The following is a 41,660-nucleotide window of genomic DNA, read 5'->3' as shown; positions in this document are numbered from 1 at the left end:
ATCTTTGATTTCTCGCGGAGTAACTTGTGATGCTGATAATCTTTCTGACTATCAGTCTGACTCCACAAGCACCCACACGAATTGCTTGATTCAGTTGTTAAAGAGCGGTTGGTTAAGTCTTTCGCCTCAACCGAGGCGCGCATTCTACAGCAGCCTCTGCATCTGTCAAGCGGTTATTTTAAGAAGTTTTCAAAGTTTCCTTTGCAACTTCAACCACTTGCGCTTCCGATCTCTCGTCAGCGGGAGGCGAATTCTACAGCGTTACACGCTGCTGTCAACACCTCTTTTTCTCCGCTTTCGACCGAGAAGATCGAATCGTTAATCCGGCGAAAACTGACTGCCGAACCAACTCCTTCGGGCTTCGATGAACTGAAGCGTGACCGCTGTCGAAAACCGTGTAACTCGTTGAATCTCAAGGAGTTTTCCGTTTCGACTGCACCGGAAGTGGGGCGAATTATAGACTTCCAGAATCTGCCGTCAACACTTATTTTCACAAATCTGTCATATCAGTCAAAAAGCCCCTAAAAGCAAAGGCCGCCCCCAAGGGGGGCGGCCTTTAATACCCTTCTACTTATTACAAGCTAGGGAAGGCGAACTGCGAGGCTTCATGACTGGCACGCTGCGGCCAGCGCTGAGTGATCGCCTTGCGACGGGTATAGAAACGCACACCGTCCGGACCGTAGGCATGCAGGTCGCCAAACAGCGAACGCTTCCAGCCGCCGAAGCTGTGGTATGCCACCGGTACCGGCAGCGGTACGTTGACCCCCACCATCCCGACTTCAATCTCGTCACAGAACAGACGCGCCGCTTCACCGTCACGGGTAAAGATGCAGGTGCCGTTGCCATATTCATGATCGTTGATCAGTTGCATGGCCTCTTCCAGGCTGTTCACCCGCACGACGCACAGCACCGGCCCGAAGATCTCTTCTTTATAGATACGCATTTCCGGGGTGACGTTGTCGAACAGGCAGCCACCGAGGAAGAAGCCTTCTTCATGGCCCGGCACGCTCAGGCCACGACCGTCGACCACCAGCTTCGCGCCCGCCTTCACGCCATCCTCGACATAACCGCTGACCTTGTCCCGCGCCTGTCCTGTGACCAGCGGCCCCATGTCCAGGCCACAGGAAGTGCCGGCACCGATTTTCAGCGCCTTGATCTGCGGAACCAGCTTGGCCACCAACGCATCGGCCACCTGGTCGCCGACACACACGGCAACCGAGATCGCCATGCAACGCTCGCCGCAAGAACCATAGGCCGCGCCCATCAAGGCGCTGACCGCGTTGTCCAGGTCGGCATCCGGCATCAGCACGGCGTGGTTCTTTGCGCCGCCCAGTGCCTGCACGCGCTTGCCGCGCTTGGTGCCTTCGGCGTAGATGTATTCGGCAATCGGCGTCGAACCGACAAAGCTCAGTGCCTTGACTTCCGGCGCTTCGATCAGCGCGTCCACCGCGGCCTTGTCGCCGTGCACCACACTCAGCACGCCTTTCGGCAGGCCGGCTTCCAGCAACAGCTGGGCAATCAGCAGGGTCGAACTCGGGTCACGCTCGGATGGCTTGAGGATGAAGCAGTTGCCGCAGACGATCGCCAGCGGATACATCCACAGTGGCACCATCGCCGGGAAGTTGAACGGGGTGATGCCGGCAACCACGCCCAGCGGCTGGAAGTCGGACCAGGCATCGATGTTCGGGCCGACGTTGCGGCTGTACTCGCCCTTGAGGATTTCCGGAGCGGCACAGGCAAACTCGACGTTTTCGATACCACGCTTGAGCTCACCGGCGGCGTCTTCCAGGGTCTTGCCGTGTTCTTCGCTGATCAACTGGGCGATGCGCGATTCGTTCTGTTCCAGCAATTGCTTGAAGCGGAACATCACCTGGGCACGCTTGGCCGGCGGCGTGTTGCGCCAGGCCGGGAAGGCTGCCTTGGCGGCCTCGATGGCACTCTGGATGGTTTCGCGGCTGGCCAGCGGCAACTTGTGGATCGCCTGACCGGTGGACGGGTTGAACACATCGACCGCGCGACCGCTCTCGGTCACCAGTTCACCATTGATCAAATGCGGGATAACGCTCATCGCGGAACTCCTGAAGTTGTCCACAGGCGCCCGCCAAGGAGCGCCTGCTCTATATAGATGACTTTGAATATGAGCCAAACCACGATGGCGCCTATAAGTACGCCATCGCGAGCAAGCTCAGCTCCTACAGTTTTTGGAAATCAGTCGAGCTTGTTCAGCACTTCGCCGACGGCATCGAACAGACGATCCAGATCCTGCGGCTTGCTATTGAAGGTCGGGCCGAACTGCAGGGTGTCGCCGCCGAAGCGTACGTAGAAACCGGCTTTCCACAGGGCCATGCCCGCTTCGAACGGACGCACGATGGCATCGCCATCGCGCGGGGCAATCTGGATGGCGCCGGCCAGGCCGAAGTTACGGATGTCGATGACATTCTTCGCCCCCTTGATGCCGTGCAGCGCCTTCTCGAAATGCGGCGCCACCTCAGCGACGCTCTGCACCAGGTTTTCCTTCTGCAGCAGATCCAGTGCCGCCAGGCCGGCCGCGCAGGCCACCGGGTGTGCCGAGTAGGTGTAGCCGTGGGGGAATTCCACCGCGTACTCGGGGGTCGGCTGGTTCATGAAGGTCTGGTAGATCTCGGAGCTGGCAATCACCGCGCCCATCGGAATCGCGCCGTTGGTGACTTGCTTGGCGATGCACATCAGGTCCGGGGTCACGCCAAAGCTGTCGGCACCGAACATCTTGCCGGTACGACCGAAACCAGTGATCACTTCGTCGAACACCAGCAGGATGTTGTGCTGGTCGCAGATTTCCCGCAGGCGCTTGAGGTAACCCTGTGGCGGCACCAGCACGCCAGCGGAACCGGCTAGGGGCTCGACGAACACCGCGGCGATGTTGGAGGCGTCATGCAGTTCGATCAGCTTGAGCAGTTCGTCGGCCAACGCGATACCGCCCTGCTCCGGAATACCGCGGGAGAACGCGTTGCTTGCCAGCAGGGTATGCGGCAGATGGTCGACATCCATCATCGCCTGGCCGAACAGTTTACGGTTGCCGTTGACCCCGCCGAGGCTGGTGCCGGCAATGTTCACGCCGTGATAGCCACGGGCACGGCCGATCATCTTGGTCTTGGTCGACTGGCCTTTCAGGCGCCAGTAGGCGCGCACCATTTTCACCGCGGTATCGGCGCATTCGGAACCGGAGTCGGTGAAGAACACGTGGTTCAGATTGCCCGGGGTCAGCGCGGTGATTTTCTCGGCCAGCTGGAACGACAGCGGGTGACCGTACTGGAAGCCTGGCGAGTAATCGAGGGTACCCAGTTGCTTGGCCACCGCCTCCTGGATTTCCTTGCGGGTGTGGCCGGCGCCACAGGTCCACAGGCCGGACAGCGAGTCATAAACCTTGCGCCCCTTGTCGTCGACCAGCCAGCTGCCTTCGGCGGCGACGATCAGACGTGGATCGCGCTGGAAGTTGCGGTTGGCGGTGTAGGGCATCCAGTGAGCATCGAGCTTGAGCTGGCTGGCCAGGGAAGCTGGAGCGTTTTCATGCATGTTCATGGGGCAAAACCTCGCAGGGCAATAAGCGGCGCAGGGATCGGAAAGCGTTGTTGCAGCTAAGTTGCCACGGCTATAAAGTCGGTGAAATCCAACTTTTATAACCTTCAGTCAGTGGCCCACTAAACTATGAGCAGCCGTCGCGCCGACCCGCTGGCGCAAGTCAGCGACTTTGATATCCGCCTGCTGCGGATCTTTCGCAGCGTGGTCGAGTGCGGTGGCTTCTCCGCCGCGGAAACCGTGCTCGGCATCGGGCGCTCGGCCATCAGCCAGCAGATGAGCGACCTCGAGCAACGCCTGGGCCTGCGCCTGTGCCAACGCGGACGCGCCGGCTTCTCGCTGACCGAAGAGGGTCGCGAGGTGTATCAATCGGCCCTGCAGCTGTTGAGCGCCCTGGAAAGCTTTCGTACCGAGGTCAACGGCCTGCACCGGCACCTGCGTGGCGAACTGATCATCGGCCTGACCGACAACCTGGTCACCCTGCCCCACATGCGCATCACCCATGCCCTGGCGCAACTGAAGGAGCGCGGGCCGGACGTGCAGATCCAGATCCGCATGATCGCCCCCAACGAAGTCGAACAAGGCGTGCTCGACGGGCGCCTGCATGTCGGCGTAGTGCCCCAGGCCAGTGCCTTGTCCGGGCTGGAATACCAACCGCTGTACAGCGAACGCTCACTGCTTTATTGCGCCGTCGGCCACCCGCTGTTTTATGTCGACGACAAGCAACTGGACGACCGGCGCCTCAACGAGCAGGACGCCATCGCCCCGACCTTCCGCCTGCCCGCCGAGATCCAGGCCCACTACCAGGCACTCAATTGCACCGCCAGCGCTTCGGACCGCGAAGGCATGGCGTTCCTGATTCTCACCGGACGCTACATTGGCTACCTGCCGGACCACTACGCCAGCCTCTGGGTCCAGCAGGGACGACTGCGCGCGCTCAAGCCCGGCTCACGTTTTTATGACCTGAGCCTGGCATCGGTCACACGCAAGGGCCGTCGCCCCCATTTGGTGCTGGAAAGCTTCCTGGACAGCCTGGCGGCCACCCGCTGAAAAAACCTACGACACTATAAAAGCCCCGCCTCCATTGCCCCATAACGGCAAGCACCCGCAATAACCTGAGCACCTGGACAGCTTTTTGCAGGGCACGATGACCTTGAACCATCAGCCCTGAGTTCCCCGTCCATGCAGCCAGACACCTTGCGCCAAAGCGACCTGATCTACGGTCTCGACGATCGCCCGAAACCACTCGCCGCGATCCTCGCCGCCCTGCAGCATGTGCTGGCGAGTTTCGTCGGCATCATCACCCCGCCGCTGGTGATCGGCTCGACCCTGGGCCTGGGCGCCCACCTGCCCTACCTGATCAGCATGGCGCTGATGGTTTCCGGCGTCGGCACCTTCATTCAGGCGCGTCGGCCGTTCGGAATCGGCGCGGGGATGATTTGCCTGCAAGGCACCAGCTTTGCCTTCCTCGGCGCGGTGCTGTCCGCGGGTTTTCTGGTCAAGCAACGGGGCGGCAGCCCGGAAGACATCCTGGCGATGATTTTCGGCGTGTGCTTTTTCGGCGCGGCGGTGCAGATCGTCCTGAGCCGCTTCATCGGCCAATTGCGCCGGGTCATCACGCCGCTGGTCACCGGCATCGTGATTACCCTGATCGGTGTCAGCCTGATCAAGGTCGGCATCACCGATCTGGGCGGCGGCTTCAATGCCGCGGACTTCGGCGCGCCGGGCAACCTGGCGCTGGGCCTGTTGGTGCTATTGACCATCATCCTGCTGAACCGCTCGAACACGCCCTGGGTACGACTGTCGGCGATCATCATCGGCCTGGCCCTGGGCAGCCTCGCCGCCTGGTTCAGCGGCAAGCTGGTGCCCCAGGCGTTGCCCGACCTGCCGCTGATCAGCCTGCCGACGCCCTTCCGCTTCGGTTTCAGCTTCGACTGGACGGCGTTCCTGCCCGTGGCGCTGATCTACCTGATCAGCACCCTCGAAACCGTCGGCGACCTGACCGCCAACTGCATGCTCGCCCGCCAGCCCATCAGCGGCCCTTCTTATATAAGCCGACTCAAGGGCGGCATTCTCGGCGACGGCGTCAGCTGCATGATCGCCGCGACCTTCAGCGCCTTCCCCAACACCACCTTCGCCCAGAACAACGGGGTGATTCAGCTGACCGGCGTCGCCAGCCGCCATGTCGGGCTGTACATAGGCCTGTTGCTGTTTTGCCTGGGCCTGTTTCCACTGATCGGCGCGGTGCTGCAGCAAATCCCCAAGCCAGTGCTCGGCGGCGCCACCCTGGTGATGTTCGGCAGCGTCGCCGCGGCCGGCGTGCGCATCCTCGCCCAGGCACCACTGGACCGGCGCAGCATGCTGATCATCGCCACCTCCTTCGGCGTCGGCCTGGGGATCGCGGCGCAACCGAACCTGCTGCACCTGTTACCCAAGGTGGTGCAGAACCTGTTCGACTCGGCGATCACCAGCGGCGGCCTGACCGCGATCCTTATGTGCCTGTTGCTGCCGGAAGATCGGGCCGCGCTGCGTAGCGCAAATCCGGCTCGCGAAAGCGACACCCTGGAACCGCTTTGAGGGTTTTCTGCCCATTAAGACTTGTCTGAGGCCTGTGGGTGCGCTATCAACGCACTGGTTGCACCCACAGAACAGCTCGGAAATGCCTATGACCCTTGAAGTCCCAGCCCACGCCGGCCCTCAAACCGCCAAGCCCGCCAGCCGTATTCGTCAGAAAAACGAAGAAGCGATCATCAAGGCCGCCGAAGACGAGTTCGCCCGTCACGGTTTCAAAGGCACCAGCATGAACACCATCGCGCAGAATGCCGGCCTGCCCAAGGCCAACCTGCATTACTACTTCACCAACAAGCTTGGTTTGTATGTCGCGGTGCTGAGCAACATCCTCGAGTTGTGGGACAGCACCTTCAACACCCTGACCGCCGAGGACGACCCGGCCGAAGCGCTGACCCGCTATATCCGCGCCAAGATGGAGTTCTCCCGGCGCCAGCCGCAGGCCTCGCGAATCTTCGCCATGGAGATCATCAGCGGCGGCGAATGCCTCAGCGAATACTTCAGCCAGGACTACCGCGCCTGGTTCCAAGGGCGCGCCGCGGTGTTCCAGGCCTGGATCGACGCCGGCAAGATGGACCCCGTGGACCCGGTGCACCTGATCTTCCTGCTGTGGGGCAGCACCCAGCATTACGCCGACTTCGCCACCCAGATCTGCCGCGTCACCGGTCGCAGCAAGCTGACCAAGCAGGACATGGAAGACGCCGGCAACAACCTGATCCGCATCATCCTCAAGGGTTGCGGCCTCAAGCCTGCCTTATAAAGAACCCAACGCATGCCCTTTACCCTCGCCGGCCTTTGCGAATACCGCGAAGAGATTCGCAAAAGCCGCTTTATCGCCCTTGCCGCGCCAATCAGCAGCGCGGCCGAGGCCCAAGCCTTTATCGAACGGCACAGCGATCCCAATGCCTCCCACAACTGCTGGGCCTGGAAACTCGCCGAGCAATACCGCAGCAGCGATGACGGCGAGCCCGGCGGCACCGCCGGCCGCCCGATCCTCGCGGCCATCGAAGCCCAGGACTGCGACCAGGTCGCGGTGCTGGTGATTCGCTGGTACGGCGGCATTCAGCTGGGCACCGGCGGCCTGGCCCGCGCCTATGGCGGCAGCGCCAACAAGTGCCTGCAAGGCGCCGAACGCATCGAGCTGGTCAGCCGCGTAGCCCTGCGTTGCGCCTGCAGCTTCAGCGAGCTGGCACTGGTCAAGCTGCGGGTCGCCGAACTCGGCGGGCTGCTGGCCGAGGAACACTTCACGGCCAACGGCGTAGAACTGCAACTGGCCCTGGGCGAAAGCCAGATCGCCACCTTGCAAAGCCAACTGGCCGACCTGAGTCGCGGACGCATCCTCTTGCAGCGCTGAGCGCACCAATACGCACCAACGCCTCGAAATCATCCTGTGCACAACGGCCCGGTGGATAGCCGACTTGCCCACACCTGCTGTGCACCCGACTGTGGATAACCTGAGCACACTTGCCTGTAACCCTTCTGTCACGTGGCTTTGCAGCGATTGCTCATTTTTCAGCCAATCGCTCGCCAAAAACATATTTTTCAAGCTAAAACAGTAAGTTAGCGTGGTTTATCGCTTTTATGAAGAAAGCCACACAGTGCTTATGCCCGGCCTTCGGGCTTGCACACAAATACTGTGGAACAAGCTGTGGATAACCCGTGCAAGGCTGCGCCAGCCGCATAGAGCGCAAGGCTTGCAGGCACCTGATCATTTTTCGACCAGACCCTTCGGGCAAAACCGCCGCCTTTTCAAGCACCTTGCCCTGAACTGGTGCCGAGCAGCGATGCAGGTAACGAGCAAAAGGGGCACGAGGCCGCAGTTCATCGGGGCTCCGGCAATTTCCTGACTCACTGGCCAGGAAATTGCTTTGTCCACCGGCATAACGTTCAGCAACCCGAGTCCGTCATGCCAAACCCTGTACCCATCCCCGCTGCAATACCCCGCCTGCAACTGTGCGGAATCACCAAACGCTACCCCGGTTGCCTGGCCAACGATGGGATCGACCTGAGTATCCAGCCGGGGGAAATCCACGCCCTGCTCGGTGAAAACGGCGCCGGCAAAAGCACCCTGATGAAAATCATCTACGGGGTGACCCAGGCCGACTCGGGCGAGGTGATCTGGCAGGGGCAGCATCAACTCATGCGCAATCCGGCCCAGGCGCGCAGCCTGGGGATCGGCATGGTGTTCCAGCATTTCTCGCTGTTCGAGACCCTGACCGTGGCGCAGAACATCGCCCTGGCCATGGGCGCCGCGGCCGGTACGCCAAAGCAGCTGGAACCGAAGATCCGCCAGGTCTCGCAGCGCTACGGCATGGCCCTGGAGCCGGAACGCCTGGTGCACAGCCTGTCCATCGGCGAACGCCAGCGGGTGGAGATCATTCGCTGCCTGATGCAGGACATCCGCCTGCTGATCCTCGACGAACCGACCTCGGTGCTGACGCCCCAGGAGGCCGACGAACTGTTCGTCACCCTGCGCCGCCTGGCCAGCGAGGGCTGCAGCATTCTGTTCATCAGCCACAAGCTCGGCGAAGTCCGCGCCCTGTGCCACAGCGCCACGGTGCTGCGCGGTGGACGGGTTGCCGGGCACTGCATACCCGCCGAATGCTCGGACCAGGAACTGGCGCGGCTGATGGTCGGCGAAGCCGCGGGCCTGATCACCGATTACCCGAAGGCCAAGGGCGGCGAGGCCTTCCTGCAGGTACAGAAACTCTCCTGGCCCAATCCGGACCCGTTCGGCTGCTCGCTCCAGGATATCGACCTGGACGTGCGCAGCGGTGAAATCGTCGGCATCGCCGGGGTCGCCGGCAATGGCCAGGACGAACTGTTGGCCCTGCTCAGCGGCGAACAGCGCCTTGGCCGCGCCCAAGGCGCCACCCTGCGCTTCGCCGGGCAAGCCATCGCCCACCTGCGCCCCGACGCCCGTCGCGGGCTGGGCCTGGCGTTCGTCCCGGCCGAGCGCCTGGGCCACGGCGCCGTGCCGGAACTGAGCCTGGCGGACAACGCCCTGCTGACCGCCTTCCAGCAAGGGCTGGTGAGCAACGGCCTGATTCAGCGCGGCAAGGTGCTGGCCCTGGCCGAAGACATCATTCGCCGCTTCGCGGTGAAAACGCCGGACAGCCAGACCGCCGCCCGCAGCCTGTCCGGTGGCAATCTGCAGAAATTCATCCTCGGCCGGGAAATCCTCCAGCGCCCCAGGCTGCTGATCGCCGCGCACCCGACCTGGGGCGTCGACGTCGGCGCCGCCGCGACTATCCACCGGGCCCTGGTGGCCCTGCGCGATGCGGGCGCGGCGATCCTGGTGATCTCCGAAGACCTCGATGAACTGTTCCAGATCAGCGATCGCCTGGCAGCCCTGTGCAGCGGTCGCCTGTCGGCCCTCAAGGCCACCGCGGACACCAGCCTGGTCGAAGTCGGCGGCTGGATGGCCGGCCAGTTCGATACCCCCGTCCACCTATCCACTCAGCCAGCGTAACGGAGCTGTTTATTTATGCTGCTTTCTCTCGAACCCCGCGGCCAGCAATCGCGCCTGATGCTCTGGTGCTCGCCGCTGTTAGCCGCCGCCCTGACCCTGGGCTGTGGCTCGTTGCTGTTCGTCGCCCTGGGCCACGACCCGCTGGAAACCCTGCACACCTTGCTGATCGCCCCGATCAGCGACCTGTATGGCGTCTCTGAACTGCTGGTCAAGGCCCTGCCGATCCTGCTCTGTGCCCTCGGCCTGGCCGTGGCGTATCAGGCGCGGATCTGGAACATCGGCGCCGAAGGCCAACTTCTACTCGGCGCCCTGGCCGGCAGCGCGCTGGCGGTGAACATCATCGACCTGCAAAGCCGCTGGGCGCTGGTGCTGATCCTGCTCACCGGCACCCTGGCCGGCGCCGCCTGGGCCGGCCTCACCGCCTGGTTGCGCACGCACTTCAACGCCAATGAAATCCTCACCAGCATCATGCTCAACTACATCGCCCTGAACCTGCTGCTGTACTGCGTGCACGGGCCGCTGAAAGACCCGGCCGGGTTCAACTTCCCCGAGTCGGCGATGTTCGGCGATGCCAGCCGCCTGCCGCTGCTCCTGGAAGACGGCCGGGTGCATGCCGGGGTGTATTTCGCCCTGCTGGCCCTGGTGGCGGTGTGGGTGCTGCTGCAAAAAAGCTTCGTCGGGTTCCAGATCAAGGTGCTGGGGCTGGACAAGCGCGCCGCCGGCTTCGTCGGTTTTCGCGAGAAGCGCCTGATCTGGCTGGCGCTGCTGATCAGCGGTGGGTTGGCCGGCCTGGCCGGGGTGTGCGAAGTCACCGGCCCCATCGGCCAGCTGGTGCCCCAGGTATCGCCCGGCTATGGCTATGCAGCGATCACCGTGGCCTTTCTCGGCCGCCTGCACCCCATCGGCATTCTGTTCTCCAGCCTGCTAATGGCGCTGCTGTACATCGGCGGCGAGAACGCGCAGATGAGCCTCAACCTGCCGCAAGCCATCACCCAGTTGTTCCAGGGCATGATGCTGTTCTTCCTGCTGGCCAGTGACGTGCTGATTCTCTATCGGCCGCGCCTGAACCTGCGCTGGACACGTCGCGCCGCCAACCCTTCCGTACAGGCAGGAGCGCTGTGATGGATATCGATCTGTTGAGCAATATTTTCTACGCCATGATCCGCTGCGGTACGCCGCTGCTGCTGGTGGCCCTGGGCGAACTGATCTGCGAGAAGAGCGGCGTCCTCAACCTCGGCCAGGAAGGCATGATGCTGTTTGGCGCGGTGATCGGTTTTATCGTCGCCCTGAACAGCGGCAACCTGTGGCTCGGCGTACTGCTGGCGATGCTCGCCGGGATGCTGCTGTCATCGCTGTTCGCCCTGGTGGCACTGGTGTTCAACGCCAATCAGGTGGCCACCGGCCTGGCCCTGACCATCTTTGGGGTCGGACTGTCGAGCTTCGTCGGCGCCAGTTGGGTCGGCAAACCGCTGGCCGGGTTTGAACCCATGGCGATTCCGCTGCTGAGCGAAATCCCCTTGATCGGGCGCATGCTGTTTGCCCAGGACCTGCTGGTCTACCTGTCCTTCGCCCTGTTCGCCCTGGTGGCTTGGGTGATCCTGAAAAGCCGGGTCGGCCTGATCATCCAGGCGGTCGGCGAAAACCCCGACGCGGCCAGCGCCATGGGCCTGCCGGTACTGCGGGTACGCACCCTGGCGGTGCTGTTCGGCGGCGCCATGGCTGGCCTGGCCGGGGCTTACCTGTCCCTGGCCTACACACCGATGTGGGCGGAAAACATGAGCGCCGGGCGCGGCTGGATCGCCCTAGCGCTGGTGGTGTTCGCCAGCTGGCGAGTGTGGCGCCTGCTGCTCGGCGCCTACCTGTTCGGCCTCGCCAGCATCCTGCACCTGGTGGCGCAAGGCCTGGGCCTGGCGATCCCTTCGAACCTGCTGGCGATGCTGCCGTATGCCGCGACCATCCTGGTGCTGGTGCTGCTGTCCCGGGATGCGCTGCGCACCCGCCTGTATGCGCCAGTGTCGCTGGGGCAGCCGTGGCAGGCAGGTCACTGACCGAAGACTTTTCACTATCGGCATGGGCTGCCTGACAGCCCATGCCCCCACCTCGCAACACCTCCCCTCAGCCCCCGGCCTAGCCCAGGCAACTGCCATCAGAAAGGGCTAGCAGTCCCTATCACCCAACGTGCATGACTTCTGCCTGACAAGGACGGATGAATGGCGCCCCATACCCGCGCACCAGGCGCCGCTTGGGTGCGCAACCATAAATGAAAATAGCCAGCCGATTGCCGAATAGCGACCGCTTATCCCTGGATCCGCAGCCAAGGTCATTTACTTTTCGCCCGCAAACCCTCTATCCGGCACATCCCGGGAAATTGGCCCGCTTTCTGCTTAAACGATTAAGCTGACCCAATGGTTAACTTTTTTGGACGTGAGTTCCACTTTCAACAACTGACAAACACTTTGAACAGGCAGGCTTGGCGTTCAACTGAAGTAACCGCGCACGATATTCACAGGCAGGGCTATTTGATTTTCCACCGTTGAAGAAGTGCATGACACCGGCCTATTACTCTCGCGCGAGGGACCGAAGAAAGACCGGCGCGTCTATATCAATTGACCGTATAGAAGATCTGAGCCCTACCCATTTATTCCAGTATCGGCTCCACCGATTTCCGGCTTATCTCCCAAGTGGCCGGACTCCTAGCAATACAGGCTACTGATGAAGTAGCAGGTTTTGCTTTATGTCGGCACGGGTAACTGTTGTCGACTTTTTTATTCGATTTCACTTCTTGCCCAAGAAGTGAAGAGTTCTCCTCCACAGACAAGGATGTCTTTTCCGGCGAAGTCATTCATCGCCGGTTTTTTTATTTATCAAGAACAAAAGCCAGGGGTATGCATGCAATCAACAAGATTGACCTTTGCTCAGGACAGCCGGACAAGCGAAAGGTCCCTGCCACAGCTTATTGAATCTCCGGCCACGGCCCGATCAAGTCTTTCCGGATTTGCCCCTGCACGACCTATCGAAAAAACGCGAATCCCGTTTCAGACAGGTTGGGCCCTTCATACCGGTACGACCTTGCAGCCTGCCGAATACCCCGTCATCCAGGCTGACGAGGATAGCTTCAGTTCGAGATATAGAGCCTGTTTTCAAGCACTTCCAGCGACCGGCCACCCTTTGTATCCGAATCCTGGCGTCGAGTAACGGACACAAAACGGTGCGAGGCGTTTCATGTTGGGGCGGATACAAAGGCTCTGCGGCGGCGTATTGAAAATCGATCTCAAGCCATTTTCCCCGGCCAAAACCACTCGTCAGGAAGAAGCCACTCTTTATCGACCAAGACTGCCTATTTAGAGCTGTTTTCGAAGATTTTTAACATGCTGAAAGGTTTAAGCTGAACTGTTGGTCAGGTTTTTGCAAAGACTCACTCGCTCGCTCCACCTGACCCTCCACAGAGGCGTGCCGAGCACCTGTGCCAAGGCCTCGCAACGCCGGTCCAGTACCTGCTACCGAGTATGTATTTCAACGTTAATGAAGGATTTCACATGTTAGAAGATGTCATTCAGTACTCCAAAGACTCTTGGGGGCTCATTCCACTGATGGTGGTGGTATTCATCATCGGAATCGCCGTGATCATCGAACGCTACTTCTTCTTCAGTACCAGCATCAAACTGGGACAAAGTCTTGATCTGGATTTGAAGCGGGTAAACCAGGACAACCTGGCCGATGTCAAGAAAGTTGCAGATCACTACAGTAAAAGTGCCCAAGGCAAGTTGGTATTGGCCGCAGTGGAGTCTCACGGAAAGTCCGAAGAGGCACTGGAACGGGATATCGATGAAACCATCATGATTCAGATTCCGCGACTGGACCGCAATCTCTGGGTACTGGATACCTGTGTAACTTTAGGCCCGCTGCTTGGACTGCTCGGCACCATCATTCATATGATCCAGGTGTTCAGTGTATTGGCGGCCAATACATCGCAGAAAGTCAGTTCGGTAACCGGGCCTATTGCCCATGCGCTGGTCGCTACCGCTGTCGGTTTATGCATCGCCATCGTCTGCGTGATTTTTCTCAATCACTTCAACAAGCGTATCCGCCTGGTCGTCAATCAGATGGAACTGATCAAGTCCATGCTGGTTGGGCGCTTGGCCAAGGGTTGATTAATACCTACGCCACTCGGAGAAATAGTCATGGCTAGCAAGAGATCAAACTATCTCGGACATGAAGAGAAAGCCCGCATCGAAATCATTCCGATGATCGACGTGATGATGTTTCTGTTGGTGTTCTTCGTACTCATCATGATCGAGATGATCCAGGGCACCGGTATCACCCTGGAGTTGCCGCAGTCCTCTTCGCAAGAAGCGATCGAGTCGGTCACGCTCAATATCGGCGTCTCCAACGACGGTGGCTTGTTTGTCGATGGCCAGCCCATCAGCGACGAACAGCTGACGAGCCGGCTCACCGAGATGCAGAACAGCGGAAAACTGGATGTGGTGATCGCCGGCGATCGTGGCACCCAATATGAAAGCATCGTGCACACAATGGATCTGGTACGCGCTGCCGGTATCAGTGCTATTGGCCTGGCGACGCAAAACTGATGAACGACCTGACCCCCAACGTACGGCGAGGGGCCTTGTGGGCCTCCGACGACCATCATGTCGACCATCACCTGTCGATGCCGGCGGCTATCGGCCTGGCTGTGCTGGCGGTTGCATTGGGTATCACGTTGCTGAGCCTGATCGAGGCCAGGCAGCCGGTAGTTGAGGAGCCGCCGAAGGTGACCAAGGTGACCATGGTGCAAGTGCCCCCTCCACCACCGCCTGCACCGCCACCGCCACCGCCACCGCCTCCGCCACCTCCGCCACCTCCGCCACCTCCGCCTCCCCCTCCACCGCCGCCTGCGCCGGTGAAAAAGCCTGCGCCTGCGAAGAAGGTCACGCCGGAGAAACCGAAACCCAAACCGGAGCCCAAACCGCAACAGCCCGTGCCGCCGCCCCCTGCGCCGACACCGCCACCACCGGTTACTCCGCCACCGCCGCCGCCACCGCCCACGCCGTCGAGCAGCACCGACGCGGTCGCCCTGGATCAGCAGGCACCGGTTTATCCGCGTGATGCCCGGCAGGCCAAGATCGAGGGCTATGTGGTGCTGGAACTTGCGATCCGCCCGGACGGCACGGTTGCCAGCGCCAAGGTGCTCGAGTCGAAACCACGCAAGCTGTTCGACGAGGCCGCGATCAACGCGGTGAAACGCTGGAAGTTCCAGCCGCGAATGGTCAATGGCGCGGCCGTTGAGCAGCGCGCTAAACAGACGGTCAGGTTCGACCTGAAATAAGACCGTGGAGGGTGCGCGCGGAGCGCATGCCCTCTGCCAAGGAATCAAGATGATGACGACACGTAAAACCAGTGGCGCACTCGCTGCCGCGCTGTGCTGCCTGGGCGCAGGCGGAGCAACCCAGGCCGCCGAGCAGCCGATTCAGATCAAGGCTGTGGTCCTGAGCATGTTCGAGCTCGGCCAGGATCAGGGAGACAACCCTGGCGAGTTTCAGTTCTGGCGTGAGCGCGCCGGCCTGAATCAGTGCATGCCACTCGCCCAGGGTTTTCATGACGTATGCCTGAACCCTGAAACCGGCGTCCTGGCAACGGTGACCGGCATGGGCACTGCCCGTGCGGCGGCGTCGGTAATGGCCCTGGGCATGGATCCGCGCTTTGACTTGAGCAAGGCGTACTGGCTGGTTGCAGGCATTGCCGGCATCAATCCGCACAAAGGCTCCATCGGCTCGGCGGCCTGGGCCAACTATGTGGTGGACGGTGACCTGGCGCACGAGATCGATGCGCGGGAAATCCCCAAGGACTGGAAAACCGGCTACACCCCGTTCTTTCGCGCAACGCCTTATGCCCAGCCACGTTCGGACAGCATCGGCGAAGTCTACAAGCTCAATGGTCGACTGGTGGACTGGGCCTACAACCTGACGAAAGACGTGCCGCTGGTAGAAAACCAGGACCTGGCAGCGTTTCGTCAACAGTTCAAGGGGTTCCCCCAGGCCGTCCTGCCGGCCAAGGTCATGAAAGGCGACAACCTCGCCTCCTCGACGTTCTGGCACGGCGCACGGCTCAACGACTGGGCCGGTGACTGGGTCAAGTACTGGACCGACGGCAAAGGGCAATTCGTGACCTCCGCCATGGAGGACAGCGGAACCCTGCAGTCCCTCAGTTTCCTGAGCAAGGCAGCGAAGGTGGACCTGGACCGCGTGCTGGTATTGCGTACCGCCAGTAACTACACCATGCAGCCGCCCGGCATGAGCGCCGCGCAAAGCATGGCTCATGACCAGGCGGGTTTCGTCGGCATGCGGCCCTCGCTCGAAGCCGCCTATCGAGTGGGCAGCACGGTGATCAACGCGCTGACGGGAAACTGGGAGCGGTATTCCCAGACCCTGCCGGGACACTGAACTCATGACCCGGCCTGGTGAACGCCATAAAACAATCCAGGCCATGACCCGAGAAGCACGATCGAGCACTGACAGGCGGATGTACTTGATAACCGCACTCGTTGCTTGAACACACTTCCTGGCGACTGAAGCCGCTGTTTACCGGTTCGGACAATAAACCAGCCAGCGCGTTGCCGGCGCTGATGCTTAACACCCATGCCCGTTAGCTGACATTCAACTAACCCGCATGACGGCCACGCCTTGCCTGGAAAACGGCAGGACTTACAACTAAGTGAAGAGGTGTTTTATGAAAATCCTCATGGGTTTATTACTGGGATGCTTATCGGTAACGGCCTGGGCCGCTACCCCCGCGGTTCCGTGCAAGGCCGATATTGCGGTGATTGGCGGTACCTTCATCAACGATGCAATGTTGAAGTCCGGAAAACTCAAGGAGTCCTTCACCCTTGAAACTCCAGCCGGAACTTCGCCAACTATTTATTGCGGCAACTATAAAAACGTTCCGTTCTATTACATCAACATGCATGGCGACGGAAAGATCGTCGAAACCTGGGCCGCCCTTTACCAGCTACGGGTTCGTGATGCGATTGGCGGAGCAACAGCCGGCGGTATCAATCCGGCAATGAAACTCCACGATCTGGTAGTGGCCGATGACGTCATCGACTTCAACATCGACCGGCCACTGGCGCTGCCCGATGCCATCTACCGCAAGGGCGACCATCCGGTTCCGCGCTATACGCCGGCCATGGACCCCATTCTTCGCGACATCCTGATCGATGAGACGCACAAACGCCTGAACCGTGGAGACGCTCCCGTCGCCGGGATCAACCTGCACAAGAGCGGGGTGATCATGCAAACCCGCGGCGGGCGTTTCGAAACGGCCGCGGAAGTGCGCATGCTGGCCAAGATGGGCGGCGACCTGGTGACCATGAGCGTGGGTTCGGAAGTGATCTATGCGCGCATGGCCGGAATCAACTATGCCTCGCTGATCGCCATCTCCAATCCAGCCGAAGGCCTGGGTAACTGGACATGGGACACCATCCGCGAAGTTTACCCACGGCTTAATCCGGTTTGCCTGGAAATCGTTCTGGAGTCCTTGCCGAAGATTGCCGCCATCGGCAATAAGCCGCGGGTCGGCGACAGTTTGCGTATTCACCCGGAAATGACCTCAGAGAAGAAGTAAGCGAACTTCAACTTGCTCTAGAAGGCTGTGCAAGTACGGCAGGAACACCTTGTGTTTCTGCCTGTACGCACTCGCCTGTCGTTCAACAACTTTTACATAAAAGCAAATGTAGTAGGGGAGTGTTCCATGGGTACATATAACTGGCGTCACCCGCAAAAACTGGCCCTGGCAGTTGCGGCTGCTGTGCAGATTCTCGGCGGACAGGCCATGGCCGAGGATCAGAAAGAGACAGTCGAACTTGAGGACTACATTCTCAAGGAGAGTGTCGAAGACACCATGGGCATCATGCCCAGCCAGCCGGTGAAGAGCGTTTTCGGCCTGGGCAAGTCCATCGCCGAAACCCCGCGCTCGGTGTCGGATGTGTCGTCCGACCTGATCGAAAACTACGGCTTGCGCGATATCAACGACCTGGTTCGCCTCGCCCCGGGAGCCTACACCAGCTCCTTCTTCGGGGTGCCGGGAGCGCTGAGCCTGCGTGGCGATGCCGCGGATAACTACTTCCGGGGTTTCAAGCGGGTAGAGAACCCTGGCAACTATGCAACGCCGATCCGCGCCGCCAGTTCGGTCGATATCGTGCGTGGCCCGGTTTCGCCCATCTACGGCGCCGGCAAGGTCGGCGGCTACATGAACTTCAACCCGAAATCCTCGAAGTCGGCAACCTCCAAGTTCATCGAAAAACCTACCGGGCAATTCGGTGTGACCGTGGGCTCCTATGACCAGTACATCACCACCGCCGAAGGCGGCTCGCCCTTTGAGCTGGGTGGCCGCCAGGGTGGCGTCTATGGCTTCTTCGAGCAGGAGGACTCGAAAAGCTACTTCGACAACGTCGAACCCAAGTCGACCATCGGCCAGATCGCCTTCGACATGGACCTCACCGACAACCTGCGGACCGAGTTCGGCGGCCAGTACCTGAAAGCCAAACGCATCCAGAACCCTGGATGGAACCGGGTCACCCAGGACCTGATCGACCACGACACCTACATCACCGGCGCGCCGTCCAAGATGAGCTCAAGGGGCGATGTGCTGTTCCCTGACGATGTACGCAACAACATCAGCCCGGGCGTCGGTTTTCCACCAGGCAGCGGCAACTCCAAGCTGGACGTTTTCTGCCTGAACTACAGCAACTGCTTCTTCGACCCGAAAGACCCGAACGCGGCACTGAGCAACCCCGGGACCACCAAGCTCGACCGCAACAAGGTGTTCACCGACAAGAAGGACAAGGGCGAAAGCAAGGCCGCCACGGCGTACTTCGACCTTATCTGGTCGCTGGACAATGACATGGAGCTCAAGAACCAGTTCTTCTACGACTCCCTGGACCACAACAAATACACCAGCTATGGCTTCACCGCCGACTACGACGCCTACACCTGGGAAGACAAGGTCAGCCTGAGCTTCCCGCTGCAGATCGGAGAGGTCAGCACGTCCAACGTCGTCGGCGTCAACTATCGCTACTACAGCGCCATCGACCGAGAGTCCTACCTCGATGAGATCCTCGACCGCCGCGACCTGAATGTCGGGCCGACACCGGACGACAGCTTCGACATCGGCCATACCGGCAACGTCGAGATTGCCCCCGGCATGTACCGACGCAACTTCAATACCCAGAGCGCATCCATCACCAAAAACACCGGCGCGTTCATGCTGTCCGACATGAACTGGCAGAACTGGAACCTGCTGCTGGGCTATCGCTTCGACTACTACGACGCCAAGGCCAAAGAGAAGGCCCAGGCCACCAATGGCGATCTGGTCGGCGATGCCAATGGCGACGGGCGTCCGGACAAAGCCACCAACCACAACACCACTGACTCGTTCAGCGCCAGCCTCTCGTACAAGACACCGTGGGGGTTCATCCCTTACTTCACCTACGCCGAGTCGACCGCGCTGTCGGCCAACCAGGCGGGTGGCGTAACGGCGTCGGACGTCTCCAGCGGCAACTACCTGCAGGACTCGAAACTGCGCGAGTACGGCATCAAGTACAACAGCGAGAACGGCAACGTCTACGCCGCGCTGGCCTACTACGACCAGGAGAAGACCTACCGCGACTCGCAAAACGGCAGCACCGTGCTGGTCAACGGCAAGGGGTACGAAGGTGAATTGCGCTGGATGCTCAACCAGAACTTCTCCATGACCGCCTCGGCGACCAAACAGAAGGTGCGCGAGAAAGGGCAGCCTTTCACCGTGCTCAATACCGCCGCTGTCGCCCAAGCCTATGGCCTGGATCCGTCGCAACTCTATGGCTTCCGCTTCTTCGACCCGACCGGCCAGGTGCTGGGCGGCGAATACGATCGTGGCGGCGTACCGGAATGGGTAACCAGCCTGTATGGCAATTACACCCAGCCGACCCCTTGGGGTGGCCGTGTGAACGCCAGCCTGGGCTTCACCTGGGTAGACGAGCAATGGGCGGACAACCAGAAGCAGATCAAGCTGCCTGACTACACCGTGTGGAACGGCTCGGTGGGCTACTCCGAAAAGTCCTGGGAAGCGCTGTTTACCGTCAACAACCTGTTCAACGAGAAGTACTTCACTTCCGCCAACCTGTTCGACTCGACCCTGGTGTTCCCTTCCGCTCCGCGTACCTACACCGCCAGCTTCGTTTACAAGTTCTGATCTCTCTGGCTAACCAGGGAGGCCCCGTCCGGGGCCTCCCTCATAGCAGATGGATTTCAAGCATTCGGCGACTCACCCATGGCCGACCTCAGCGCCGCGCTCCCTCCTCGCGTCCGCTCGATAGCTGGCGCGGCATTCATGACGCCAGCCGCCTGGCGGCATGAGTTCCAACGCGCCATGAACGGATGCCCTGCAACTTAGGTGGAAGACCTGTAATGAACCACAACGACCCTGAAACCCCGATCGATCCCCGCCGTCGCCACTTTCTCGCCGGTGCCGCGGTACTGGGTGCCGGCGCCGCGCTCAGCGGCTGCACGCCCAACAGCGATGCGCCCCAGGCACCGGTCAAGCGCCCCCTGTCCGCTGCCGAGCTGGACAGGGCACTGCGCAACCACGTCAAGACGGTGGTGGTGATCTATGCCGAGAACCGTAGTTTCAACAACCTGTTCGCCGATTTCCCCGGCCTCGAACAGCCTCTTTCCAGCCTCGAGCCCGCCGCTTACCAGCAGCGCGACCGCGACGGCAGCCTGCTGCGAATCCTGCCCCCGGTCTGGGGCGGCACCCTGCATCTGGGACCGCAGACCGTGGATGGCGTGACCTACCCGGCTGGCGTGCCATTTCAGCAGGACCTGCCGAACGCGCCGTTCGCCCTCAAAGGCCCGAATGCCGAGGACCTGCCGCTGAGCCTGGTGACCCGCGATTTGTCCCACGAATTCTTCCAGAACCAGATGCAGATCAACGGTGGCATGAATGACCGGTTCGCCGCCTGGTCCGACTCCGGCGGCCTGACCATGGGGCACTACAGGCAAAGCCGCTATACCCTTCGCCTGTGGGATATCGCGCGGCAGTTCGTGCTCTGCGACAACTTCTTCCAGGGCGCCTTTGGCGGTTCATACCTGAACCATCAATACCTGATCTCGGCGGCGGTGCCGCACTATCCGAACGCCCGCAACTCGGTGGCCAAGGCGCAGATCGCCAGCCTGCACAGCGACGACCCCAGCGACCCACGGCTCAAACCCCTGGCCGACTCGCCCGCCAGCGCCATGGACGGCCCCGCCCAGTTCGGCCCCTGCGCACTCACCCCGGACGGTTACGCGGTCAACACCTTCGCCCCGCCCTACTGGCCGACCTGGCAACGCGACCCACAACGGCCGGACTATTCCAAACCGGACCTGCCCTTCGTGCTGGTTGCGCAACACCACGAGCACATCGGCGACAAGCTGTCGCAAAGGAACATCGACTGGGCCTGGTACGCCGGTGGCTGGCAGGCCACCCTGGATGAGTTCAGCGGCTCGAGTGCGATCCCGAAAATCCCCAACTTCCAGTACCACCACCAACCCTTCAACTACTTCCGCCAGCAAGGCCCGGAGCACCCCGGCGAACGCGCCAGGCGCCTGCGCGACGGCGGCCTGGGCGACGACCCGTCGACGAATCGGTTCTTCGCCGACGCCCTGGCCGGCAAGCTGCCGAGCGTGAGTTTCTACAAGCCCCAGGGCAACCTCAACATGCATGCCGGGTACGCCGATGTCGCCGCGGGCGACCGCCATCTGGTCCACGCGATCAAGACCCTGCAGGACAGTCCGCAGTGGAACAACATGGTGCTGATTGTCACGGTCGACGAGAACGGCGGCTGGTGGGACCACGTGGCCCCGCCCAAGGGTGATCGCTGGGGCCCGGGCAGCCGCATTCCGGCCCTGGTGGTGTCGCCCTTCGCCCGCAAGGGAACGGTGGATCACACGGTGTATGACACGGCATCGATCCTGCGCCTGGTGACCCGGGTCTTCGACCTGGAAAAGCTCGATGGCCTGAAACTGCGTGACGAGGCCATGGCCGCCCGGGACCAGCCACCCATGGGCGACCTGACCAATGCGCTGCAGTTCGATTAGCCCGCGCCGGAAAGGACTGACTGCGGCAGACGTCCAGTGGATCGGATTCTGGGCGGCCTTGCTCATCCCCTGCATTCGCTGCGACGCCATCGTCGAGCTGCCGGCTCCTGCCCCTGTAGGAGCCAGCCGTGCGACGATGCTTCAGGCCACGCCAGGAATCGCACGCGGTTCACCACGGATCGGCCACAACTGCGCCACCGCCCAAGCCAGCTCGAAAAACAGGATCACGCCGATCAAGGCCGTGCCGCCCTGGGCCAGGGCGTAGATCTGCCAGGTGGCGAACAGCAGCCGGCCGGCGGCGTCGCAGCGTCCGAAGGCCAACTGCGGATCGCGGATGCGCAGCACCGACCACACGCAGACGATCGAGCCCATCAGGTTGACCATCAGCATATGCATGGGCTCGAACGGCGGCAGTGCGCCGGGCAGGTCGAGGGCCCGGCTCCACTGCTGCATCAGGCCGTGCAGGGCGAGAAAGCTCCAGGGGGTGACAAAGGCGGCGGTGACGATCAGGTCGTACCAACCGCTGGCCCGCACCAATTGACGGTATTGCGCTGTGCTCCACATAAAGGATCGCTCCGGATATTCAAGGAGCACACAAGCTAAAGCCTGGAGTATGCTCCAGGGTCAAGCCCTTCCGAGACGCCAGCATGCGCCTCGGTGAACTTGCCCGGCCTGCGCCGTCAGCCGCGGCGAGATCGGCAACAGCGTTGCCGCGATCTGGCATGCCAGCGATCCGGACAGCGCCGTGACTCAACTGCTGCAAGACAAACTGCTCCTGATCGAGACCCGCATCAGCGAACTGGGCGAGTTGCGCCAGGAGCTGCGACAACGGCTCGGCCAGCGTTGTCCATTAAATCCATGATCTTCACTCATCAAGGAATCCCCGCATGTCTACGCCAAAAACCGCACTGATCATCGGCGCCTCCAGAGGCCTGGGCCTGGGCCTGGTGCAACGTCTGCTGGACGATGGCTGGCAGGTCACCGCCACCGTGCGCAACCCGCAAAAAGCCGAGGCGCTCAAGGCCCTGGGACCGGTCCGTATCGAGCAACTGGACATGGACGACCAGCAGGCGGTGATCGCCCTGAACCAGAAGCTCAAAGGCGAAGTGTTCGACCTGCTGTTCGTCAACGCCGGGGTCAAGGGGCCGGACGACCAGACGCCGGGCAAGGCGACCCTGGCGGAAGTCGGCCAGCTGTTCTTCACCAACGCGGTGGCGCCGATCAACCTGGCCCAGCGTTTCGCCCCGCAGATCCGTCCGGACAGCGGCGTGCTGGCGTTCATGAGTTCGGTGCTGGGCAGCGTGACCATGCCCGACGCGCCGGAGCTGGCGCTGTACAAGGCGAGCAAGGCGGCGCTGAACTCCATGACCAACAGCTTCGTGACCCAGCTCGAGCAGAAGCTCACCGTGCTGTCGCTGCACCCGGGCTGGGTGAAGACCGACATGGGCGGCGAAGGCGCGGACATCGACGTCGAGACCAGCACCCGCGGCCTGATCGAGCAGATCAATGCCTATACCGGCAAGGGCGGGCACCATTTCGTCAACTACAAGGGCGAAACCATTCCCTGGTAAGCCTGCACCTGTAGCCGCGGCCAACATCGCAGCGCCCACTGCGTGGTCGAACGCAGCCTTCGGCAGCGGCTACAGGACGTCATCGCGGGCTAGCCTTGCGCCTACGGAATACGAGCTGGCCGGCGATAGACCGCAACGCGGTCTCGCCGTAAACTGCACCCCGCGTCGATCCTGACGCCCCTGGATCAGCAGACAGGGCAACACTGAGCTGGCTAACCTGAACCCACTTTCAGAGGAGCCGGCCACCATGCCTGCGACCCGTACCTGGTTAAAGAATCCCCTCGCCATTTTCACTGGCAATGCCCTCGACGCCCGTGGCGGCCTGGTGCTGCAAGACGGCCTGATCGTCGAAGTGCTCGGCGCCGGCCAGCAACCCGCCCAGCCCTGCGCACAGGTCTTCGATGCCCGCGAGCATGTGCTGCTGCCGGGGCTGATCAACACCCATCACCACTTCTATCAGACCCTGACCCGCGCCTGGGCGCCGGTGGTCAACCAGCCGCTGTTCCCCTGGCTGAAAACCCTGTACCCGGTCTGGGCCCGGCTGACCCCGGAGCAACTCGCCCTGGCCAGTAAAGTGGCGCTGGCCGAACTGCTGCTGTCCGGCTGCACCGCCGCCGCCGACCACCACTACCTGTTCCCCGAAGGCCTGGAAAACGCCATCGACGTGCAGGTGGCCAGCGTGCGCGAACTGGGCATGCGCGCCATGCTCACCCGCGGCTCCATGAGCCTCGGCGAAGCGGATGGCGGCCTGCCGCCGCAGCAGACCGTGCAACAGGGCGAGGTGATTCTCGCCGACAGCCAGCGGCTGATCGCCGAGTACCACGAACGCGGCGCCGGCGCGCAGATCCAGATCGCCCTGGCGCCCTGCTCGCCGTTCTCGGTAACCCCGGAGATCATGGCGGCCAGCGCCGAGCTGGCGGCAAAACTCGACGTGCGCCTGCACACCCACCTGGCGGAAACCCTCGACGAGGAAGACTTCTGCCTGCAACGTTTCGGCCTGCGCACCGTGGACTACCTGGACAGCGTCGGCTGGCTCGGCCCGCGGACCTGGCTGGCCCACGGCATCCATTTCAACCCGGATGAAATCGCCCGCCTCGGCGCCGCCGGGACCGGCATCTGCCATTGCCCGAGCTCCAACATGCGCCTGGCCTCGGGCATCTGCCCGACCCTGGAACTGACCGACGCCGGCGCGCCCGTCGGCCTGGGGGTGGATGGCTCGGCCTCGAACGACGCCTCCAACATGATTCTCGAAACCCGTCAGGCCCTGTACCTGCAGCGCCTGCGCTACGGCGCCGAAAAGATCACCCCGGAGTTGGTGCTGGGCTGGGCCACCCAGGGTTCGGCACGGCTGCTGGGGCGCAGCGATATCGGCGAGCTGGCCGTGGGCAAGCAGGCCGACCTGGCGCTGTTCAAGCTCGATGAGCTGCGCTTCTCCGGCAGCCATGATCCGTTGTCGGCGTTGCTGCTGTGCGGCGCGGATCGGGCGGACCGGGTGATGGTCGGCGGCCAGTGGCGGGTGATCGACGGGCAGGTCGAGGGCCTGGATCTGAAGGGCTTGATTGCCGATCACAGCCAGGCGGCGCGGAAGTTGATCGGCGGCGCCTGATCCGGCGTTATCGCGAGCAAGCTCGCTCCTACAGGGAACCGGTCCCGATCATTTCCAGAATGAATCACGCCGGATGTAGGAGCGAGCTTGCTCGCGATGCTCCTCAAAGACCCAACAGCGACAACATGATGAAGGTCGCGAACAGCACGAAGTGGGTCATGCCTTCGATGGCATTGGTCTCACCGTCGTTGAGGTTGATCGCGCTGACGATCAGGGTGATGAAGATCATCACCGTCTGCACCGGGGTCATCGCCATCTGGAACGGCTGGCCGGTGTAGAGCGCCATGGCCTCCATCACCGGCACCGTCAGGATCACCGTCGACAACGACGCGCCCAACGCAATGTTGACCACCGACTGCATGCGATTGGCCAGCGCTGCGCGCAGAGCGGTGAGGATTTCCGGCGCCGCGGAAATCGCCGCCACCAGGATCGCCGTGATCACCGGCGGCGCGCCCGTGCCTTCCAGCCCCAGGTCGAGGGTCTTGGACATCACCTCCGCCAAGGCGCCGATCAGTACCACGCCGAACACCAGGGTAGCGATGGAAAACGCCAGGCTGACAGGCGCCGGCTGATCCTCCGTCGGTTCTTTCTTGCGGCGTTTTTCCGGGTAGCTGTAGCTGAAGAAGTAGCTGTGGGCGCCGACCTGCATGCGCAGGAACAGGGTGTACAACAGCACCATCGCGCCAATGGTGAAGGCCGAGTAGAGCTTCCACTTCGACTCGGGAATGAACTCCGGCACCACCATCGACACGCCCATGGCGGTGAGGATCATCACACTGTAGGAACGCGCCGAGTCGTCGTTGTAGGCCTGCTCGCCATGCTTGATCCCGCCCATCAGCGCGGCCAGGCCGAGGATGCCGTTGATGTCGAGCATCACCGCCGAATAGATGGTGTCGCGCACCAGGGTCGGCGAGGCCTCGTTGCTCATCATGATCGCCAGGATCACCACCTCCACCAGGACCGCGGCGAGGGTCAGGATCATGGTGCCGTAGGGGTCGCCGACCTTCTCCGCCAGCAGCTCGGCGTGATGGGCGACGCGCATCGAGGCCGCGACGATAAAACCGATCAGCACCAACCCGGAGATCAGCGCCACGCCCTGGCCGCCGTTGAGCAGCGCATGCTCCAGCGGATAGGCAACCAGCGCCGCGAGCAGCGCCAGCAACAGAAAACTTTCTTGCTTGAGTGAAGTGAACATTGCAGTCCTTTGACCGGATAAATCGAGCAGAAAGAGATGAGCTAAAGACTGCCTGAAGTCACTAACGTTTCGTTACACCTTAGTGCACCAGTCAATGGCGTTGATGGGCGAGGGTGCACCGGGATGAGCCTTTGGTGATCCGGCGGGCCTCTTCGCCGGCAAGCCTCGCGCCCACAGGATCATGCAGCCTCTGCAGGCGCGAGGCTTGCCCGCGAAGGCCTCACCCTGGTCCCGAAGAATTTGTTGTCCTGTTGGTCAGCTATTTGCATTGAGCCATTCAAGCCTTAGAGCCCAGCCACGCCCCACAACAAAATGGAGTCCGGATTCATGCATAAACGTCCGTTGCAAAAACTGCTGTGCGCCCTCACCGCGGCCATCGGCCTGAGTGTCTCACTGGGCGCCAGCGCCGCCGATCCGTTGAAGGTCGGCTTCGTCTATATCGGCCCAATCGGCGACCACGGCTGGACCTATCAGCATGAACAGGGGCGCCTGGCGCTGGTGGAGAAGTTCGGCGAGCAGATCAAGACCAACTACGTGGAGAACGTCGCCGAAGGCGCCGACGCCGAGCGGGTGATCCGCAACATGGCCAAGGATAAGTACGACCTGATTTTCACCACCTCCTTCGGCTACATGAACCCGACCCTGAAAGTCGCCAAGCAGTTTCCCAAAACCACCTTCGAACACGCCACCGGCTACAAGCAGGACAAGAACCTCGGCACCTACCTGGCCCGCACCTATGAAGGTCGCTACGTCGGCGGTTTCCTCGCGGCGAAGATGACCAAGAGCAAGAAGGTCGGCTACATCGCCTCCTTCCCGATCCCGGAAGTGATCCGCGACATCAACGCCATCCAGCTGGCCCTGAACAAATACAACCCGGGCACCGAGATCAAGGTGGTGTGGGTCAACTCCTGGTTCGACCCGGGCAAGGAAGCCGACGCCGCCAACGCCCTGATCGACCAGGGCGCCGACGTGATCTTCCAGCACACCGACAGCCCGGCGCCGATCCAGGCCGCCGAGCGCCGTGGCGTGTACGCCGTGGGCTACGCCTCGGACATGGCCCACTTCGGCCCGAAAGCGGTGCTGACCTCCATCGTCAACAACTGGGGCCCGCACTACATCCAGGCCACCCAGGGCGTGCTCGACCACAGTTGGAAATCCCAGGACTACTGGGGCGGCCTGAAGGAAGGCACGGTCGAACTGCCGATCAGCGACCTGGTACCGGCCGACGTCAAGCGTGAGGCCGAGCAGATCATCGCCGACATCAAGAGCGGCGCCTTCCATCCGTTCACCGGGCCGATCAAGGATCAGGCCGGCGTGGAAAAACTCGCCGCCGGGGTCAGCGCCAGCAATGCAGAGCTCGCGTCGATGAACTATTACGTGGAAGGCATGAAGGCCGACATTCCGAAATGACTCGCCGGTAGCCGCTGTCGCGGGCTGCACTAAGTTCCGAAGGACCTTTGCTCGATCTCCAGAGCACGCCCCCTTCGTCGGAGTGCCGCCCAGATCGATCGCAGCCTGCGGCAGCGGCTACAGGGCAATGGATACCTTGAGAGCATTTATATGAACCAGCTGCCAATCATCGACATCAGCCCGCTCTACGGCGGCGACGCCCAAGGCTGGAACAGCGTCGCCCAGCAGATCGACCGTGCCTGCCGCGAGTGGGGGTTCTTCTATATCAAGGGCCACCCGATCACCTCCGGGCGCATCGGCCAGTTGCTCGACGCCGCCCGGCATTTCTTCGCCCTGCCGGCCGCCGAGAAACTCAAGATCGATATCACCCAGACCCGCCACCATCGCGGCTATGGCGCGATCGCCACCGAGCAGCTGGACCCGGACAAGCCAAGCGACCTCAAGGAAACCTTCGACATGGGCCTGCACCTGCCGGCCGACCATCCCGAGGTGCTCGCGGAAAAACCGTTGCGCGGCAGCAACCGGCACCCGGATATCGCCGGCTGGGAAACCCTGATGGAGCAGCACTACCTGGACATGCAGGCCCTGGCCCAGACCCTGTTGCGGGCCATGACCCTGGCCCTGGGCATCGAGCGCGATTTTTTCGACCGCCGCTTCAAGGAGCCGGTCAGCGTCTTGCGCCTGATCCATTACCCGCCGCGGCACACCGCCAGCAGCGACGAACAGCAAGGCGCCGGCGCCCACACCGACTACGGCTGCATCACCCTGCTCTACCAGGACAGCGCCGGCGGCCTGCAGGTGCGCAATGTCCAGGGCCAGTGGATCGACGCCCCGCCCATCGAGGGCACCTTCGTGGTCAACCTCGGCGACATGATGGCGCGCTGGAGCAACGACCGTTACCGGTCGACGCCGCACCGGGTGATCAGCCCGCTGGGGGTGGACCGCTACTCGATGCCGTTCTTCGCCGAACCCCATCCGGATACCCGCATCGAATGTCTGCCCGGCTGCCAGGATGCCGGGCATCCGCCGAAGTACCCGGTCACCACCTGCGCCGAATTCCTCTTGTCGCGGTTCGCCGATACCTATGCCTATCGCCGGGAACCGCAAGCGTCCTGATCGCCCGGCTGGTCAGGTTTTGCCGAATAGTCCGCGTGCGCCTGTAGAATGCCTGCCCTTATGGGCGCGACTGGAACCTGACGCGCCCGCGCAGCCCTGGGGAAACCCGGGGCCGGCGCCTGTCATCGAACCTTGCGGTAGGCTTTTCGCCGCAGGATGATGGAGCGCAATACGTTCACGCAGCGCTCGACTGCACCTGATGAGATCACACCCATGTACGACTGGCTGAACGCCTTGCCCAAGGCCGAACTGCACCTGCACCTCGAAGGATCCCTGGAGCCCGAGTTGCTGTTCGCCCTGGCCGAACGCAACAAGATCGCCCTGCCCTGGAGCGATGTGGAAACCCTGCGCAAGGCTTATGCCTTCAACAACCTGCAAGAGTTCCTCGACCTGTACTACCAGGGCGCGGACGTACTGCGCACCTCCCAGGATTTCTACGACCTGACCTGGGCCTACCTGCTGCGCTGCAAAGAGCAGAACGTCATCCACACCGAACCCTTCTTCGATCCGCAGACCCACACCGATCGCGGCATTCCTTTCGAAGTGGTGCTCAACGGCATCGCCAGTGCGCTCAAGGATGGCGAGCAGCAACTGGGCATCACCAGCGGCCTGATCCTCAGCTTCCTGCGGCACCTGAGCGAAGACGAAGCGCAGAAAACCCTCGACCAGGCGCTGCCGTTCCGCGAAGCCTTTGTCGCGGTCGGCCTGGACAGTTCGGAAATGGGGCACCCGCCGAGCAAGTTCCAGCGGGTGTTCGATCGGGCCCGCAGCGAAGGTTTCCTCACGGTCGCCCACGCCGGTGAAGAAGGCCCGCCCGAGTACATCTGGGAAGCCCTCGACCTGCTGAAGATCCAGCGCATCGACCACGGCGTGCGCGCCTTCGAGGACGAGCGACTGATGCAGCGCATCATCGACGAGCAGATCCCGCTGACCGTCTGCCCGCTGTCGAACACCAAGCTCTGCGTGTTCGATCACATGTCGCAGCACAACATCCTCGAGATGCTCGAGCGTGGAGTGAAGGTCACGGTGAACTCCGATGACCCGGCCTACTTCGGCGGCTACGTCACCGAGAACTTCCACGCCCTGTACACCCACCTGGGCATGACCCAGGACCAGGCCAAACGCCTGGCGCAGAACAGCCTGGATGCGCGGTTGGTCAAGCCGTAAACCGCCATCGCGGGCAACCTGCCCGCGATCCCCCTGTAGCCGCTGCCGAAGGCTGCGCTCGACCGCGAAGCGGGCGCCGCTCCTGAGGGCCTCGGAAGGTTCTTCGAACCTTATCGCAGCCTGCGGCAGCGGCTACAGATCAAACGCCGACTTCGCTCAACTCTTCCAGCGTCTTGCCCCGGGTCTCCATCCCGAACAGCCAGACCACCGCCGCGGCGACCGCGAAACACAGCGCGCCCAGGGCGAACACCCCACCCTGCCCGGTCATCGGGAACACCACGCCGGTCACCAAAGGACCGAGCAGCGACCCGATGCGCCCCACCGCCGAGGCGAACCCGGAGCCGGTAGCCCGCGCCGAGGTGGGATACAACTCAGGCGTATAGGTGTAGAGCACCGCCCACATGCCGAACAGGAAGAACTGCATCAACAGGCCGGAGCTGATCAGCAACGCCACGTTGCCGCCGAACACCGCACTCTGCCCGTAGAAGAACGCCATGACCCCACCGCCCAGCAAGGTGATCACGCACACCGGCTTGCGCCCCCAGCGCTCCACCAGCCAGGCGGCCATGAGGAAACCGGGAATCCCGCCGAGGGAAATCAGCACCGTGTAGTACACCGACTGGGTCACGGCGAAACCCGATTGCTGCAACAAGGCACTGAGCCACGAGGTCAGGCCATAAAAACCCAGCAGGGCAAAGAACCACACACTCCAGATCATCATCGTGCGTTGGCGATAGAGCGGCGACCAGATCTCGCGCAAGGCCGAGAAGAAGTGCCCCGGCACGCTCTCCACCCGCGGCAGGCGCACCGGCTCGGGCAGGTCCGCGTGCTGCAACGAGGCGCGGACCTTATCCTCGATCCGCCGCAGCACCTGGTCGGCATCGGCGTGCCGCCCGGCCTGCTCCAGCCAACGCGGCGACTCGGGGATGAAGAAACGGATCGCCAGCACGAACACCGCCGGGATCGCCAGGACCAGGAAGATGTCGCGCCAGCCGATCAGCGGCAGCAGGAAGTACGAAAGTACGCCCGCCGCGACAAAACCCAGCGGCCAGAAGCCGTCCATCAAGGCGATATAGCGCCCGCGCCGCTTGGCCGGGATCATCTCCGAGAGCATCGACTGGGCGATGGGAAACTCCATGCCCATGCCGATCCCCAGCAGCACCCGGAACAGGGTCAGGCTGTCCACCGTCTGCGCCGTGGAGCACAGGTAACTGGCGATGCCCCAGAGCACGATGCTCCACTGGAACACCGGCTTGCGCCCGAAGCGGTCGGCGAGCATGCCCGACAGCGACGCGCCGACCACCATGCCGAAGAAACTCGAACTGGCCAGCAGGCCGGCCTGGGCCGTGCTCAGGCCGAACTCGGCTTTGATCGAGCCGAGCAGGAACGTCATCATCGCCAGGTCCATGGAGTCGAAGAAAAACGCCAGGGCGATGATGATGAAAATGACCCGGTGATAACCGCTGATGGGCAAACGCTCCAGACGCTCTGCCGCACTGTATCCCTGACTTGCCATGCCCCGTCCCCCCGATTGAATGGTCTGCAATCGAGTGTGCAAGATCGACGCCGCCGCTCAGTGCTGGATGCGACCTGCCCGCACCCGGCAACGACGCCGCTGGCCAGGGTCAGTGATCGGCGTGGGTTGGCTTGGGGTAATGCGCGGAAACTTCAGCGCAGCGCGCCTGCAACATGTCCCGCAGCAGCTTCACCGGTTTGCTCAGTTGCGCCCGATGGGCGCACAACAGGTTCAGCGGTGCCCATTCGCAGCGCAGCTCCGGCAGCAGCACCTTGAGCCGCCCGGCCAGCACATCGGCCGCCACGTCGAGCCAGGATTTGTAGGCGATACCCCGCCCCGCCACCGCCCACAGGCGCACCACATCGGCGTCGTCGCTGAAACGATCGCCGCTGACCGTCAGGCCGACCTCGCGCTTGCCGTCGTGAAAACTCCAATGGTCATGCACCCGGCTGCCGAGCATGTAGAGCAGGCAATTGTGCTGGGCCAATTGCTCCAGCTGACGCGGCTCGCCGTGGCGGGCCAGGTACTCGGGGGCGGCCACCAGCACCCGGCGGTTCTGCGGCGCGACCGGCAAGGCCACCAGGCTGGAGTCTTCCGGTTCGCCGTAACGCAGGGCGATGTCCACCGGCTGGCGAAACAGGTCGGCGATACGGTCGCCCAGCAGCAGGCGCAGCGTGAGTTTGGGGTGTTCCAGCTGGAACTGGTCGAGCCAGGGCAGCAACAGATTGCGGCCGAAATCCGAGGGCGCGGACAGCTGGAGAACGCCGCTGACCTGATCCTGCCCGCTGGCCAGCAGGCGCCGGCCTTCCTCCAGGTTGCTCAGGGCCGCGCGGGCGTATTCGAGAAACCCTTCGCCCTCGGCGGTCAGGCGCAGGCTGCGGGTCGAACGCGCCAGCAGCCGGGCGCCGAGCTGCTGCTCGATACGCTTGAGGGCCGCGCTGGCCACCGCCGCCGACAGGTCCATGACCCGCGCCGCGGCGGACAGGCTGCCGAGGTCGGCGGCGCGCACGAACAATTGCAGGTCATCGAATCGCAGCATCTGGCTCACCGGGCATTATCAAAAAAATATTGAAAGAGACTGCTGTTTTAGCCGGTTTTATCTTCCGGGGAAATGACCAATGATCGGCCTACCGTCATATCAGCTCGTCACACCAGCCTTTGAAGGAACTCCCTATGTCGCAAGCCTTTACCGTCATCGCCACCCTGGTCGCCAAGAGCGGCCAGCAGGCCGTGCTCAAGCGCGAACTCAGCGCCCTGGTACAACCGAGCCGTGAAGAAGCCGGCTGCCAGTACTACAACCTGCACCAGGACGCCGAGGCCCCAGGCACCTTCTATGTACTGGAACGCTGGGATGACGAGGCGGCCCTGGAGTTTCACAACGCCACACCGCACTTCCAGCATTTTCTCAACCAGACCCGCGAGGCGATCGAGCACTTCGAGCTCAAGCGCCTGCTGCTCCTCTGACCCAACCTTCATCTTCATCAGGAACCCCCACCATGAAAGCTATCGCCTACTACGCCTCCCTGCCGATCGACGATCCCCTGTCCCTGCAAGACATCGAACTGCCGGAACCGCTCGCCGGCCCCCGCGACCTGCTGGTGGAAGTCAAAGCCATCTCGGTCAACCCGGTGGACACCAAGGTCCGCCAGAACGTCCAGCCTGAAGGTGGCGCCGCCAAGGTGCTGGGCTGGGACGTGGCCGGGGTGGTCAAGGCGGTGGGCAGCGACGTCAGCCTGTTCAAGGCCGGTGACAAGGTGTTCTACGCCGGCTCGATCGCCCGCGCCGGTGGCAACAGCGAGCTGCACGTGGTCGACGAACGCATCGTCGGCCATATGCCCAAGAGCCTGGGCTTCGCCGAAGCCGCCGCCCTGCCGCTGACCGCGATCACCGCCTGGGAACTGCTGTTCGAACGCCTGCAGATCGCCGAAGGCCAGGCCGATCGGCAGCAGAGCCTGTTGATCGTCGGCGCGGCCGGCGGCGTCGGTTCGATCCTCACCCAACTGGCCAGCCAGCTCACCGGGCTCAAGGTCATCGGCAGCGCCTCGCGCGCCGAAACCCAGGGCTGGGTACGCGAGCTGGGCGCCGACCTGGTGATCGACCATAGCCAGCCGTTGAGCCAGGAGTTGAAGAAAGCCGGCCAGGCCAGCGTCACCCATGTCGCCAGCCTGACCCAGACCGAGGCGCACCTGGATGAACTGGTCGAGGCCCTCGCGCCCCAGGGCCGACTGGCGCTGATCGACGATCCGCAAACCCTCGACGTGACCAAGCTCAAGCGCAAGAGCCTGTCGCTGCACTGGGAGTTCATGTACACCCGCTCGCTGTTCGAAACCGCGGACATGCAGGAGCAGCACAAGCTGCTCAATCGCGTCGCCGAGCTGATCGACGCCGGCACCTTGAAGACCACCCTCGGCGAGCACTTCGGCACGATCAACGCGGCCAACCTGCGGCGCGCTCACGCGTTGCTGGAAAGCGGCAAGGCCAAGGGCAAGATCGTGCTCGAAGGCTTCTGAGGCGGGGAGCGGATGGCGTCCTGCCTGCGCTAAAAAGGGGCAGGATGCCGTCAGTCCGAGAGTTGATCCTTGTCATACTTGTGACCGTATTCGGGTCTACACTGGGGGCCTTTGCAATGCAGTCTTTTACGCTAGGAGGTCAGCAATGAAGATCCTGATAAAAGAATTGGCAAAATCCAAAGGCACCCAATGGCAGGTTCAACTCGACCAGCATGCGGTGACCTTCCGCAGCGAGGCCGAAGCCCGAGCCTTCGCCAATACGCTGGAAACGCGTCTGCAAGCCCCCCACCGCTTCCCCGAAAGCCAACAACGCGCCGCCGGCTGATTACAGCTGGGCGGCTTGCAGCGCCCTGGCGTTCTGCAATTTGCGGGTGACCATCGCCAGCGTCACCACCAGAATCCCACACAGGCTGATGACCGTTGCCATCGGCACGGCGCTGCCATCGTGCAACACGCCCACCAACGCCGCGGCGCCGGCCGCCACGCTGAACTGCAGGCAGCCGAGCATCGCCGAAGCACTGCCGGCCCGCGCGCCCTGACCGTTCATGGCGCAGGCCGAGGCATTGGGAAGGATGCAGCCCAGGCTGGCGATACAAATGAACAGCGGTGCCAGCAGCGGCCAGAGTTGTGCCGGGTGCAGCGAACTGACGGCGAGCAAGGCCAGGCCACCCAACAGGTAGATCCACACCGTGCGTGCCAGCAGGAAGGCCGGGCCACGCTTGGCCAGCAACCGCGCATTGATCTGCGCCACCAGGATGAAGCCGCCGGCGTTGATCCCGAAGAACCAGCCAAAATGCTCGGCCGGCACACCGTAGAGTTTGATGAAGACAAAAGGCGAACCGGCGATGTAGGCGAACATCCCGGCGATGGCGATGCCCCCGGTCAGGGCATGGCCGAGGAACACCCGGTCAGCCAGCAACCGACCGTATTGGCGCAAGGCCCCGGACAACGGCTGGCGCGGCACATGGGCCGGCAGGCTTTCCGGCAAGCCCAGGGCTACCGCCAGGCCGGCCAGGGCACTGAACAGGGTCAGCATGATGAAGATCGACTGCCAGCCGTAGAGATTCACCAGCAGGCCGCCGAGCATCGGCGCCAGGATCGGCGCCAGGCCCATGACCAGCATCAGCTGGGAAAACACCTTGGCCGAACCCACCGCATCGCACTTGTCGCTGACCACCGCCCGGGAAATCACCATGCCCGCGCAGCCACCGAGCGCCTGGACGAACCGCGCGCCGATCAGCCATTCCAGGTTCGGCGCGTAGGCACAGGCCAGGGACGCCAGGGTGAACAGCCCCACCCCGGCCAGCAACGGGATGCGCCGGCCGAAGCGGTCGGCCACCGGGCCGTAGGCCAGCTGGCCGATGGACAGGCCGAGGAAGTAGGCCGCCAGGGTCAGCTGAACGTGTTTTTCATCGGTGCCAAAGGCCAGCGCCATCGCCGGGAACGCCGGCAGATAGAAGTCGATGGCCAGAGGACCGAAGGCGCTCAGGGCGCCGAGAATCAGGATTGTGCGAAGGTTCATCAGGCATCCAGGTGCGGGTCGGTCGGCAGCCCGACAGTTTATCCGCGCTTGGAGGCCTTGAACATTCCGATAGGTCGCTAACTATTAAAAAGACCGGCTAAATCCGCTCAGGCCAGCTTGACCGCATAGCCTTCTTCGCTGATCAGGCTGATCACCTCGTCGGCGGACAAGCGGCTTTCCACACCCACTTCCCGGGCCCCGAGATCGACCTTGACGCTGGCTGCCGGGTCCTTGCTCTGCACCGCCTGGGTAATGGCCCGGACGCAGTGACCGCAGGACATCCCTTCGACATTGAACACTTGCATGACGCTTCTCCTGTAGTGAGGGTTGTCGCCAGTCTCGACCTTGCCATCATGGCAAGGTCAAGTTCCGGATGCATCTGCCGGGCTGGCAATCGGCGACGCGCTCGGCCAAGCTTCACCCCTCAACGACACGACACTAGGAGATTCAGCCATGCGCTGGTCGGTTATCAGCCTGTTCAGCCTCCTCGGCCTGATCGCGGCATCCCCTTCGGTCAACGCCGCCGGTGAGGACTACGGCGTCCTGATCATTTCCCGGGAACGCCTGGAAGTCGCCACCTCCTGCGAAATCGGCCTGTACATCGAGGACCAGTTGGCGGGCCGGCTGTTCCAGGAACAAGCCACGTCCTTCAACCTGCCGCCGGGCAAAGTCTCGCTGCGCCTGAAACTGCTGCCGGGGCAGATGCCGGGCTGCAACCCGGGCATGCTCGCGCCAAGCTCCCAGGACATCAGCCTCAAGGCCGGCGACGTGCTGAAGTTCCGCATCGCCATGAGCCCGTCGGGCCTGCACCTCCAGCGCACCGGCCTGGGATACTGAGGCCCCGGGTCGTCACCTGCGCCCTGTCCCTCCCCGGAATCGGCACGGGCGACGATCCGGGCGCTACCCCCGAGACAGATTGAAGCCCCCCGCACCATGGCGCTTGACCTTGCCAGCATGGCAAGGTTGATCCTGTAGACCACCGTTTACAGGGAGTGTCAGTGATGTCCGAATCAACCACCTTTGACCTGCCGATTGCCGGCATGACCTGCGCCAGCTGCGCCGGGCGCGTGGAACGCGCCTTGAGCAAGGTCGCAGGCGCCGCGGCCGTCAGCGTCAACCTCGCCACCGAACAGGCCCGTGTCCAGGCGCCCAGCGACAGCCTGCCGGCGCTGATGGCCGCGGTGCAGGATGCCGGCTACAGCGTGCCGGCCCACAGCCTGGAGCTGAATATCGGCGGCATGACCTGCGCCTCCTGCGTCGGCCGTGTGGAACGCGCGCTGGCCAAGGTGGCCGGGGTCACCCGGGTCAGCGTCAACCTGGCCAACGAACGCGCGCACATCGATCTGCTGGGCCAGGTCGATAGCGCCGACTTGATCGCCGCCGTCAGCAAGGCGGGCTACTCCGCCACCCTGTGGCAGGCCGAACACCCCGAGCGCGACGATCAGGAACAACGCCTGCGGCGCGAACGCTGGTCCCTGGTGCTGGCGATCCTGCTGGCCCTGCCGCTGGTACTGCCCATGGTGGTGCAACCCTTTGGCCTGCACTGGATGCTGCCGGCCTGGGCGCAGTTCGTCCTGGCCACGCCGGTGCAATTCATCTTCGGTGCGCGTTTTTATATCGCCGCCTGGAAAGCCGTGCGCGCCGGCGCCGGCAACATGGACCTGCTGGTGGCCCTGGGCACCAGCGCCGGTTACGGCTTGAGCCTCTACCAATGGGCCATCACCCCCGCCGGCGGCATGCCGCACCTGTACTTCGAGGCCTCGGCCGTGGTCATCGCCCTGGTGCTGCTGGGCAAGTACCTGGAAAGCCGCGCCAAGCGCCAGACCGCCAGCGCCATCCGCGCCCTCGAAGCCTTGCGCCCGGAACGGGCGATCCAGGTCATCGATGGCCGTGAGCAGGAAGTGGCGATCAGCGCCCTGCGCCTGAACGACCTGGTGCTGGTCAAGCCCGGCGAGCGCTTCCCGGTGGACGGTGAAGTGGTCGAAGGCCAGAGCCATGCCGACGAAGCCCTGATCAGCGGTGAAAGCCTGCCGGTGCCGAAACAACCCGGCGACCCGGTCACCGGCGGCGCCATCAACGGCGAAGGCCGACTGCTGATGCGGACCCTGGCCCTCGGCGCGGAAACCGTGCTGGCGCGCATCATCCGCCTGGTGGAGGACGCCCAGGCCGGCAAGGCACCGATCCAGAAACTGGTGGACCGGGTCAGCCAGGTGTTCGTGCCGGCGGTGCTGGTGCTGGCCCTGGCGACGCTGATCGGCTGGTGGCTGTATGGCGCGCCGCTGGAAACCGCGCTGATCAATGCGGTCGCGGTGCTGGTCATCGCCTGTCCCTGCGCACTGGGGCTGGCCACGCCGACCGCGATCATGGCCGGCACCGGCGTCGCCGCCCGCCACGGAATCCTGATCAAGGACGCCGAAGCCCTGGAGCGCGCCCATGAAGTCAGCACGGTGGTCTTCGACAAGACCGGCACCCTGACCTCCGGCACGCCACGCATCGCCCACCTGGATGCGGTCGATGGCGACGAAGACCGCCTCCTGCAACTGGCCGGCGCCCTGCAACGCGGCAGCGAACACCCGCTGGCCAAGGCGGTTCTCGACCTGTGCGCCGAACGCCAGCTGGCGGTGGCCGACGTCAGCGCCAGCCAGTCCCTGACCGGCCGCGGCATCGCCGGCACCCTGGACGGCCGCCAACTGGCCCTGGGTAACCGGCGCCTGCTGGAAGAAAGCGGCCTGCAGGCCGGCGACCTGGCGGCCTCGGCCCAGGCCTGGGAAACCGAAGGCCGCACCCTGTCCTGGCTGATCGAACAACAACCGCAATCGCGGGTGCTGGGCCTGTTCGCCTTTGGCGACACCCTCAAACCCGGCGCCCTGCAAGCAGTGCAGCAACTGAGTGCGCGCCATATCGGCAGCCACCTGCTGACCGGCGACAACCGCGGCAGCGCCAAGGTGGTCGCCGAGGCCCTGGGCATTACTGACGTGCACGCCGAAGTGCTGCCCGCCGACAAGGCCGCCACCGTCGCCGAACTGAAAAAGACCGGCGTGGTGGCGATGGTCGGCGACGGCATCAACGACGCCCCGGCCCTGGCCGCCGCCGATATCGGCATCGCCATGGGCGGGGGGACCGATGTGACGATGCACGCGGCGGGGATCACCCTGATGCGCGGCGACCCGCGCCTGGTGCCGGCGGCCCTGGAGATCAGCCGCAAGACCTATGCGAAGATCCGCCAGAACCTGTTCTGGGCCTTCGTCTACAACCTGATCGGCATTCCGCTGGCGGCGTTCGGCCTGCTCAACCCGGTGCTGGCCGGGGCGGCCATGGCGCTGTCCAGCGTCAGCGTGGTGAGCAATGCGCTACTGTTGAAAACCTGGAAACCCAAAGACCTGGAGGACGCCCGATGAACATCGGCCAAGCAGCCCGCAAGAGCGGCCTGAGCGCCAAGATGATCCGCTACTACGAGTCCATCGGCCTGCTCCGGCCGGCCCATCGCAGCGACAGCGGCTACCGCCTGTACGGTGACGACGACCTGCACAGCCTGGCCTTTATCAAGCGCTCGCGGGACCTGGGCTTTTCCCTGGAGGAAGTGGGCAAGCTGCTGACCCTGTGGCAGGACCGCCAACGCGCCAGCGCCGATGTCAAAGCCCTGGCCCGCCAGCACATCGACGAGCTCAACCGGAAAATCGCCGAGCTGGCCGGGCTGCGCGACACCCTGCAGGACCTGGTGCAGCACTGCCACGGCGACCATCGCCCGGATTGCCCGATTCTCAAGGACCTGGCCTCCGGCGGATGCTGCACGCCCCCATGACCTGTAGCCGCTGCCGCAGGCTGCGATCGCTCTGGGCGGTACTCCGTGCGAAGAGGACATGTTCTTCGTGATCGCTGGAAGGCTCTTCGAGCCTTATCGCAGCCTATCGGCAGCGGCTACGTGATTCACGGGTACAAAAAATCCGGCTATTGCCGGATTTTTTGTACCCGTGAATCACTGCATCCAGGGCGGAGGCGGTGGTTCCTCGGACTTGGCCGGTGGCGCGTCGTCGGCCATGCGCATGGCCTGGCGCCGTTCCTCGTCCAGGCGCGCCGCCTCGATCTCCCGCAGCACGCCGCCGACATCCGCCAGTTCTTCCGGATCGTCGAACTCGCCGGTCAACACGCTGGCCGGGTGCAGGGTGCCGGCTTCGTACAGCGCCCACATCTCCTTGGCGTAGCGGGTGCGTTTGAGCTCCGGGGCGAAACGCCCGAAGTAGGACGCCATGTTGCCGACATCCCGCTCCAGCATGCTGAAGGCGTGGTTGTTGCCCGCCGCATCCACCGCCTGGGGCAGGTCGATGATCACCGGGCCGTCGGGGGTCAGCAGCACGTTGAACTCGGACAGGTCACCGTGCACCAGGCCGGTACACAGCATCAGCACGATCTGGGAAATCAGGAAGGCGTGATATTCGCGGGCCTGATCCGGCTCCAGCACCACGTCGTTCAGGCGTGGCGCGGCATCGCCGTATTCATCCGCCACCAGCTCCATCAGCAGCACGCCTTCGAGGAAGTCGAACGGCTTGGGCACCCGCACGCCGGCGTTGGCCAGGCGGAACAGGGCCGCCACTTCGGCGTTCTGCCAGGCGTCCTCGGTCTCCTTGCGCCCGAACTTGGACCCCTTGGCCATCGCGCGAGCCTGACGGCTGTTGCGCACCTTGCGGCCTTCCTGATACTCGGCCGCCTGACGAAAACTTCGTTTGTTCGCCTCCTTGTAAACCTTGGCGCAACGTAATTCGTTGCCGCAGCGCACCACATAAACAGCTGCTTCTTTACCACTCATGAGTGGGCGCAGCACCTCGTCGACCAGACCGTCCTCGATCAGGGGTTCAATGCGTTTTGGAGTCTTCATCAGCTTTTATCAGGGGTCCTTTATTACCAAACACGCGAATGTCACTCGTTATACGGCAATCCTCGCACCACGGGGAGAGGTTACCGACCTACGACAGTGCCGATGCACTCAATGTGCCAGGTCAACCCGTCATGTCGACAGGCTCGACCGACCAGGATCATAGCCCAGTGCTCGGCGGCTGCCCGTTACTAAAGGCCGGGGTATAGGTAACAGAAGCTGACGAGTGCTTCGCGCTCGATCGCGAGCAAGCTCGCTCCTACCGGGGGCCGCCACTGCGCAAACACCTGGCCCCTCAGCGCTCGACAATCGCCGTCACACCCTGGCCTCCGGCGGCGCAGATTGAAATCAGGCCACGCCCCTGCCCCGCCACTTCCAGCAGCTTCGCCAGGTTGGCGACAATGCGCCCGCCGGTGGCGGCGAACGGATGCCCGGCGGCCAGCGAGCTGCCTTTGACATTCAGCCGGCTGCGGTCGATGGAACCCAAGGGCGCGTCCAGCCCCAGGCGGGTCTTGCAGTAGTCCGCGTCCTCCCAGGCCTTGAGCGTGCACAGCACCTGCGCGGCGAAGGCCTCATGGATTTCGTAGTAATCGAAGTCCTGCAGTGTCAGGCCATTGCGGGCCAGCAAGCGCGGCACCGCGTAGACCGGCGCCATCAGCAGCCCTTCCGCGCCGTGGACGAAATCCACCGCCGCCGCTTCGCCGTCGCGCAGATAGGCGAGGATCGGCAAGCCACGTTCCTTCGCCCACTCCTCACTGCCCAGCAGCACCAGGGACGCGCCATCGGTCAGCGGCGTGGAGTTGCCCGCGGTCAGGGTGGCTTTGTCGCCGCGTTCGAACACTGGTTTCAACGATGCCAGCTTTTCCAGGGTCAGGTCCGGGCGCAGGTTGTTGTCGCGGGTCAGGCCGAGGAAGGGGGTCATCAGGTCGTCGTGCCAACCCTCGGCATAGGCGGCGGCCATTTTCTGATGGCTCTCCAGCGCCAACTGGTCCTGCTCGTCGCGGGGAATGTTCCAGGTTTGCGCCATCCGCTCGCAGTGCTGGCCCATGGACAAGCCGGTCCGCGGCTCGCCATTGCGCGGCAGTTCCGGCTTGAGGTGCCGGGGGCGCAGTTGCAGGAAGGTCATGAGCTTATCGCCCAGGGTCTTGCCGCGGTTGGCTTGCAGCAGGATCTTGCGCAGCCCCTCGTTGACGCCGATCGGCGCATCCGAGGTGGTATCGACGCCGCCGGCGATGCCGCATTCGATCTGCCCCAGGGCGATCTTGTTGGCCACCAGCAACGCCGCTTCCAGGCCGGTGCCGCAGGCTTGCTGGATATCGTAGGCCGGGGTGGTCGGCGACAGCCGCGAGCCGAGCACGCATTCGCGGGTCAGGTTGAAATCCCGGGAATGCTTGAGCACCGCGCCAGCGGCCACTTCGCCCATGCGCAGGCCGTGCAGGCGGTAGCGTTCGATCAGGCCTTCCAGGGCCGCG

35 protein-coding genes and 1 pseudogene (1 of these 36 only partly in view) are annotated in these 41,660 nt (G+C 63.1%); 26 read left to right on the top strand and 10 right to left on the bottom strand.

Annotation, left to right across the window (positions count from 1 at the left end; genetic code table 11):
* Positions 1–574: 574 nt before the first annotated feature.
* Together BM019_RS29525 and BM019_RS29520 are read right to left on the bottom strand one after the other, a co-directional pair.
* On the bottom strand, positions 575–2,068 hold the full coding sequence (locus tag BM019_RS29525; protein ID WP_092422487.1) for a CoA-acylating methylmalonate-semialdehyde dehydrogenase: 1,494 nt from the start codon (positions 2,066–2,068) through the stop codon (positions 575–577).
* 140 nt (positions 2,069–2,208) lie between these two features.
* The gene (locus BM019_RS29520) at positions 2,209–3,558 is read right to left on the bottom strand and encodes an omega-aminotransferase AptA (protein ID WP_009046838.1); all 1,350 of its coding nucleotides are present in this window, start codon (positions 3,556–3,558) and stop codon (positions 2,209–2,211) included.
* Positions 3,559–3,684: 126 nt separating this feature from the next.
* Here BM019_RS29520 and BM019_RS29515 point away from each other — a divergent pair, with 126 nt between their 5' ends.
* The 14 genes from BM019_RS29515 (at position 3,685) to acpA (ending at position 21,705) form a co-directional block, all read left to right on the top strand.
* Positions 3,685–4,605, top strand: coding sequence for a LysR family transcriptional regulator (locus BM019_RS29515; protein WP_007930700.1), 921 nt, complete (start codon positions 3,685–3,687; stop codon positions 4,603–4,605).
* A gap of 132 nt (positions 4,606–4,737) precedes the next feature.
* Complete coding sequence (locus BM019_RS29510) at positions 4,738–6,132, top strand: uracil-xanthine permease family protein (protein ID WP_009042038.1); 1,395 nt, start codon at positions 4,738–4,740, stop codon at positions 6,130–6,132.
* Between the two features lie 88 nt (positions 6,133–6,220).
* Positions 6,221–6,883 carry a TetR/AcrR family transcriptional regulator gene (locus tag BM019_RS29505; protein ID WP_007930696.1) on the top strand — a complete coding sequence of 221 codons (663 nt, stop codon included), beginning with the start codon at positions 6,221–6,223 and terminating at the stop codon, positions 6,881–6,883.
* 12 nt (positions 6,884–6,895) lie between these two features.
* Positions 6,896–7,477 (top strand): IMPACT family protein, encoded by a 582-nt coding sequence (locus BM019_RS29500; protein WP_092422484.1) that lies wholly within the window; start codon positions 6,896–6,898, stop codon positions 7,475–7,477.
* 552 nt (positions 7,478–8,029) lie between these two features.
* Entirely contained in the window at positions 8,030–9,595 is a 1,566-nt protein-coding gene (locus tag BM019_RS29495; protein ID WP_092422481.1) for an ABC transporter ATP-binding protein, read from the top strand.
* Positions 9,596–9,610: 15 nt separating this feature from the next.
* A complete protein-coding gene (locus tag BM019_RS29490; RefSeq protein ID WP_092422478.1) occupies positions 9,611–10,717 on the top strand; it encodes an ABC transporter permease in 1,107 nt (368 codons plus the stop codon).
* Positions 10,717–11,643 carry an ABC transporter permease gene (locus BM019_RS29485; protein WP_009042034.1) on the top strand — a complete coding sequence of 309 codons (927 nt, stop codon included), beginning with the start codon at positions 10,717–10,719 and terminating at the stop codon, positions 11,641–11,643. The genes BM019_RS29490 and BM019_RS29485 overlap by 1 nt, the downstream gene beginning before the upstream one ends.
* Positions 11,644–13,131: 1,488 nt before the next feature.
* Complete coding sequence (locus BM019_RS29480; protein WP_009042033.1) at positions 13,132–13,746, top strand: MotA/TolQ/ExbB proton channel family protein; 615 nt, start codon at positions 13,132–13,134, stop codon at positions 13,744–13,746.
* A 30-nt stretch (positions 13,747–13,776) separates the two neighbouring features.
* Positions 13,777–14,184 (top strand): ExbD/TolR family protein, encoded by a 408-nt coding sequence (locus BM019_RS29475; RefSeq protein WP_009042032.1) that lies wholly within the window; start codon positions 13,777–13,779, stop codon positions 14,182–14,184.
* Positions 14,185–14,570: 386 nt separating this feature from the next.
* Positions 14,571–14,918: an energy transducer TonB gene (locus BM019_RS31110; RefSeq protein WP_239691118.1), complete on the top strand. Its 348-nt coding sequence runs from the start codon at positions 14,571–14,573 to the stop codon at positions 14,916–14,918.
* Positions 14,919–14,970: 52 nt separating this feature from the next.
* On the top strand, positions 14,971–16,032 hold the full coding sequence (locus BM019_RS29465; protein WP_092422490.1) for a purine nucleoside permease: 1,062 nt from the start codon (positions 14,971–14,973) through the stop codon (positions 16,030–16,032).
* Positions 16,033–16,318: 286 nt separating this feature from the next.
* Positions 16,319–17,212 (top strand): phosphorylase family protein, encoded by an 894-nt coding sequence (locus tag BM019_RS29460; RefSeq protein ID WP_092422473.1) that lies wholly within the window; start codon positions 16,319–16,321, stop codon positions 17,210–17,212.
* Between the two features lie 126 nt (positions 17,213–17,338).
* A complete protein-coding gene (locus BM019_RS29455; protein WP_175510762.1) occupies positions 17,339–19,819 on the top strand; it encodes a TonB-dependent siderophore receptor in 2,481 nt (826 codons plus the stop codon).
* A gap of 215 nt (positions 19,820–20,034) precedes the next feature.
* On the top strand, positions 20,035–21,705 hold the full coding sequence (gene acpA / locus BM019_RS29450) for an acid phosphatase (protein WP_092422467.1): 1,671 nt from the start codon (positions 20,035–20,037) through the stop codon (positions 21,703–21,705).
* 141 nt (positions 21,706–21,846) lie between these two features.
* On the opposite strand, the gene BM019_RS29445 is transcribed toward acpA, so the two are convergent.
* Positions 21,847–22,269, bottom strand: coding sequence for a hypothetical protein (locus tag BM019_RS29445; RefSeq protein ID WP_092422464.1), 423 nt, complete (start codon positions 22,267–22,269; stop codon positions 21,847–21,849).
* 124 nt (positions 22,270–22,393) lie between these two features.
* Between BM019_RS29445 and BM019_RS29440 the strand changes: the two are divergent.
* The 3 genes and pseudogenes from BM019_RS29440 to BM019_RS29430 all read left to right on the top strand — a co-directional run.
* Positions 22,394–22,567: pseudogene (locus BM019_RS29440) on the top strand (MerR family transcriptional regulator); the annotation flags it as partial.
* Between the two features lie 25 nt (positions 22,568–22,592).
* A complete protein-coding gene (locus BM019_RS29435; protein WP_009042025.1) occupies positions 22,593–23,276 on the top strand; it encodes an SDR family oxidoreductase in 684 nt (227 codons plus the stop codon).
* A gap of 247 nt (positions 23,277–23,523) precedes the next feature.
* Entirely contained in the window at positions 23,524–24,882 is a 1,359-nt protein-coding gene (locus BM019_RS29430; protein ID WP_092422461.1) for an 8-oxoguanine deaminase, read from the top strand.
* 103 nt (positions 24,883–24,985) lie between these two features.
* Here BM019_RS29430 and BM019_RS29425 read toward each other — a convergent pair whose 3' ends face one another.
* The gene (locus BM019_RS29425; RefSeq protein WP_009042023.1) at positions 24,986–26,077 is read right to left on the bottom strand and encodes a calcium:cation antiporter; all 1,092 of its coding nucleotides are present in this window, start codon (positions 26,075–26,077) and stop codon (positions 24,986–24,988) included.
* Between the two features lie 327 nt (positions 26,078–26,404).
* On the opposite strand from BM019_RS29425, the gene BM019_RS29420 reads away from it, so the two are divergent.
* The 3 genes from BM019_RS29420 (at position 26,405) to BM019_RS29410 (ending at position 29,770) form a co-directional block, all read left to right on the top strand.
* A complete protein-coding gene (locus tag BM019_RS29420; protein ID WP_092422458.1) occupies positions 26,405–27,487 on the top strand; it encodes a BMP family ABC transporter substrate-binding protein in 1,083 nt (360 codons plus the stop codon).
* 150 nt (positions 27,488–27,637) lie between these two features.
* On the top strand, positions 27,638–28,603 hold the full coding sequence (locus BM019_RS29415; RefSeq protein ID WP_092422455.1) for a 2-oxoglutarate and iron-dependent oxygenase domain-containing protein: 966 nt from the start codon (positions 27,638–27,640) through the stop codon (positions 28,601–28,603).
* Between the two features lie 213 nt (positions 28,604–28,816).
* Entirely contained in the window at positions 28,817–29,770 is a 954-nt protein-coding gene (locus BM019_RS29410; protein WP_007923280.1) for an adenosine deaminase, read from the top strand.
* Between the two features lie 139 nt (positions 29,771–29,909).
* On the opposite strand, the gene BM019_RS29405 is transcribed toward BM019_RS29410, so the two are convergent.
* Together BM019_RS29405 and BM019_RS29400 are read right to left on the bottom strand one after the other, a co-directional pair.
* Positions 29,910–31,286 carry an MFS transporter gene (locus BM019_RS29405; RefSeq protein ID WP_092422453.1) on the bottom strand — a complete coding sequence of 459 codons (1,377 nt, stop codon included), beginning with the start codon at positions 31,284–31,286 and terminating at the stop codon, positions 29,910–29,912.
* Positions 31,287–31,395: 109 nt separating this feature from the next.
* Positions 31,396–32,325 carry a LysR family transcriptional regulator gene (locus BM019_RS29400; RefSeq protein WP_062826218.1) on the bottom strand — a complete coding sequence of 310 codons (930 nt, stop codon included), beginning with the start codon at positions 32,323–32,325 and terminating at the stop codon, positions 31,396–31,398.
* A gap of 134 nt (positions 32,326–32,459) precedes the next feature.
* On the opposite strand from BM019_RS29400, the gene BM019_RS29395 reads away from it, so the two are divergent.
* From BM019_RS29395 to BM019_RS29385, 3 genes are all read left to right on the top strand, one after another.
* Positions 32,460–32,750, top strand: coding sequence for a putative quinol monooxygenase (locus BM019_RS29395; protein WP_062823760.1), 291 nt, complete (start codon positions 32,460–32,462; stop codon positions 32,748–32,750).
* Between the two features lie 32 nt (positions 32,751–32,782).
* Positions 32,783–33,796, top strand: a complete 1,014-nt coding sequence (locus BM019_RS29390; protein ID WP_092422451.1) for a zinc-binding alcohol dehydrogenase family protein — start codon at positions 32,783–32,785, stop codon at positions 33,794–33,796.
* A gap of 145 nt (positions 33,797–33,941) precedes the next feature.
* A complete protein-coding gene (locus BM019_RS29385; RefSeq protein ID WP_007923286.1) occupies positions 33,942–34,121 on the top strand; it encodes a hypothetical protein in 180 nt (59 codons plus the stop codon).
* Here the strand turns inward: BM019_RS29385 and BM019_RS29380 are convergent, their stop codons facing one another.
* A complete protein-coding gene (locus BM019_RS29380; protein ID WP_009042015.1) occupies positions 34,122–35,318 on the bottom strand; it encodes a multidrug effflux MFS transporter in 1,197 nt (398 codons plus the stop codon). It abuts the gene before it with no gap.
* 107 nt (positions 35,319–35,425) lie between these two features.
* Complete coding sequence (locus tag BM019_RS29375; RefSeq protein ID WP_007923288.1) at positions 35,426–35,623, bottom strand: heavy-metal-associated domain-containing protein; 198 nt, start codon at positions 35,621–35,623, stop codon at positions 35,426–35,428.
* A 148-nt stretch (positions 35,624–35,771) separates the two neighbouring features.
* Here BM019_RS29375 and BM019_RS29370 point away from each other — a divergent pair, with 148 nt between their 5' ends.
* The 3 genes from BM019_RS29370 (at position 35,772) to cueR (ending at position 39,120) form a co-directional block, all read left to right on the top strand.
* Positions 35,772–36,155, top strand: coding sequence for a hypothetical protein (locus BM019_RS29370; RefSeq protein ID WP_009042014.1), 384 nt, complete (start codon positions 35,772–35,774; stop codon positions 36,153–36,155).
* Between the two features lie 164 nt (positions 36,156–36,319).
* Positions 36,320–38,716, top strand: a complete 2,397-nt coding sequence (locus BM019_RS29365; protein WP_092422449.1) for a heavy metal translocating P-type ATPase — start codon at positions 36,320–36,322, stop codon at positions 38,714–38,716.
* Positions 38,713–39,120, top strand: a complete 408-nt coding sequence (gene cueR / locus BM019_RS29360) for a Cu(I)-responsive transcriptional regulator (RefSeq protein ID WP_053259511.1) — start codon at positions 38,713–38,715, stop codon at positions 39,118–39,120. The genes BM019_RS29365 and cueR overlap by 4 nt, the downstream gene beginning before the upstream one ends.
* 174 nt (positions 39,121–39,294) lie before the next feature.
* On the opposite strand, the gene BM019_RS29355 is transcribed toward cueR, so the two are convergent.
* Both BM019_RS29355 and BM019_RS29350 read right to left on the bottom strand, forming a co-directional pair.
* Entirely contained in the window at positions 39,295–40,191 is an 897-nt protein-coding gene (locus BM019_RS29355; RefSeq protein ID WP_007928734.1) for a PA4780 family RIO1-like protein kinase, read from the bottom strand.
* 292 nt (positions 40,192–40,483) lie between these two features.
* Positions 40,484–41,660, bottom strand: partial view of an acetyl-CoA C-acetyltransferase gene (locus tag BM019_RS29350; protein WP_009042011.1) — the 3' portion only. 101 nt of this gene lie beyond the right edge of the window; the window shows 1,177 of its 1,278 coding nt (coding positions 102–1,278); its start codon lies off the right edge, out of view — the gene reads right to left on this strand; it ends in the stop codon at positions 40,484–40,486.

The organism is Pseudomonas sp. NFPP07 (assembly GCF_900115645.1).
Taxonomy (GTDB): Bacteria; Pseudomonadota; Gammaproteobacteria; order Pseudomonadales; family Pseudomonadaceae; genus Aquipseudomonas; species Aquipseudomonas chlororaphis.
Note: the sequence above shows the minus strand (reverse complement) of the source record. Positions and strands in the feature narration are given on the sequence as shown.

Coding starts and splice junctions, on each gene's coding strand:
- acpA (WP_092422467.1), top strand. CDS start 20,035: ATGAACCACAACGACCCTGAAACCCCGATCGATCCCCGCCGTCGCCAC.
- BM019_RS29515 (WP_007930700.1), top strand. CDS start 3,685: ATGAGCAGCCGTCGCGCCGACCCGCTGGCGCAAGTCAGCGACTTTGAT.
- BM019_RS29475 (WP_009042032.1), top strand. CDS start 13,777: ATGGCTAGCAAGAGATCAAACTATCTCGGACATGAAGAGAAAGCCCGC.
- BM019_RS29385 (WP_007923286.1), top strand. CDS start 33,942: ATGAAGATCCTGATAAAAGAATTGGCAAAATCCAAAGGCACCCAATGG.
- BM019_RS29465 (WP_092422490.1), top strand. CDS start 14,971: ATGACGACACGTAAAACCAGTGGCGCACTCGCTGCCGCGCTGTGCTGC.
- BM019_RS29410 (WP_007923280.1), top strand. CDS start 28,817: ATGTACGACTGGCTGAACGCCTTGCCCAAGGCCGAACTGCACCTGCAC.
- BM019_RS29485 (WP_009042034.1), top strand. CDS start 10,717: ATGGATATCGATCTGTTGAGCAATATTTTCTACGCCATGATCCGCTGC.
- BM019_RS29510 (WP_009042038.1), top strand. CDS start 4,738: ATGCAGCCAGACACCTTGCGCCAAAGCGACCTGATCTACGGTCTCGAC.
- BM019_RS29460 (WP_092422473.1), top strand. CDS start 16,319: ATGAAAATCCTCATGGGTTTATTACTGGGATGCTTATCGGTAACGGCC.
- BM019_RS29420 (WP_092422458.1), top strand. CDS start 26,405: ATGCATAAACGTCCGTTGCAAAAACTGCTGTGCGCCCTCACCGCGGCC.
- BM019_RS29430 (WP_092422461.1), top strand. CDS start 23,524: ATGCCTGCGACCCGTACCTGGTTAAAGAATCCCCTCGCCATTTTCACT.
- BM019_RS29415 (WP_092422455.1), top strand. CDS start 27,638: ATGAACCAGCTGCCAATCATCGACATCAGCCCGCTCTACGGCGGCGAC.
- BM019_RS29445 (WP_092422464.1), bottom strand. CDS start 22,269: ATGTGGAGCACAGCGCAATACCGTCAATTGGTGCGGGCCAGCGGTTGG.
- BM019_RS29405 (WP_092422453.1), bottom strand. CDS start 31,286: ATGGCAAGTCAGGGATACAGTGCGGCAGAGCGTCTGGAGCGTTTGCCC.
- BM019_RS29435 (WP_009042025.1), top strand. CDS start 22,593: ATGTCTACGCCAAAAACCGCACTGATCATCGGCGCCTCCAGAGGCCTG.
- BM019_RS29455 (WP_175510762.1), top strand. CDS start 17,339: ATGGGTACATATAACTGGCGTCACCCGCAAAAACTGGCCCTGGCAGTT.
- BM019_RS29490 (WP_092422478.1), top strand. CDS start 9,611: ATGCTGCTTTCTCTCGAACCCCGCGGCCAGCAATCGCGCCTGATGCTC.
- BM019_RS29380 (WP_009042015.1), bottom strand. CDS start 35,318: ATGAACCTTCGCACAATCCTGATTCTCGGCGCCCTGAGCGCCTTCGGT.
- BM019_RS29495 (WP_092422481.1), top strand. CDS start 8,030: ATGCCAAACCCTGTACCCATCCCCGCTGCAATACCCCGCCTGCAACTG.
- BM019_RS29370 (WP_009042014.1), top strand. CDS start 35,772: ATGCGCTGGTCGGTTATCAGCCTGTTCAGCCTCCTCGGCCTGATCGCG.
- BM019_RS29520 (WP_009046838.1), bottom strand. CDS start 3,558: ATGAACATGCATGAAAACGCTCCAGCTTCCCTGGCCAGCCAGCTCAAG.
- BM019_RS29400 (WP_062826218.1), bottom strand. CDS start 32,325: ATGCTGCGATTCGATGACCTGCAATTGTTCGTGCGCGCCGCCGACCTC.
- BM019_RS29375 (WP_007923288.1), bottom strand. CDS start 35,623: ATGCAAGTGTTCAATGTCGAAGGGATGTCCTGCGGTCACTGCGTCCGG.
- BM019_RS29480 (WP_009042033.1), top strand. CDS start 13,132: ATGTTAGAAGATGTCATTCAGTACTCCAAAGACTCTTGGGGGCTCATT.
- cueR (WP_053259511.1), top strand. CDS start 38,713: ATGAACATCGGCCAAGCAGCCCGCAAGAGCGGCCTGAGCGCCAAGATG.
- BM019_RS29355 (WP_007928734.1), bottom strand. CDS start 40,191: ATGAAGACTCCAAAACGCATTGAACCCCTGATCGAGGACGGTCTGGTC.
- BM019_RS29365 (WP_092422449.1), top strand. CDS start 36,320: ATGTCCGAATCAACCACCTTTGACCTGCCGATTGCCGGCATGACCTGC.
- BM019_RS29505 (WP_007930696.1), top strand. CDS start 6,221: ATGACCCTTGAAGTCCCAGCCCACGCCGGCCCTCAAACCGCCAAGCCC.
- BM019_RS29395 (WP_062823760.1), top strand. CDS start 32,460: ATGTCGCAAGCCTTTACCGTCATCGCCACCCTGGTCGCCAAGAGCGGC.
- BM019_RS29500 (WP_092422484.1), top strand. CDS start 6,896: ATGCCCTTTACCCTCGCCGGCCTTTGCGAATACCGCGAAGAGATTCGC.
- BM019_RS29390 (WP_092422451.1), top strand. CDS start 32,783: ATGAAAGCTATCGCCTACTACGCCTCCCTGCCGATCGACGATCCCCTG.
- BM019_RS29525 (WP_092422487.1), bottom strand. CDS start 2,068: ATGAGCGTTATCCCGCATTTGATCAATGGTGAACTGGTGACCGAGAGC.
- BM019_RS29425 (WP_009042023.1), bottom strand. CDS start 26,077: ATGTTCACTTCACTCAAGCAAGAAAGTTTTCTGTTGCTGGCGCTGCTC.